This window comes from Oceanobacillus sp. AG, assembly GCF_009746545.1.
In the GTDB taxonomy this organism is placed as follows: Bacteria; Bacillota; Bacilli; order Bacillales; family Amphibacillaceae; genus Oceanobacillus; species Oceanobacillus indicireducens.
Map to the genome: position 1 here is coordinate 1 of NZ_WOWT01000031.1, position 50,634 is coordinate 50,634.

Sequence of the window (50,634 nt, forward strand, 5' to 3'; positions counted from 1 at the left end):
ATTTTATAATGAAGAACGATACCAAACGAAATTAAACAGCCTAGCACCGTTAGAATATAGGTACCAGGCTGCGGCATAGATTTTTATTTTTTCACTGTCCACTTGACAGGGCGCAGTTCACTGACCCTCTGTCCCACTGAAACTTTAAAAAAGAAGTTGACAATTTTATTCTTTTTGATTAGAATTGTTTCCAATCGGTAAAATTTTAAAATAATTTGTTCAATACAATTACATATGTATACTCTCTTATTAAGAGTGGTGGAGGGAATAGGCCCGACGAAACCCGGCAACCTGCAGTTGGCCAAACTGCAAAGGTGCTAAATCCTACAGTTTTTAAGAATCTGAAAGATAAGAGGAGGAATTTTAAAACCCTCTTCTTAAGGAAGGGGGTTTTTTATATGAAGCAATCTTTGAAAAGGTGGAAAGTTCACATTTAAACCCGACTATACTTATAAGGAAAATAAAGTTTGGCAAACTTAAATTGAAATTCAATATAAAAATAAGCCTAGGAGGAACTAGACATGAGAAAGTGGATTGCTTTTATCGCAGGAATGATTGGAGCCTCGCTCATTATAACGGCTTGTGACTCTGCCCAGGGAGAAGGAAAGGACACATTAGATAAAGTGGTATTAGATTATGCATATTATTCCCCGACAAGTCTAGCATTGAAAGAATTTGGTTGGGCGGAGGAAGTGTTTGAGGAGCAGGGGATAGAAGTGGAATGGGTGCTCAGTCATGGGAGTAATAAAGCACTGGAGTTTTTAAATTCGAGTAGTGTAGATTTCGGTTCGGCTGCTGGGGCAGCTGCATTAATTGCAAAATCAAACGGATCGGCAATTGAGTCCGTTTATATTTATTCGAAGCCGGAATGGACGGCACTTGTCGCAACAGCTGATTCTGACATTAAATCGGTAGAACAACTGGAAGGTAAGAAAGTAGCTGCCACATTAGGGACAGACCCGTACATTTTCCTGCTGCGTTCGTTGCAGGAAGCGGAACTTTCCTCACAGGATTTGGAAATTGTGAACTTACAACATGCTGATGGTGCAAATGCTCTTTTAACCGATCAAGTCGATGTATGGGCAGGGTTAGATCCACATATGGCAAAAGTTGAAGTTGATTCAGGAGCAAATTTATTTTTACGGGACCATGATAAAAATACGTACGGAACATTAAATGTTCGCTCCGAATTTGCAGAACAGCATCCAGAGGTTATAGAAAAAGTAATTGAAGTCTATGAAAAGGCGAGAGAATGGGTAATCGAAAATCCAGAGGAGGCAGCGGAAATATTGGCACGAGAAGCAGATATGGATTTAGAGATAGCTGAGAAGAGCTTGGAACGGAATGACTTTTCAGATCCGATTCCCGGAGAGAAGCAAATTGAAGCACTTAACGCAGCAGGTGAAGTACTGCAAGCGGAAAGTGTCATTCAAGAAAATATTGATGTTAAGGAACTTGTGGAAGAATTGATCGTTGAACAATATTCAAAAAATGTAATCGAATGAAGTAGGGGGAATAGGCATGTCCGTCAAAACAGAGGTAAATGAAATATTTGAAGTAAAAGAAAAGAAAGCAATTAAGGTCAACTCAGAATGGAAGAAAGTGAGGGGGTTCGCGCTTGGTCTCATTATCCCAGCTGTTCTGTTGATCATCTGGGAAGCGGCGGTTCGTTTCAGCTTGCTCGATGCTTATGTCTTTCCCTCTCCAACGACAATTGTACAAAAAATCATTGAACTAGCGAATGAAGGAACACTTTGGGGGCATGTTGGGATCACCTTCTATCGTGTGGCTGTTGGTTTTCTAGCTGGGACGGTTGCCGCAGTTGTCATCGGGTCTGTTGTCGGTTATTTTAAATGGTTTGAACAATTGATGGATCCATTAATCCAAGCGTTTCGTTCGATTCCGTCGCTCGCGTGGGTGCCACTATTTATCCTATGGATGGGAATTGGAGAGGCCTCTAAAGTGATGTTAATTGCAGTTGGTGTCTTTTTCCCAATTTATTTGAATATCGTTTCAGGAATTCAAGGTGTAGACCGGAAGTTAATTGAGGTTGGGAAGATTCACTATTTCACAGCATTACAAACAGTTCGTCGCATTATTTTTCCAGCATCCCTCCCATCTTTCCTCGTTGGGTTACGGAGCGGGGTTGGATTAGGCTGGATGTTCGTTGTTGCTTCCGAGTTAATGGGAGCAAGCCAAGGACTAGGATATTTGCTCGTCGTCGGTCAAAATACGTATTCACCTGAACTGATCATTGCAAGCATTATATTATTCGCACTACTAGGTAAAGCAACGGATTTCCTATTGAAGACATTAGAGGCCCGTGCATTAAAATGGCAGGATAACTTACAAAACCAGCTCTGACGGAGGGATCATCATGTTGAAAGTAGAAAACGCATCAAGAACGTTCAATAACGGACTGGCAGGATTTAAAAATCTATCATTTGCCATTCAGGAAGGCGAGACGGTTGGAATCCTGGGAACGAGTGGTTGTGGGAAAAGTACATTATTACGGGTGTTATCTGGTTTGGATGAAGGATTTAAGGGAGATATTGAGCTTGCGAGTCTAGGTGAGCAACCAATCGGAATGATTTTCCAAGAACCGAGATTAATGCCTTGGCTAACCGTGAAAGAAAATATCTTATTTGGTGTAAAAGATACGAAAAGTGTTGACGTGCAGGAATATTTGAATCTAGTCGGATTATCCGAATTTGGCAATCATTTTCCAAAAGGTTTATCTGGTGGAATGGCGCAACGAACGGCGATTGCCCGCGCACTTATTGGAGAGCCTAGTGTTTTGTTATTAGACGAGCCATTTAGCGCACTTGATGCTTTCACCAAAATGCAATTGCAGGATTTATTGTTAGAAATTCAAGAGATTCGCTCGACAACGATGATTATCGTTACACATGATATTGATGAAGCATTGTACTTATGTGACCGGATATTGATTCTTGGTGGTCAGCCAGGGACATTGGAAAGAGAGCTGTCCGTTGTGGGCGCGAAGCCTCGTGACCGGGGTAATTCAAACTTAGCAGCAAAAAAAGCTGAAATTTTAGATGTATTACATATTGAATAAGGGGGCTAACGAACGATGGGGAAAGAAGAAGTCATTGATTCATATGAAGGGAATTATAATATAGCAGCTGATCTGCCTGTCAGGGAGGATTTCACTTGGAAGGCAATCGAGTCTCATTTTAGTTGGTCGGATACTGGAAATGTAAATATGGCATATGAGAGTGTGGATCGCCATGTGGCTGATGGTTATGGAGAAAAAATCGCACTTCATTATTTCGGAGAAGCTGAAGAAAATACATTGACTTACCGTGAATTAAAAGAGCAATCGGATCTCTGGGCGACGGTTCTAAAAAATAAAGGGGTAAAAAAAGGCGATTTCGTCTTCGTCTTTTTAGAAAAGCATCCTGATTGTCATATCGCCATGCTTGCCGTAATCAAGCTTGGTGCGATTGTCGGACCACTGTTTGAAGCGTTTATGGAAGATGCTGTGAAAGAGCGTATTGCGGACTGTGAAGGTACTTACTTAATTGCTTCGCCGGAATTGATCAAGCGTGTTCCACGGAAAGAGTTGCCTTCCCTTCAGACGGTCTGGATTACTGGAGAGCCCGAGCAATGTGAAGGTGATGAAATCTCTCTCTATGCTGAAGCACGAGCGACACAAGCAGAAGAAGGCATTATCGAGTGGGTGGATTTAAACCACGGACTTAATATTCACTATACGAGTGGCTCGACTGGTCGCCCGAAAGGTATTATCCATGCACACCGGGCAATGATCCAGCAATACATCACGGGTAGATGGGTTTTGGATTTAAAAGATGATGATGTTTACTGGTGTACGGCTCATCCTGGTTGGGTGACTGGAACGGTATACGGGGTATTTGCACCGCTCTTAAACCGGGCAACGATTGTCATTCATGGTGGCAGATTTGATGCGGATGAATGGTATTCTGTCTTAGAGAAAGCAGGTGTAACGGTTTGGTATAGTGCCCCGACAGCTTTTAGAATGTTGATGGCAAAAGGGGATGAGAAGATAACAAACTATGATTTATCTAAGATTCGTCATATTTTAAGTGTCGGTGAACCATTAAATCCAGAAGTCATTCGTTGGGGGATCAAAACATTATCTAGACGTATCCATGATACATGGTGGATGACAGAGACGGGAGCACAGCTTATTGTCAATTTACCGACAGAAAGAATCGTTCCAGGATCAATGGGCAAGCCTTTTCCAGGGATTGAAGCAGCGATTTTAGATGAGGATGGAAAAGAACTTTTACCTGGAGAAGTAGGGCATTTAGCGCTGAAAGCAAATTGGCCTGCTATTATGCGCGAAGTTTGGAAAGACCCGGCGAAATATGAGACGTACTTCCCGTTTGAAAACTGGTATGTGTCAGGTGACTTGGCGACGATGGATGATAATGGTTATATCTTTTTCCAAGGGAGAAGTGACGATATGATTAATTCTTCCGGTGAACGAATCGGTCCATTTGAAGTGGAAAGTAAGCTGATGGAACATCCTGCAGTCGCAGAAGTTGGTGTTATCGGGAAGCCAGATGCGGTCAGAGGAGAAATTGTGAAGGCGTTTATTGTGTTGAAGAGTGGCTATGAGACGAGTGAAGCGTTACTACAAGAATTGCGCCAATTCGTCCGTAAAGGTCTTGCAGCACATGCTGCACCAAAAGAAATTGAATTTATGGAGGAGCTTCCGAAAACACCGATCAGCGGAAAAATTTTACGCCGGGAGTTAAAAGCGAAAGAGCTGGGAAAAGTAGGAGTTTAATTCATTTGAGAAGTAATTTTATTTAAATAGATGAAAATAACAAGGAGGAACTTATCATGAGTCAAGAAACAGTAGCTACAAATCAGGAAGCATTGTACCAAAAATCATATTTCAACCGTCTTGGTGAATTAGGTGATCTGGCGCCAGATACGTTTAAAGCGTTTGCGCAGTTTGATAAGGCAGCATTGGCTGAAGGAAAGTTATCTAGAAAGTTGAAAGAACTCATTGCGATTGCTGTTGCACATACGACAGGTTGTCCGTATTGCATCGAGGTCCATGTAAAAGCAGGTAAAACTGAAGGTGTGACGAAAGAAGAATTGTCTGAAGCAGTTCTCGTTGCAACAGCGTTAAAAGCAGGATCCGCAATTGCTCATGGTGTAAATGCACTGAATGCTTACGATGAAACCCAGGATGAAGAATTATATAAACAATCTTATTTTAACCGGTTAAAAGAGTTTTCTGCACTAAATGACGATATATTCAAAGCGTTTGTAGATTTTGATACGTTGTCACTCAAGGATAATATATTAAGTGTGAAAGAAAAGGAACTCATCGCAGTAGCTGTTGCGCATACGACAGGTTGCCCGTATTGCATTGCTATCCATACAAAGGGAGCCAAGAAAGCGGGTGTGACGAAAGAAGAGCTAGCAGAGTCGATTTTTGTTGCAACGGCATTAAAGGCGGGCTCGGCGATCGCGCATAGTGTGAATGCGTTAAATGCATATGATAGCTAAGATTAAAAGTCTATAGAAAAAACAATAGAAAAGCCGCATGGAATCAAGTGAAAAAATCTAATATTCTCCCCCTATTCCATGTGGTTTTGATTTTATCATGTTATCGTCCGAACGAACTTAAATGTATCTCGTTCGATTGATTAGAACCCCTTTAATTGTCTGAACGAACTCAAATCTAAGCCCGTTCGAGTGATTATAGCGCTCCTAATCACCCGAACGAATTCAAAACTTGTTCAAATGGACAATGAAAAATGAAAATGCCTCTTCCCTCTTGATTAAGATATTGGAAGCGCATCCAATACAATAATGGAATTACTTGTTGCATCCACTAATTATACTAGGGAAGAGCCTACAATTATTTCAGACTGCAAAAGTTAAATGAACAACTATTAAATATCTTAATACATGAAGATAGATTTATAGCTGCGTTCCTAAGATACTTTAATTTAAATTGTTGCTTTCGGTGGAGATGTTTTTAAGATTTTCTCACCTAGTAAAGAACCTATAAGATCAACTGCAACTTCAGCTGTTTTATTCCTTTCATCTAGAATAGGATTTACCTCAACAAATTCAGCGGAAGTAATTAAATTTGTATCTGCTAACATTTCCATTGCAAGATGACTTTCACGATAACTGATTCCACCGTTTACTGGAGTGCCTACACCGGGACAATCAAGCGGATCTAAACCGTCTAAATCTAAAGATAAATGGATTCCATCTGTATTTTTAAGATAGTCCATTGTTTCGAGTATCACTTGATTCATTCCAAGTTTATCAACTTCATGCATCGTGTATACCTTCAGGCCAATTTGATTAATCAACTCTTTTTCTCCCTCATCTAAATCGCGTATTCCAATCATCACTACATTCTCAGGTTTTACCTTTGGAGCCTTACTCCCGATATTGACAAGGGAAGGGTGACCATATCCTAAGCTAACTGCAAGCGGCATCCCATGAATATTGCCAGAGGGAGATGTTTCTGGAAGATTCAAATCTCCATGGGCATCGAACCAAATAACACCCAAATTAGAATAATTCTGTGCTAATCCCGCTAATGTTCCGATCGCTATACTATGATCTCCTCCTAAAATTAAAGGAAATGCTTCGTTTTTTATTATATTATCTACTTCCTCCTGTAAATCTGTATTTGTTTTAAGAACTGCATCCAAGTTTTTTAAGTTCGTTGAGGCTGAATTGTTCATATCGTTGTTGCAAACCGTAATATTTCCATTGTCGACCACCATATGACCGATATTCTCCAGTCGTTCCACAATACCGGCATAACGAATTGCATCAGGTCCCATGTTGACCCCTCTTCTTGATTGTCCCAGATCCATTGAAACTCCTAAAATTGATATATTTTTACCCATAAAAATACCTCCCATAATAAAGCTTAAGAATATCTTAGTTGTTTAAGCGATATGAATCAATCTAACAATGAAAGTTAATAAATATACATTACTTTACTCTATTAATATCTCATAGATATTTAGGAGTATTGCGATAATAGCATTTAGATAATAGGTAAGATAGTTTTTTAAAATCCCTTTTGCATTTTTATAAATTTGTTGAGGTTAATTTATTAAAAATTAAGGATTTAATCAGTATTAAATTTTCTTATGGATGGTGTTTGACGGATTTTTAACATTGTGGAAGAATCATGTTTAATATTTCAAAATTTATTAAATAGGAGATGTCTTCAAATGATGGATTGGAAAAAAGTAAATGAAGAAGGTCTACTAGCACCTACTATGGCCAAAGACTTTCCAAATTTGCCTGTTAAAAGGTCTGAAGGTTTGCATTATATTGGAATCGATGATAGCAAATATTTAGATTTAACAGCTGGTATTGCTACAGAAAATACAGGTCACAGACACCCAAAAGTTGTTGCTGCGATCAAAGATCAGGTAGATCATCTAGTACATGGGCCAATTGGTATTATCAATTACGAGTCTATCCTGAACTTAGCTAAAAAGCTTAGAACTATTTTACCGAAACCGTTGGATTGTTTCTTTTTCGGAAATAGTGGCACGGAAGCGATAGAAGGGGCACTTAAGCTAGCAAGACATGTAACGAAAAGGCCCTATGTTGTCTCGTTTCTTGGAGGATTCCATGGAAGAACGATGGGCGCATTGAGTCTAACCTCTTCTAAAAGCAAATATAGAAAGCATCTTCCAGTTGGAGGGAATATGACCTATCAGCTCCCTTACGCAAAGGTGTCGGAAACACCTCGAGGAGAAGATCCGGAGCTTTACTGGTCTGATCATGTAGAAAAGGACTTTGAATTACTATTTAATCATCAAGTTGACCCTGGTGAAGTTGCAGCAGTTATTTTAGAACCTGTCTTGGGTGAAGGAGGATATGTTGTGCCTCCGAAAGCTTGGTTGCAAAAGATTAGAGAGATTTGTGACAGGTATAATATTTTACTAATCTTTGATGAGATCCAAACAGGGTTTGGAAGAACTGGTGACTGGTTTGCAGCTAATAGATTCGGTGTTACTCCAGATATCATGGCAATCGCAAAGGGAATTGCTAGTGGACTTCCATTAAGTGCAACGGTGGCTTCAAGGGAATTAATGGAACAATGGGAAGTTGGGAGTCATAGTACAACATTTGGAGGGAATCCAGTAGCTTGTGCAGCGGCATGTGCAACGATTGATGTTTTTAAAGAGGAAAATTTAATTGAAAATACTAGAATCCTAGGTGAGTATGCGTTGGAAAAATTAGAGAACCTCAAAGAAAACCATCCAGCCATTGGTAGCGTAAGAGGAATTGGACTAATGATAGGAATTGAAATTGTTCACCCAGACACAGGCGAGCCGAATGGGGAAGGATTAATGAACATACTTGAAAAATGCCTTGAAAAGGGAGTTATTCTTTACTTGAGTGGTAATCAGGGGGAAGTAATTCGTATGATGCCACCTCTAACCATTGATAGAAAACATTTAGATCAAGGAATTGCTATATTGGGTGAAGCGGTAGCTGAATATGAGCAGGATTTAAAGGGAGCAGATAACTGAGTAGCTTAGGAAAATAGCTTTTTGTGCTTACCCCGCAATATCATATGAGTCATGATGTTCTAATCTGTGATTAGGATTTATTGTTTAGATGTACGTTTAAATGTAAGCGGTATCTTGAGGTGAAAGACCTATTAAGAATTGGAAAATAGATATTCAGAATATAAGTATGGTTTATGGTCTAGAGTGATCTAAGATTGGAGAGTGATTGTTATGAGAGCGCAAAAGAAGGAAGTTGAAGAATACTCAGTCTCAGTATCTGGTTTGTTAAAGTTTATCATTCCTTCATTATTCGGTGTCATTATTTTTTTAATGCCAGTAAGAGATGCAGATAATAATTTTAATATTCCGCTTGGAGTAATCACTGAATTTTTTATTGATTTATTTTCAAGTTTCCTTCCATTCGTAATAACATTAGTAATTATCCTTTCAACTGTTCTGTCAGTCATAGCTTATTTCTTTAAGCCTAAGTTTATTACATCATCTAGAATGTTATCTTCAATGTTCAATACATCGTTCTTTTGGCTCGTCATAAGAGTCATTGGAATGGCGGCTGTCATTATGACACACTATCAAGTTGGACTTCGTGTGGTGTATTCTGATAGTACAGGTGGTACAATGATGGGATTATTGACCACGTTGATTATGTGGTTTTTAGTAGCTTCATTCTTGATGCCTTACCTGATTAATTTTGGGATCATGGAATTCACAGGAACACTTTTACGAAGTGTTATTAGACCGTTGTTTACCCTGCCTGGAAGATCGGCTATTGATTTATTAGCGTCGTGGATCGGAAATGTTAACGTTGGCGTGGTACTAACACGGGAGCAATATAATACAGGATTTTATACTGGGAGAGAAGCAGTAGCCATTGCTACAAACTTTTCAACGGTATCCTTACCATTTTGTCTTGTTATTGCAAGAATGCTGGAAGTAGACCACATATTTCCGATATTTTATTTAACGATAGTTATTGCAGGGATTATTTGTGCAATGATCATCCCTAGAATTCCACCGGTATCCAGAATCCCTGATGCGTTTCATGTTGAGAATCATTATACAGAAGTAGTACCTAAAAACAAAAGCAAAATTGCTTGGGCGTTGGAACAAGCTGTAAAACGTGCGGAAAAGTCTGGTTCATTAAAGACACAATTGAAGCAGGGATATGAAGTTTTTGTAGATATTTCATTTGTCTTGATACCTCAAGTGATGGCAATTGGAACGATTGCATTGATTATTGCAGAATATACATCCTTCTTCACTATTATTTCCCAGCCAATGGTTTATGTGCTAGAGTTCCTTCGAATCCCTGAGGCGCAAGCTGCGGCGCCTGCTACGATCACTGGATTTATTGATATGTTTATTCCTGCAGTGTTAGCTTCAGGAATAGAAACTGAAATAACACGATTCTTTATTGGAGCTTTATCATTAGTTCAAATTATTTATTTAACAGAAATGGCAACTTTAATAATCATTTCAAAAATGCCGGCGAATTTCTGGGATTTATTAATTATCTTTATTCAAAGAACAATCATTTCCATGCCGATTATTGCGATCATTGCACATATTATTTACTAGACTTTAAAAATTAAGTCTATAACGGAGGCAATTTTATGTTTAAAGTAGTACGTACCTTTGACTTTCCGGGTGCACTCGGAATTGAGAAAGAAATCTTTGGTGACCAGATTGAAATTAAAGAAATTCCATCTTATACGGAAGATGATTTGATTAAAAACTGCAAAGATGCAGATGCTGTCATTTGTGAATATGAACCATTTACAAAGCGGGTAATAGATGCATTACCTAATCTAAAGCTTATTGCATTCGGTACGATAGGATTCAATTATGCAGATATAGACTATGCAAAATCTAAAAACATTGCCGTATCCCATGTTTCAAAATACTGCATTAAAGAGGTTGCTGATTATACGATGGCTATGATATTGATGCTTAATCGTAGAATTAGTTCATTTCATCATCAAGTTAAAAAAGAAAAAGTATGGAAGTTTGACACATTTCCAAATACAAGAAGACTTGAGGAACAAACGATAGGTCTATTAGGGTTTGGTAATATTCCCAGGTTGGTAGTCGAAAGATTGAAGCCATTCGGGTCAAAAGTAATTGCGTATGATCCGTTTATTGATAAACGTGAAGTGAAGGAAAGGTATCATGTGGATCTAGTTTCTTTTGACGAAGTGCTGGCCGAGTCAGATATTTTAAGTATTCATCTGCCGGTAAATAATGATACATATCAAATCATTAATGATCAAAGTATCGCAAAAATGAAAGACCATGTTATCTTTATTAACTCAGCAAGGGGACAATTGATTGATGAGTCTGCAATTGTACGTGCCATTGATTCTGGGAAAATGCAATATTATGCTGCAGATGTATTAACTGAAGAAAACCCTGATTTGCACACCCATGCGTTTATGGAGTATGAAAATATAATTCTTACTCCCCACATTGCATTTTATTCCCAAGAAGCGATTCGGGAGGCTTCAATTGAAAGTGCAACAAATGTAAAAAACTTCTTTGAAGGGAACTATAAAAAGGCTCAGATTGTAAATGGAGTGTATGTATAATATTTTGCTAAAAAATTGAAGTATACTAGCATGTTATATTTTTAATTTGTAAGGATTAATTAACCCACATATTCATTTGATGTGGGTTAATTGATGTTTTTTTGCATTAGTTTAGATATAACTGGCTTAGTTAAATTCTAATGATGAGTAGCTAGTGGCCAAGCGCTTTGTAATAGCTCATTAAATGTTTGAATATTTGGCTCTTCCGAACGAACCTTTAAATAAATAGATGAAGTGGTGACAAGATCAGCAATCCTTTCTAAAACGATAAGAGAACCATCCTCTAATTCTTCTTTGACTATATTCTCTCCTAATACAGCGGAGCCTGTCCCATTTAAAACAATTCGCTTTATTGTTTCATCACTACCTCCACAAATAATGGTTGATTCTGGTTTGAGACCCGTTTCTTTAAAGTAATTACTAGCAATTTCACTAAAACTACAATCGTCATCATAAGAAATAAATGGGTAATCAGAAAAAATTTCATCTACATTTTTTCCCTGACTAATCTCAGAGGAAGCGACTAATACCACATGCTCTTCATCTAAAATAATCTTATTTAAATCAGCTCCTCCATCGTTACCTGCCACTATGGCGATATCAGCAACATGGTTTCTAGCGCATGCAAGAGCGTGGTGACTATTTAGTGGGAGAAGGTTTAAACGAACATTTGGATACATCTCGGAGTAAGCCTTTATTATTAATGCAAGATAGCGCGTACAATAGTATTCAGATGCTGCAATCGTAAGAGTTCCATCAGGGCGGTGCAGTTTCTGCATGTCTCTTTCGATGTCTTCTATATATGCAAGTAAATGATCTACATGTACCTTAAACTTCTTACCAGCGGCCGTTAAAAAGGTCTCTTTACCAATTCGGGTGAAAAGTTTATGGTTTAATCTTTCTTCTAAAGCTTGGATATGTAAAGTTACAGTAGGTTGGGTGTATTTCAATTCCTTTGCAGCTTCCGTTAAGTTTAATTTTTCCGCTACAACTTGAAATGTCTTTAGATTTCTAATTTCCATTTTATCGCTCCTTCCATAACAAACAGAAAAATATTACTGATTCTTCTAACTTTAATACCCTATAATATACCACTTTAGATTGTTATTAGCAGCAGAGAAGATTATAAAATAAAGCTTTATAGCAGTTAAATGGATAAGATAAAAAAATACAATCACCGTTCAAGCCTGATAAAGATACAGCGATTGTACAAATAGGATGATAGATTATCTATTTTTATGATGATAATACGTTATTAATTTTTTCAATAGCCCAGTCAAGTTCTGCTTTTGTTATCGTTAATGGTGGTGCAAGTCGGATTGTGTTTTCGTGCGTTTCTTTACATAAGACGCCTTCTTCTTTTAGTTTCTCACAATAACCGCGAACCGGATGATTGAACTCTAGACCGATGAATAGTCCGCGAGCTCGAATTGCTTTCAGTTCGGGGATGTTTATTTTACGCAATTCTTTTTCGAAGTATTGACCAAGCTCCAGTGATCTTGTCACAAGATCCTCTTCTTCTATTACATCAAGGGCAGCTAAAGAAACTGCACATGCTAGTGGATTTCCACCGAAAGTCGAACCGTGTGATCCAGGTGTAAAGACATCCATTATTTCTTTATCCGCAGCGATAGCGGATACTGGAAATACTCCACCCCCAAGGGCCTTACCCAATACATAGATATCTGGTACAACATCTTCCCAGTCACATGCAAACATTTTTCCAGTGCGTGCCAAGCCTGTTTGCACCTCATCGGCAATGAATAACACATTATTCTCCGTACATATTTCACGAATTCCTTTGAGATAGCCTTCGGGGGGAATGATGATTCCGGCTTCCCCTTGAATAGGCTCTACAATAATAGCGGCAGTATTTTCTGTAATCGAACGCTTGACAGCATCTATGTCACCGAAGTCTACTCGCTTAATATTGGGGATAAATGGGCCGTAATTCTTTCTTGCAGTAGGATCATTAGATAAAGAAACTGCATTTATTGTTCGTCCGTGAAAGTTCCCTTTTGCAGCAATGATCTCTGCCTGATTATCCTCTACTCCTTTTATTTCATAAGCCCATCGGCGAGCAGCTTTTATCGCAGTTTCTACTGCTTCTACTCCTGTATTCATTGGTAATACTTTATCTTTACCAGTTAATTTTGAAATTCGTTTTGTCAAGGGACCTAGCAAATCATTATGAAAAGCGCGGGATGTCAAAGTTACTTTATCGGCTTGCTCTTTAAGTGCTTTAATAATTTTGGGGTGCCGATGTCCTTGGTTGACTGCTGAATAAGCACTAAGCATGTCCATGTATTTATTGCCTTCCGGGTCCTTTACCCAGACCCCTTCTGCTTCCGAAATTACAATCGGTAGTGGATGATAGTTATGTGCACCATAATGCTCGGTTAATTCAATAATTTCTTCGGTTGTTTGCGTTAAAGTCATCCGTACTCCTCCTTTAGAGTAGTGCAAGGAGCTATGATGCTCCTTGCACTGTTCTATATTAGTATGATTCAGAAATTGTTTTCGCTAACATATGGAGTGCCAAATAATCTGGACCTCCCGCTTTTGAATCCGTACCAGACATTTTAAATCCGCCAAACGGGTGGTAACCAACAATTGCCCCCGTACAATTACGGTTGAAGTATAAATTACCGACATGAAATTCTCTAGAAGCTTTATTTATTTTTTCACGATTATTTGTAATTACCGCTCCTGTTAATCCATATTCAGAGTTATTGGCAATTTCCAGTGCATGATCAAAGTCTTTTGCCTTTGCAAATGCAACAACAGGGCCAAAGATTTCCTCCTGCATGATACGTGCTTCTACATCTAAATTAGCAAAAATGGTTGGCTGAATAAAATAACCTTTGGAGTCGTCCCCCTCGCCACCAGTCATTAGTTTGCCTTCTGCTTTACCGATTTCGATATAATTCATAATCTTGTTGAAGGCAGCTTGATCGATAACAGGTCCCATATTAACGTCGGGTGTGGTAGTTTCACCAACAGTTAGCTCTTTCGTGCGTTTTACTACCCTTTCTAGTACTTCATCATAGACATCTTCATGAACGACTGCGCGAGATCCAGCAGAGCACTTTTGCCCTGAAAATCCAAATGCAGAAGTTACAATGGCGTCGACAGCAATATCAATGTCTGCTTCATTATCGACTACAACTGTATCTTTTCCACCCATCTCTACAATTGTACGTTTTAAGTGAAATTGGTTCTCATTAACCGCTGCGGCACGTTCATATAAGCGAGTTCCAACTTCACGTGAGCCTGTAAAGGTTATTAGCGCTATTTTTGGATGATCCACAAGATAATCTCCAACTTCTGAACCACTGCCTGGTAGGAAGTTGATGACGCCATCTGGTATGCCTGCTTCCAATAAAACATCTACAAATTCTGCAGCAATTACAGGGGTTGCACTTGCAGGTTTAAGTATGACTGTATTGCCTGTAACAAGTGGTGCTACCGTTGTACCTACCATAATGGCAAAAGCAAAGTTCCATGGCGGAATGGTCACTGCAACGCCTGAAGGGGTATAGAGGTACCGATTGTATTCCCCTGGTCTACTATTTATTTCTTTTCCTTTATCTAATTCAATCATTTGTCGTGCATAATATTCCATAAAGTCAATACCCTCTGCAATATCAGCATCGGCTTCGTTCCATGGTTTTCCAGCCTCTTTAATCAGTAAAGCTGTAAATTCACTCTTTCTGCGACGGATAATTGCTGCAGCCCGTATTAAAATATTCGCCCGGTCAATTGCATTCGTATATCTCCAAGTTTGGAAAGCTTGATTCGCTGCTTGCACAGCTTTTTCAGCATGTTCCTGATTCGCCTTGGCAACGTATCCAACTATTTCTTCTTTTTTCCCCGGATTAATAGAAGTGATCTTTTCTTCAGTAAGTACTTTTTCTCCATCTATTAAGAGGTCATAAGTTCCCCCGAGTTTTCTTTCAATTTTTTCTAACTCAGATTCCAATCTTTTGCGATTGCTCTCTATTGAGAAGTCTGTAAATGGTTCGTGCTTATACGGTGTTAACATAGAATCCACTCTCCTTATAAAATTTCGCTTACTTGTATAACTAGCAAAAATCATGCCAACTATTTAAGTGTTGACTTATCAAGGCTTTAATAAAAAGAGATGCAAAATAAAATTGCGTTATTTTTAAAAAGCGCATAACCGTGCAAAAAAATTTTGCTATTACGGTATATTTCCATTAAGCTGATAATAGGGAGGGAACACTTTCATGGGAAATGATGTAATGGATCTGCAAGCACTAAAGCATAGAAATAAACTATATGAACAGTTGCTGGATGAAGTGAATGTTGGTATCCACGTAATTAATAATCAAGGGAAAACAATTATTTATAACAAAAAAATGATGGAAATTGAATCAATGGAAGCAGCTGACGTATTGGATAAGGATGTATTAGAAGTTTTTTCATTTAAGGAAAATCAGCATAGTACACTTGTCCATACATTAACAACCGGGAAAGAAACTAGGGGGATTAAACAAACTTACTTTAATAATATTGGAAAAGAAATCACGACGATTAATGATACTTTTCCAATTATAAAAGATGGAAAGATTACTGAGGCAGTCGAGATAGCAAAAGATATCACTCAATTAGAACAAGTTATTAAGGAAAATGTGTTACAGAGGAAAAACACCAAATTTACATTTGATCAAATTATTGGAGATAGTGAAGAATTTGCTACGGTAATTGAAGATGCAAAACTAGCAACTCGAACAACTTCATCTGTTCTTATTGTTGGCGAAACAGGAACTGGTAAGGAATTATTTGCGCAAAGTATCCATAATGGTAGTGCAAGATCATCTGCTCCTTTTGTCGCCCAGAATTGTGCAGCAATACCTGAAAGTTTAATGGAGAGTTTGTTATTTGGTACAAAGAAAGGGGCCTTCACGGATGCGATAGATTCACCCGGTCTATTTGAACAAGCAAATGGTGGAACTTTGTTACTTGACGAGATTAATTCTTTAGACGCTTCCCTTCAAGCAAAACTCTTGAGAGTGCTGCAAGAAAGAACAGTAAGAAGAATAGGGGATACAAAGGATAAAAAGGTGGACGTTCGTATTATCGCAACGATTAATGAAGACCCTGCCGATATGATTATGGAAAATCGAATAAGAAAAGATTTATTTTATCGTTTGAGTGTCGTAACTTTATTCATCCCCCCTTTGCGTGAAAGAAAAATAGATATTATGCCTTTAACGACGGAATTCATTCATAAATACAATACACTTTTTCAAATGAATATAAAGAATGTTAGTGAGGAAGCAAAAGAATTACTCTATGAACACGACTGGCCAGGGAATGTAAGGGAGTTAGAGCATACTATTGAAGGTGCGATGAATCTAGTAGTTGAAGAAAAGGAAATTCAAGTTCATCATTTACCCACTCGTTTTCGAAACCATAATAAATATAAGAGAGACAATGATAGAAACAGCAAGGATAGTCCCCCTATAAACGATTTTCATTCGAGAAAGCTGCGAGTTAGAATGGAACAGTTGGAAAAGGAATATATTAAACGAACACTTTTAGAAAATAACTATAATATAACACAAGCTGCAAAGATTCTAGGTATAAGCAGACAGAGCCTTCAATATCGCATAAAGAAATTTAATATTTAAATTTAGCACGTATTAACGGTCTGTAACATTTGAGTAAATTTTCCTTCAGCTAACGGAACCTTTTCGTAAGTTATTAATTGTTGAAAACGGGTATACTCTATGATAGAATTCAATATATAGTGCTTGACAAGGCAATTTAATACTAAATGTAGTATATAAGTAATGGTGACAAGATAACTGTTTAAAAGGGAATCCAGTTAAAAGCTGGAGCTGCCCCCGCAACTGTACGTGTGGACGAATTAGTAAACCACTATATCGCTTGCTGTTAGGTGACGATATGGGAAGGGCTATAGTAGGAAGAAGCACAAGCCAGGAGACCTGCCATAACTTGCAAGTTTTGTTTCTTCGGGGTGTAAGAAAGGTAAAACGATAAGAAGTGTGTATTTTTTTATGCATTTTGTCGTTTTTTCCTGCCGTTCATCCCGAAAATGAACGGTTTTTTTAATGTGTTTACATAAAGGGAGGAAATAAAATGCAAACAATGAGTCAAACTAAAAGTTCTAAAGGGATTGAATTAATTGATGAATGGGCCAAGGGATTAAATATTCAAACCGAAAAATATAAAGAAAAAGTGGAAGGACTCTGGAATTCTGACCAAATGAGGGATGAATTTTATGATGCTCTAATTAACCATGCCCTTGAAAATATAGACGAAGTATCACCAGACTGGACTTATTTTGCTACACGAATTTATTTGCATGAACTCTATCAAAAGGCTGCAGAAAATAGGGGTTATGACGCTTCTCTTTCGTATGGTCCCTTCTACGATTTATTAAAACAATTGACCGATAAAGGAATTTATTCTACTAATCTTCTTTCAAGCTACACGAAAGAGGAAATTGATTATTTTGGTGAGTCACTTGAACAGGAAAGGGATTTATTATTTACGTACCCTGGCATTTATACATTGGCAACTCGTTATCTTGCAATGGATCATGAAAAGAATATCTATGAATTGCCACAAGAGCGCTGGATGGTTATTGCGATGCATCTTATGCAAGAAGAACCAGCTGAGGGTCGCACGAAGCACGTTCTAGAAGCATACTGGGCGCTGAGTAATTTATATATGACGGTTGCGACACCAACATTGGCTAATGCAGGGAAGAGTCACGGGCAATTGTCGAGTTGTTTTATCGATACGGTAAATGATAGTTTAGAAGGCATTTATGATAGTAATAGCGATGTTGCCCAACTGTCGAAAAATGGCGGTGGAATTGGGGTTTACATGGGTAAAGTCCGAGCGAGGGGCAGTTCAATTAGAGGATTTAAAGGGATGTCTAGTGGGGTTGTACCATGGATTAAACAGTTAAATAACACGGCGGTAAGTGTTGATCAGCTTGGTACTAGAAAAGGTGCAATTTCGGTTTATTTAGATGTATGGCATCGCGATATTGAGGAATTTCTTGATTTGAAGCTAAATAATGGGGACGAAAGATTACGAGCCCATGATATCTACACAGGGGTAAGTATGCCAGACTTATTTATGGAACAAGTGGAGAACAGAGGAGACTGGTATTTATTTGACCCTCATGAAGTTCGTGAGGTGATGGGCTTCTCTCTAGAAGATTTCTACGATGAGAAGAAAGGTGATGGAGAATGGCGCAAGAAATATCAAGCATGCATTAACGCTAATTTAGATTCGAAAAAGAAAGTACCTGCAATTGAAATTATGAAGAGAATCATGCGGTCCCAGCTTGAAACAGGGGCACCATTCATGTTTTACCGAGATGAAGTGAACCGCCGGAATGCGAACTCTCATACTGGGATGATTTATTGCACGAATTTATGTACGGAGATTACGCAAAACCAATCCCCGACAGAGTTTGTCCAGCAATATCTCACGGAAGAAAATGCCGTTGTGAAAAAATACAAGCCTGGTGATTTTGTTGTTTGTAACCTGAGCTCCGTCAACTTAGGAAAGGCTGTACCAGATAATGTATTGGAACGCCTCATCAAAATTCAAGTTCGCATGCTTGATAATGTCATTGATATCAATACGTTGCCATTATTACAAGCAACGCTCACGAACCAAAAGTATAGAGCGATTGGTCTAGGTACATTTGGATTCCACCATCTGCTTGCAAAAGAAGGAATTGAGTGGGAATCAGAGCAAGCTGTAGAATATACCGATGCAATTTATGAAAAAATCGCCTACTTAGCGATTTCTGCATCAGCAGATTTAGCGGAAGAAAAAGGCAGCTATCAAGTATTTGAAGGAAGTAAATGGAGTACAGGAGAGTACTTTGATAACAGAGGGTACGATGATTCCGAAGAGTGGATGGCATTGAAGGAGCGGGTGAAAGAAACCGGAATCCGCAATGGTTATGTAATGGCTGTTGCACCGAATGCGTCTACTTCGATTATTGCCGGCTCTACTGCAGGAATCGACCCAGTGTTTAAACCTTTCTATCATGAAGAGAAGAAAGACTTTAAAATGCCTGTAACGGCACCAGATATGGACCACAATAATTACCATATCTACAGACGTTCCGCTTATATTGTTGACCAGCGCTGGTCGGTGAAACAGAATGCAATGCGCCAGAAACACGTAGACCAAGGGATTTCATTTAACATGTATGTGCCGAACACGATCCGGGCTTCTGTTTTACTAGACTTGCATCTACAGGCTTGGAAGAGCGGACTGAAAACAACTTACTATGTACGCTCTTCTTCTACAGATATTGAAGAATGTGAGTGGTGTCAATAATGGATATGGGAAAGTTTTTACTTTCCCATATCTCTGCCCAAAGGAATCGATGACAAAGGGATTAATCGTACGTTATAAACAGGAGTGAAATAAATGAAGATACTCATTGCTTATCATAGTTTTAGTGGCAATACCGAGGAAATAGCGGAGATGATCCAGGATCGATTAAATCATCACGGTTATCAACCTGAATTATATGAAATTGGTATGGGTGCCTATTTTCCTGAGTTAAGTAATTACGATGTAGTCATGTTAGGGACGTTTACTTGGGATCTGGGTAGTACCCCGGCTGAAGTAAAAGACTTTGTAGCAGATGTCGGCTATAAGCCGGATAATATTGCCGTGTTTGGCTCAGGCGAAACCCAATTTGGCGGGGAAGAGATGTTCTGTCTTGCAGTTATGAAACTAGCTAGATTTTACAATAGTCCATGGGAAGGTTTGAAAATAGAACAGTCCCCAAGGGGAAGCCAGGAGATAAAAGTTTCCAATTGGGTAGATGGAATTGTAGAAAGTGTAAGAAAAGAAAAAGAGCAGAAGAGCTGGGTGACAGTAGGCGTATAGAGTGAGTAAGAATAGAAAATTAAAAGAGGCAGGGAATACAAATATGACTGTAGTTTTAAAAAAAGCTAGAACGTTAGAACCAAAAAACCCTAATAAATCAACAGGGATTTTTGGGGGGAAGTCCAGTGGTATTTTAAATTGGAATGATATTGCATATCCCCATTGGTATCAGATTTACAAAAAGTTACTAGGAAACTACTGGCAAGCGGATGAAATCAATATGTCTTCCGATATTAGGCAGTTTCCCGAGTTGACGAAGGATGAACAGGATGCCTATTTGAAGATTATCGGATTACTGTCTACGTTAGATGCACCACAGACACGGACGGCCTTGTTATTATCTTTATACGCAACCGATCCATCCGTACAATCCATTATGGCTGTAATTTCGCAGCAAGAGGCTGTGCATAATGAGAGCTACTCGTATGTTTTATCATCTGTCGTGTCGTTGGATGAACAGAATAAGTCATTCGAGTTAGGCCGGACAGATCCAGTTCTCCTAAAACGGAACGAACGGATTATCAAAGTTTATAATGAATTTGCAGAGAATCCGACAATCGAAAACATATTAAAAGTCATGGTCTATACTTCTCTGCTGGAGGGAATGTTTTTCTATTCCGGATTTGCCTTCTTTTATAACTTAGCACGAAATAATAAAATGGTAGGAACTAGTACGATGATCAGCTATATTAATCGGGACGAGCTCGAGCACGGAAGATATATTGGCGAATTGTTCCGCGCAACACTAGCTGAGAATCCGGAGTATAATACGGAAGCGTTCAATGAGTGGGTATATGATGCGTTCCGTCATTCGGTGGAACAAGAGATTAATTGGTCCAGATATGTATTAGCTCATGTTGATGGAATTGATTTAGATGAAATGGAAGGCTATATTAAATATCGAGCGAATAAGATGTTACGTATGTTGGGCTTAAGTGAGATATATGATGGTTACTTCGATAATCCGATGAAATGGATTCGCGCATATGTAGATAACTTTGATGGAACGAAGACAGACTTCTTTGAGCAAAAGTCACGTGCCTATACAAAAGTAAGTGATTTGAACGGGTTTGACGACTTATAAAGTGAAACTTCATTCAGTGGAGGTATTACAGACCGTTAATGCGCGATAAAAGAATCGTTTGTTAGATAGGAAAATCCGAACAATCTAAGAGGAACTTCTACCTTAGATTGTTCGGATTTTTGTTATGTTATTCTTAGCATTTGCTTCTCTTTTCTACCATACAAGAAGAAATAAAGCACGGTTGAAGCTAATACTACAAAACCTAAAATACCGTAAAGGGAACTGTAACCTATTAAAGGTATAATGAATCCGAGCAGATAAGGGCCGAACCCAAGCCCTGCATCAAGCGCAATAAAATAGGTTGATGTAGCGAGTCCTAATCGGTGAGGCGGGGTCAGCTTAACTGCGATAGCCTGTGAGCAGGACTGGATATTCCCAAACCCAAGACCAATCAGAAATCCAGACAATAATAGAGTCATCCCGCCACTTGCTGTACTTAGAAGCAGCATTCCAGCTGTAAAAATCACAAAAGCTGGATACATGACATAGTTTGCTCCTTTCAAATCCATTAAGCGGCCAGTGAAAGGGCGTGATAGTAAGATTGCCACAGAGTAGACGAGAAAGAAGAAACTCGCCACTTCAACGAGGTTTTTTTCTGCGGCATAAAAGTTAATATAAGAAAGCACACTCGAATAGCAAAGACCTAGCACGAGAACAATAATTGCAATAGACATCGCCCTTGGTTCGATAAAATTAGAGATTTTAAATCCTTTCTCCTCTAACTCTTCTATTGAAAAGTCTACTTTTGGCACATTGATTAGAAATGCTGTAATTAAACTAATAACCCCCAATAGTAAACAGAAACCAAAAATAATCGAATAGCTCGTGTTTTGACTTAGATAAAGCCCAAAGAATGGACCAATAGCTGCAGCCAAAGTTGCACTCATACTGTAATAGCCGATCCCTTCAGCTTTTCGAGATGCCGGAATCAGGTCAGCAACAATTGTTCCAGCTGCTGTACTCGCTATTCCAAGTGTAAATCCATGCAACAGTCGCACAATTAATAGCGAATAGATACTCGCACTAAAAATATAAAAAATACTCATAATCGTAAAAAGAATTAAGCCAATAAATAATGTTTTCCGCCGGCCGATCAACTCAATATTTCGCCCAGCTAATAGTCTTCCGATCAGCGTGCCGATAATAAAGATTCCAGTTACGAGCCCAGCAAGGCTTGTGGAAGCTTGATATTCGTTAGAAGCGTAGACCGCCATGATGACAATTAATAAGTAAAAGACCATCGTCAGGAAAAAGTTAATCATGGCAGTAATGATGAAATCCTTTGTCCATAGTTTCGGTTTACTCACGTTCATTATCCTTTCTAATATTCTCTTGTAATTTAGGGAAGATATGATAAGCAGCTAGTTGCTCTTCCTTCGTGATACCTTCCATGACATGATTTTCTAAATCCGTTATTTTTATTCTGCATGTTCGATAAATCTCTTTACCCAAATCCGTTAATTGAATAATCTTCTCTCTTCTGTCTTCACTCGGAATTGGTTTTATAATTTGCATTTCTTCCAAGCGGTGAACTCTCCTTGTGATTGTTGGTTTCTCCACATTATAGTAGTTCGCAATCTCAACTAATGTAGAGGGCCCGTTATTATTTAAGTAAAAGATAACTTGCCATAAGGAATAGGAAAGTCCATGATCGCTTAATAGTTCATTCAATTTGCTAATGAGCGGGCGATATAAGCTTAAATAACACTGAAAGAATCCTTCCAAGTTTTAACCTCCTCCTGCGAAAATTAGTTACCTAGGGTAATAGTTAATGAAGGAAACTATAGAGTATTTTAAAGGAAATGTCAAAAGTAAAAAAGCATAAAAAGACATCCAGGCCATACTCCTGAATGTCTCTTCCTCATTCAATCTCAGCTTTCTCACTATCTGCTAAAGCCATAAAGACAATCATCGCAATCACACAAGCTGTGCCAAGCCATTGAAACGATCCGAATGGCTCTTTCAGCCAAAATACAGTCGTTAAAACTGCGGCGAGCGGCTCTAAGCTACCTATTAAACTCGTTTCCTTTGGTGAAAGACTATGTAAACTCTCGATGAAAAACCAAAAAGCAATCATCGTTCCAAAAATCACGACGAAAAATAAATAAAGATACCCTTCTAGTGGGAGCGCCGCGAAATCCATTTGCCATGGTGGATGGATAAAGCTTAACGTGAAGCCTCCAATGACCATCGCCCAGCCGACAATAACGAGGGAATCGAAATAGGCGAGGAGGGAAGCAGCATATAATGTGTAAAAAGCGAAAGCGACCCCTGACAGAATTCCCCAGATGACTGCCGGTGCGGGGACAGATAATCCTGATAACGATCCATTCGTCAGTAAAAAGAAACAGCCGCTCAAAGAAAGGAAGACAGTTACAAAATCAATTCTTCTTAACTTCATCTGTCTCCGTACCAATAAATAGGCGATAATCATAATTGGCGCTTGATATTGTAATAGGGTAGCAACAGCCGCGTTTCCGTGATTTATCGAAGCCATATACGTATATTGGACCGCAAGCATACCAAAAAGTCCGAATATAAGAAGCTGGAACGCATTCCGCTTATTTTTCCAAACATCGAATACTTGTTTCTTATCCCTTGTGAGATATTGAATCGTTAATAATAAGATTCCAGAAACAAGCAATCGGACGGTAACAAGCCAATCTACTTCAATTTGGAAATCTTGAAAAAGTTTTTGGGAAACCGTACCACCGACTCCCCAAAATGTTGCACCGATAATAACAAAGAAAAACCCTAGTTTCCTGTTCTGTCTACTCATTCTTTCTTCACCATCATAATTATAAATGCTTATTTCTGAATGACTGCGATTGTACAACGGGATACACAGACAAGCTTGCCTGTTGCTTCATCCGTAATTTTAACTTCCCATATATGGGTTGTCCTTCCGATATGGAGCGGTTTTCCAACTGCAGTTACGTTACCATCCCGCACACTGCGGATATGGTTCGCATTAATCTCAAGCCCCACTGCTGCTTCCGTTTCAGCATCTACTAGATTCATGCTTCCTACACTGGCCACGGTCTCCGCAAGAACCACTGACGCTCCTCCATGCAGCAATCCATAAGGCTGGCGTGTTGGTCCATGTACAGGCATTGTCGCTATCACTTTTTCCTTTGTTACTTCAATTATCTCTATTCCAATGGCATCCATGATTGTATTCATCTTACGTCCTCCCTACCTGAATTCTGTATTCATCATAGCTGGAAGAGACTGCTTTGTAAACATGGTAACATAGGTTATACTGAAAGTGATTCATACCTTTTCATAAGGAATAAAACAGTAAAAGGATGTTAGATATGAATATGAAACGAGATGGAGAGAATGTTCTAGACATGATAAAAGCCGGGATGAAGTTAATAGAACTTTATTCAGGCTTTTTCTTTTTCACACAGATTGAAGCTAAGATAAAAAAATAAAGACTTCTTTGTCGTTACATCGAATGTATATGATCATTTTAGATAAGCAGGATTTCCGGAAGATCGTCTTTTTGAAAGATAGGGTATAAAAATGGGTGCCATGCTATGATATATCTTAAAGATGACGCGCTAAGCAAAATGAGCACATCTTGCTCGCTTGGATATAAATTTCTTACGGACAAAAGAAGTGCATGAACTTGTTGACTTTGCAAAAGATATATTGCAAAAAAGGTGAAAAAACAAATGAGTAGGTGTAAAGTTTATTTATAGTACGGGTGTCCAAGCACCATTAGTCAGCTTAGGAGGAAATTATTATGAACAATTACAGTGATGATAGTCTTGCCCTTCATACGGACCTATACCAAATTAATATGGCAAAAGCTTATTGGGAAGATAATATTCATCATAAAAAAGCTGTATTTGATTTGTATTTCAGGAAGTTGCCATTTGGGAATGGATATGCAATATTTGCTGGGTTAGAACGAATCATCGATTATCTACAGACCTTTCATTTTTCCGAAAGTGATCTGGATTATTTAAAGGAGTTAGGCTACAAGCGAGATTTTATTGACTATTTACGAACGGTGCGCTTTACAGGGAATGTCCGTGCAATGAAGGAGGGCGAGGTTGTATTTAATAATGAACCAATTCTTCAAGTCGAAGCCCCGTTAATCGAGGCGCAACTAATTGAAACGGCTCTGTTGAATATCGTTAACTACCAAACGCTTATTGCAACGAAGGCCTCCCGGATTATGCAAGTTGCGGGGGACAAGCCGGCATCGGAATTCGGTACGAGACGCGCGCATGAATTTGATGCTGCATTATGGGGTACGAGAGCAACTTTTATCAGTGGCTTCTCTAGCACAAGCAATGTTCGAGCAGGCAAGCGCTTCGGTATTCCTATATCTGGAACGCATGCCCATTCGTATGTTCAGGCATATGAAGATGAATATATTGCTTTCCACAAATATGCAAAATCCCACAAGAATTGCGTTTTCCTAGTGGATACTTATGATACGTTAAAGTCAGGTGTTCCAACGGCAATCAAAGTTGCGAAAGAGCTTGGCGATAACATAAATTTTGAAGCGATTCGATTAGACAGTGGAGATTTAGCCTATCTCTCCAAGGAAGCAAGAAAATTATTAGATGAAGCAGGGTTTGTAGATACCAAAATCATCGCTTCAAATGATCTAGATGAATATACCATGATGAATTTAAACGCACAAGGAGCGAAAATCGACGCATGGGGTATTGGAACGAAAGTGATTACTGCTTTCGACCAACCAGCCTTGGGAGCCGTATATAAGATGGTAGCTATGGAAGATGAAAATGGCGAAATGACCGATCGGATCAAGCTTTCTTCCAGTCCTGAAAAGGTTACGACACCGGGACTAAAAAAGGTATACCGTATCATTAATAAATTTACAAATAAATCAGAAGGGGATTATATCGCCTTAAATTACGAACAACCTGAAAAAGAATCTAAACTTCATATGTTCCATCCCGTGCATACGTATATTGGAAGTTTTGTTACCAATTTCATCGCAAAGGATTTACATGAGGATATTTTTGTGGATGGTATACTTATGTATGAAAACCCACCACTCCAATAGATTCAATCTTACTCCAAGGAACAATTGAATCTATTATGGGAAGAATACAAGCGTTCCTTAAATCCGGAAGAATATCCAGTCGATTTAAGTCAGGCTTGTTGGGATAACAAGATGAAGCATATAGAAGAAATGAAAAAATATAGTTTTAAAAAATAACATATAGGAGCGGATTCAAATTGGTAAAAGAAGCGTTATTAATTGTTGATATGAGTAATGACTTTGTAGCAGACGATGGCCCATTAACTGTCGGTAAACCAGCACAAGAAATTGTACCTTACATTAAGGATTTGGCAACCGAATTTCTAGAAGCAGGAAAGATGGTTGTTGTATCGATGGATGCCCATCAGCCAAATGACCCTCACTTCGAATTATGGCCACCTCATAATATTGTCGGTACGGAAGGCCAGCAATTGTACGGGGAGCTCTATGATTGGTACGAAGCTAATCAGAATAATGAAAACCTAATATATTCGGCAAAGACTAACTATAATGCATTCTTCCAAACAGATTTGGCTGAAACATTCAGGAAGGCGGGTGTGGAGAAGGTTCATACCGTTGGGGTAACGACGGATATCTGTGACTTTTTAACAGTTTCAGGAGCAGATGCAGAAGGTTTTAAAACGGCGATTCACAAACGAGGTATAGCAACGTTTACAGATCTTGGGGAAACAATGGTTAATCATATGGTACGTTGTTTCCATACAGAAGTGATTGATTGAACCGCTCACGATTGAAGTTACAAGTGTGCTTGGCTTCTTAAGTATAGTATGATAACAAATACTTATCCTAGTGTAAGGTAAAAGGAATAGCAATGACGTTTGTGAAAGGGAAGAGTGACATGGGTGCGCATGAAACAATAAAGACAATTTCTGAAGAAGAAAGAAATCAAATAAAGTCGCTGCTTTTAAATTACTCGAAAGAAGAACTAGCGATTGTCTTACACCATTTTACTAAGTGTAAAGAAATGAAATAGCAAAGCAAAGGAGGTGGAGTATGCTAACGGAAGTTTCTATTATTCTAGCGTTTGGCGCAGGGGTATTATCCTTTGTATCACCCTGTGTATTTCCGCTCTATCCAGCATTCTTATCCTATATTACTGGAATGAGTGTGTCTGATGTACAAAGCGGTAAAATAGGAGGACAACGCAAAGCGATATTTCATACATTATTCTTTTTATTAGGATTTTCCATTATTTATCTCGTGCTGGGATTAGGGTCAACTGGAAGTGCCAGTTTAATTGAGACGTGGTATATACAATACGGAGATATCATCCGCCAGGTCGGCGCGATCTTCATCGTGTTTTTTGGTTTAGTTACAGTTGGGATCTTCACCCCGACCTTCTTGATGAAAGACCATAAACTAAACTTAAAAAACAAGCCATCTGGTTATCTAGGCACTGTGTTGATTGGTTTAACCTTTGCATTGGGCTGGACACCTTGTATGGGACCGATATTAGCAGCCACGTTAGCTCTTGTCGGCGCGAATCCGTCCCAAGGTATCTGGTACATGGGAGCTTATATATTAGGCTTTAGTATCCCGTTTCTGTTGATGGCATTTTTTATCGGGAAATTTACGTGGATTAAAAAATACAGTGGTGCATTTATGAAAGTCGGTGGAAGCATCATGATTCTAATGGGAATTATATTGTTTTTTGATATGTTCACTATTTTTAATTCATTATTTGCGCCAATTTTTGGGGATTTCCAAGGGTTTTAGTCTTTGGAGGGAAAGAAATATATTTATATCATCCAGTGAGTGAATCAAAACTTGAATTGCTTAGATCGATTCCCGTTTATTCAATTGAAATGCTTATGTTAAAAATGGTCCGACTTACGTTATACTATAAGGAACGATTATAACTTATGTATAAAAGGACGGTTACCAATGGCGAAGATCTTAATTATCGAGGATGATCCAAAGATTGCCGTACTCCTGCAGAGCCATTTGCAAAAATATGGTTATAACGCGGTAGTCGCAGAACAATTTGATGCAATAACGGAAGAGTTCCACAAAGTTCAACCGGATCTTGTATTATTGGATATTAATTTACCTAGCTTTGATGGTTTCTACTGGTGCAGGCAGATTAGACAGTTTTCAACCTGTCCGATCATATTCATTTCTGCCCGTTCAGGGGAGATGGATCAAGTCATGGCACTGGAAAATGGCGGGGATGATTATATTACGAAACCATTCGCTTATGAAGTCGTCGTTGCGAAAATTAAGAGTAACTTACGGAGAGCATACGGGGAATATGCACCAAAAGTGGAAGAGCGGAAGATTGAGCTGGACGGGCTTACTCTTTACGCGGAACGGATGGAATTAGTGAAAGGTGGAAACGTGATTACTCTAACAAAGAAAGAAGCTGTTTTGCTCGAAATGCTGTTGAGTCGTTCTCCGAGGGTTGTATCAAGGGAATTACTCCTCGAAAAGCTGTGGGATGACCAAGCTTTTGTTGATGAAAATACACTGAATGTGAATGTCACTCGCGTTCGGAAAAGGTTGCAGGAGTTAGGGATTCAAGATGCGATTGAAACGATTCGAGGTGCAGGCTACCGGCTCGTAGCGAATTGGGAGCACGGCTCATGAAGAAACTATTTTTTCGTGACCAGTTTCCGCTCATTTTTTTAAATATTATTCAGCTCACGGTTATGGTGCTTGTGCTCTGGTTAAGCGGCCTTCGTGAAGTGTCACTCATCTTTTATCTTTTATTTTTAAGCATCCTCTTTCTAACAGGTTATTTAGTATACCGTTACGTTACATTACGGAAATTTTACCAACGCTTGGCAAATCCGATTGCCTGGCTGGAGGAAGTGTTTGAAACATTTGACGAAGCTCCACTTTCTGCTGCCCTAAGCGAACTCTTAAAGACACAACATCGTTTATATATTAGCGAAATAGCACATGCGAACAGTAAGAAAAATGAACATATGACATTCATCAATCAATGGGTGCACCAGATGAAGACACCATTATCTGTCATCGAGTTGATTATCCAGGAATATGAAGATGAGCAAATTCTAAGTATCCGTGAAGAAACGGATAAGCTTGAAAAGGGATTGGAAATGGTTTTATATGCTGCTCGCCTAGAAGTGTTCGAACAAGACTTTCACGTGAAATCGGTCGGATTAAAGCGAGCGGTGGAACAAGTAATTCGCGATAATAAGCGGCTATTCATTAAGAACAGGGTTTACCCGGAGCTCGACCTTTCGGAAGTTCGTGTGGAGTCAGATGAGAAATGGTTAGTCTTTGTCATCAACCAGCTTATTACGAACGCTGTAAAATATTCGGCAGGGAAAGCACATAAGATTTATATCTCGGAAGCAAGGACTGCTGCAGGAGTTCAATTATTCATTCAAGACCATGGTGTCGGTATTCCGAAATCAGATATAAAACGTGTATTTGCTCCATTTTTCACAGGTGAAAATGGAAGGATTTATCGTGAATCGACGGGGATGGGACTTGCGCTAGTTCGAGATATATGTGACAACCTAGGACATACTGTGGAAATAGAATCTACGCCTGGAAAAGGGACATTAGTCAAATTAACATTCCCGAGTTAAGAAACCTTACAGAAATGTAAGCTAATTGAAAGCTAGACCGATGTTTAAAATTCCTCTTTTCTTTTACACTAGTTGTAGAAGGAAAGGGGTTTTTAGTATGGAAATTTTAAAAACACAAAACGTAAGCAAAGTATATGATGGAAAAGTAGCGCATAAAGCGCTTGAGGATATTGATTTAGTTATTGAGGAAGGGGAATTTGTTGGAATCATGGGTCCTTCGGGAAGCGGTAAGTCGACATTGCTCAATATGGTTGCAACGATTGACCAGCCAACTTCAGGCTCGATTCTTATCAGTGGCAAGAATCCGCTAGAGATGAAACATAATGAAATGGCAGAGTTCCGCCGCCGAGAATTGGGCTTTGTGTTTCAGGATTTTAATTTGTTGTCGACATTGACCGTGGAGGAAAATATTGTGCTGCCACTCACGCTTGAAGGAACAAAGGTCAAAGAAATGGAGAAGCGTGTCGCAGCAGTTGCTGAAAAGCTCGGCATCTTGGAAATTTTAAAAAACCGCACTTATGAAATCTCCGGTGGACAAGCACAGCGGACGGCCATAGCCCGAGCGATTATCCACCAGCCGAAAATGGTGCTCGCCGACGAGCCAACAGGTAACCTTGACTCTAAAGCATCCCGGACGGTAATGGAAATGCTTGAGCAAATTAATCGGGACGACCGGACAACGATGATGATGGTGACCCATGATCCAATCGCTGCAAGTCACACGCAGCGGGTTGTTTTTATTAAGGACGGGAAGCTATATAACGAGATTCAGCGTGGAGATAACCGTCAAGCTTTCTTTCAAAAAATAATTGATGTGCTATCGCTGTTGGGGGGAGATACAAGTGACCTTTCGTCAATTCGCGTTTAATAATGTCTTAAGAAATAAACGGGTCTATGCTGCTTATTTCCTTAGTAGCTTATTTTCAGTAATGGTTTTCTTTGTTTATGCGATTTTTGCCTTTCACCCGGCATTAAAGGAAGTGCATTCGAGCGTTACGGTAGGTCTGCATTTTGCTGAGGGAATTATTTATGTTTTTTCGTTCATCTTTGTACTCGTTTCGATGAGTGCCTTCCTTCATTCACGGAAGAAGGAATTCGGCTTAATGGTTATGCTCGGTATGACGAATAAGCAATTGCATAGGATGGTCTTTTTAGAAAATGTGTTGATCGGCTTCATTGCAACGATTTTCGGTGTGGGAATCGGGCTTGTGTTCGCGAAGCTCATCCTAATGACGGCGGAAACGGTGCTTGAGTTAAAAGAATCCTTGCCGTTTTATATGCCATGGGAAGCGATCTTGCTTACTTGTGGTGCATTCTTACTCTTGTTTGTTGTGATATCCTTCTTCACGGTGTTCATCTTGAAAGGAAATAAATTAATCGATTTGATCAAGGGAAGCGCTGTTCCGAAGAAAGAACCGAAAGCTTCTGTTCTCCTCTCGTTATTAGCTGCTATGTTACTGGCGGTTGGTTACGGGGTTGCATTAACAGTGAAAGGGGATCAAGTCGTATTCGCCATGATTCCTGTAACAATTATTGTCATTATCGGGACCTATTTCCTTTTCACTCAATTAAGTGTCTTTATGATCAATCGGTTGAAAAAACGAAAAGGGCTGTTTTGGAAAAAGACGAATCTCGTATTATTTTCCGATTTGGCGCACCGGATGAAGGATAATGCGCGCACCTTTTTCTTTGTTGCAATTGTATCAACGGTTGCGTTTACTGCGATAGGTACGCTTGTCGGTTTCCGGTTTATGATTACGAATAATATATTAGATGAACGTCCCTTTGCGGTAGAATATTATTCAGAGCATGGGGATGAACAAGAAACGGAACATATTGCAATTATTGAGGATAAACTTGATGGCATTACCTATCAGAAACTGCCTGTTCATATAAAAAATGTTTCAATTCCAAGTCTCGCCGATGATGGCTATAATCCACTAACGGGGATTATTTCCGAGTCGGAGTTTAATGCAATTGCTGAAGCAGCAGGACGGGGCGAGGAACAGGTTGCCTTAGATGGACAGGAGGCGGCTTACCTGTATTATCATAGTGCAATGCTTCCACCAAAAGAAGTGGAGGGGAAGCGAATGCTTGAATTTGCGGGTAATGAAGTAAATCAGATAACAGCATTCGGTTCGGCTCTGATTCGTACGTTTGAAAATTATTTAATTGTTGATGATGCATTTTATGATACAATCACTGACTTTGAGCAGGAAACCTTCTATGCCTTTCAAGTAGAAGATTGGAAAGCGACAGCGGATATAGGAGAACAGCTGCTAGAAGAGCTAGGGGTAAGTGACACGAATGGATATGGTGAGCACTTCACCTTTAGTAATCTTGGTTACGATTGGTATATTATCAATCAATCTTTCGGTACAGTTCTGTTTATCGGCTTATTCATTGGTGTTGTATTCTTCGTAGCAGCAGGTAGTTTCTTGTATTTCCGCTTGTATGCGGATTTAGAAAGTGAGCAGCAGAAGTTCGCGATGATTAGTAAAATCGGACTGACGGATAAGGAATTGTCGAAAGTGTTAACAACACAGCTTGCCTTACTGTTCTTTATTCCAATTATCGTAGCAGTTATCCATGGTGCAGTTGCTTTAACGGCACTAAAGAACATGTTCGCTACAAGTATGCTCGAAAGCTCTGTTCTTGTTCTTGGGAGCTTCACACTGATCCAAATTATTTACTATATCTTCATCCGTCATAATTATATACGGAGAATAAAAAAACATATTGTGAACTAAAAGGGAAATCCTAAGGTGGCCTTCGTGGCTGCATTAGGATTTTTTAGTGCATAAGAAACTATAAAACAAAAATAATAACATCGAACTACCTCCTATCCTAGGAGGCGCAGTTTGTACGTTGCTACGACTACTGGATGTGCTAATGCAAACGCCCTTCGGTGGGACGAGTAATCGCAGTCCCAGGTGTTGCGAAACGAATCGCGTTTTTAACCTGCGAGGGCGCTTCCGCCTTTGTTTGTGCAAGCAGATGAATGGTGTTCGTGAAATGATGTATTATACTAGGCAATAGATTAAAAAAATGTTGGAAAGGGATCGATAAAATGAAGTTAAGCATACTGGATCAAGCTCCGATTACAAAAGGAAACCGAGCATCTGATGCCTTAAAGAAAGCGGAAGAGTTGGCTATCTTAGGGGATGAATTAGGGTACCATCGGATGTGGATGGCAGAACACCATAACACGAACACGCTTGCAAGTTCCGCACCGGAAATCACCGTCGCCCATTTAGCCGCAAAGACAAAAAACATCCGGATTGGAACAGGCGGTATTATGATGATGCATTATTCTCCATTGAAAATGGCTGAAGTGTTTAAAACATTAAGTGCTTTTTCTCCAGGGAGAATAGATTTCGGAGTAGGAAGAGCTCCTGGGGGCGATAATTATTCTATCTATGCCTTATCAGAAGGAAGGCAGCCGATGGTCCATAATATGTATGAAAAATTAGAAACAGCACTTCAGCTCATCAGCGACGAGGTCCCAGACGATCCGTTATATCAGCGAATGATTGCCTCCCCGTATCAAGTCACTTTACCAGAAGCATGGTTACTCGGTTCAACAGGTGATAGTGCAACACAGGCCGGACGCAGCGGTGTTGGGTATTCCTATGCACAGTTTTTCACCGGGGAGATGGAAAAAGAAGTTTTTGATATATATAAGAACAGCTTCGAACCTTCCAGTTTCATGGATAAACCGGAGATTAATGTCTGCTACATGGTGACGACTGCGGAAACGAAAGAAGAAGCAGAATACGAAGCGAAACCGCAGGATATTTGGCGTCTGCTTTTCGAGAAGGGGAAAAATATACAAGTCCTTACACCGGAAGAGGCAAAAGATTACCCATTAACAGAAGTGGATAAGATGAAGATTCAAGATAATCGTAAATTGCACCTTGTGGGCAGTGCGCAAGAAGTGGCAGCAACGTTAAGGGAGCAGCAGGAGCAGTATGGCTTTGATGAAGCGATGATTGTGAGTATCCCGCATTCGCAGGAGAAACGGTTGGATGTGTATCGGTTGCTTGCGAGAGAATTGTTGTAAATAAAAGATTAAGAGGGCTTAGAAAGTTTTATACGAGATGACATCACAAATCTTAAAGGGGGCTTTCGTATGGAGGAGTGGCGAGGAGCCGCTGGCGTCTGTATAAATGAAAAAAGCGAGTTATTGATGGTTTTGCAAGGTGCGCCTGACGAGAGAAGAACATGGTCCATACCTTCTGGTGGAAAAGAACGGAATGAGACATTTGAAGATTGTTGTATAAGGGAGGTAGAAGAGGAAACGGGATATAAAACAGAAATTATCAAAAAAATGAAAGTGAAAAAAAGAAAATATGAAGCATATAATATTTCTGCAGAAGTCCATTTTTTCTTAGTAAAAATTATTGGCGGTACTAGAAGTATTCAAGATCCTGATCAACTCATTCATGGGATAACCTGGAAGAATGTACAAGAAATAAAAGAACTTGAATTATCGTTTCCGGAAGATCGGGAATTTCTAATTGAATGTTTAATGAAATAAACAAGAATGCATTCCCGCCGCTTCAATAGGATTTAATTTACGTTAATTTTATAAAAACCTTTTTCTTACCTCAGGGGAAGGGATTGCACAGCTTTCCTTTTTCCCAAACCATTTATATCTGAGCGACTACATCATAAAATAAGTCCCGAACTGGACGTGGCATCATGATAAAGGCATACGCTAATTTCCAAATGCCTGATAACTCCTTGGCAATCCGTAGGGCAGCACTCGATTTAAGGTGGGCTTTCCCGTCAGCAATAAGCACCATGCTGTCGAGGTTCTCAGAAAGTTTGTATGCAGCTAAAAGTTGTTTTCCTGTTGCACTTTGGAGGGAAGCGAATGAGAAAATAGCTTTTGGATCTCTTTTAATAATAAACTGGACGCTCGCATCGCAAAAGTGGCATTCACCATCAAATAATATAATGTTATTCATACACGGTCGCTCCTGTAATTTGTTATAATCATTATATGATGAATCCGCAGTTTCTACAATGTATTCCCACGCATTATCACTTGTAAAACCTGTACTAGTCCGATATGATATAATTATGAAATACTTAATTTGTTTGGTCAGTCAATTAATTGATATAACAAGATGGAGAGGAATCTTTATTTTTTTAATTAAGTAGTTTAGGGAAATAGATTAAGTTTTCCCTTTAGGTTCCGGATGTAATCTTGAATACCAGTTATATTAATGGAAGTTATGTTTAGATAGAGCATTTATAATAATATAAAAACCACAATCTATGAGAGGAATGGGAATAATATGGCACAACAATTTGGTGTAATTGGCTTAGCTGTCATGGGTAAGAACCTGGCAATGAATATTGAGAGCAGAGGTTATTCCGTTGCAGTGTATAACCGTACATACGCACGAACAGAGGAATTCTTAGCAAACGAAGCAAAAGGCAAGAATTTTGTTGGCGCAGAAACAATTGAAGAATTTGTAAATTCCCTAGAGAAGCCACGTAAAATCATGTTGATGGTTCAAGCAGGACCAGCTACAGACGCGACAATCGAATCATTACAACCGTATTTAGAAGAAGGCGATATTCTAATCGATGGTGGAAACACACTTTATGAAGATACAATGCGTCGTAATAAAATGTTGGACGAAACAGGTATTCACTTCATCGGTACTGGTGTATCTGGTGGGGAAGAGGGCGCTTTAAAAGGTCCATCTCTCATGCCAGGCGGACAGAAGGAAGCTTACGAACTTGTTGCACCTATCTTTGAAGCAATCTCCGCAAAAGTTGAAGGCGACCCATGTGTTACGTACATTGGACCAAATGGAGCAGGTCACTTTGTGAAGATGGTTCATAACGGGATTGAATATGGCGACATGCAATTAATCGGAGAAGCATACTTTATTCTAAAACATGTTCTTGGCATGGAAGCTGACGAATTAAGTGAAGTATTCGCTGAGTGGAACAAAGGCGAACTTGACAGTTACTTAATTGAAATCACTGCAGACATCTTCAAGAAGAAAGATGACGAAACAGGCAAAGCGCTAGTAGAGGTAATTATGGACAAAGCTGGTCAAAAAGGAACTGGTAAATGGACAAGTAAGAACGCCCTTGACCTTGGAGTTCCGCTACCACTTATTACAGAGTCCGTCTTTGCTCGCTTCATCTCTTCCTTGAAAGATGAACGTATTGCAGCAAGCAAAGTGTTGTCTGGCCCATCCCCATCCCCATCCCAGTTTGATGGTGACCGCAAGGAATTGATTGAAAAGGTACGTAAAGCTCTATACATGAGTAAGATTGTTTCCTATGCGCAAGGTTTTGCACAAATGCGTGCAGCATCTGAAGAGAACAGTTGGGACCTTCAGTATGGTGATATTGCAATGATTTGGCGCGGGGGATGTATTATCCGTGCAGACTTCTTGCAAAAGATCAAAGATGCTTATGATAACAATGCAAACTTAGCGAACTTAATGCTAGACCCATATTTCAAAGAGATTGTGGAAGGCTATCAAGATGCATTGCGTGAAGTTGTTGCACTTGCAATTAAGCATGGTATTGCTGTACCAACATTCTCAAGCGCAATTGCTTACTATGACAGCTACCGTGCGGAAGACTTACCAGCAAACTTAATCCAAGCACAACGCGACTACTTTGGTGCTCATACGTACGAGCGTAAAGATAAAGAAGGAACGTTCCATACGAACTGGTTCTAATTAAAAAAACGAGTCAATTCATTTTGAATGACTCGTTTTTATTTCAACTTTTACTTACTAAGCTATAACTTCCTCCCGGGAGAAGACCACTTCTTTGACTTCAAAAAAGTTCTGGATTGCAAGCGCACTTGCCCCTAAAACACTAGCATCTTTTCCAAGGTCAGATAAGACGATTTGGCCATACACACTGACTGAAGACTTCAAGTTTGCGACAATCTCTTCAATCGCATTTGGATATACCTTCAATAACTCACTGTTAATAATCAATGTTTCAGGATTATAGGAATTAATCATATTGTTTAATCCAATGGATATATAACTGATAAAGTTCTTCATTACATCATAAGTTTCTGGATCTTCTGCAGCCAGTAATTGCTTAATGTCATGATAATTTAAGTTCGGGCGGTCAAGCTTTTCCATCAACTGTGAAAAGACAACCGACTCTGCTGCATAAAGTTCCCAACAGCCTGAGTTACCACAACTGCACTCTTGCCCAAACGGGGAGATAATCATATGACCAATTTCTCCAGCATAACCATCGTGTCCCTTTACAAGTTTACCATCGTTAATAATTCCTGCCCCAATCCCCGAACCCAGTACGATACCAAGCATGTTATCGCTATCAGGATATTTATAAACTCTTTCAGCAAAAATGGAAAGGTTCGCTGTATTTTCAATCGAAATATCTATATCGATTTCCCTTTCAATATCTGATTTCAAGTCCTTGTTGCTCCATTGCAATCTCGGAATGAATTGAATCCATTCATCGTTATTTACGGTACCGTGCACACCGATGATCGTTTGAACAAGTCCATAATGACTTGTAGAATACTTTTCCTTGTAATTGCGGATTTCTTCAACAAGAATATAAAGGACTTCTTCGTACACTTCTGTATGGATCGCCATTGTATTGACTTCCACTATATTTCCTTGTAAATCGGCAATTTGAAATTTAATTTCTTTAAAGTCGAGATCGATACCGAGAACATAACCAGCATTTCCATTAATGGAAAGCATAATCGGACGCCTGCCGACTGTGTTATGTTCCTGTTGTGTTTCTTGCACGAGCTTTTCGTTCAATAAATCAGCAACTTGGACGGAAATCGTTGCTTTATTTAAGCCTGTTATCTTAGCAATTTCCGCTCGTGAAATAAATTCATGCTCAATAATTTTTTGCAAAATCAGCGACCTGTTTATTTTTTTTATATAGGCGCCATCCCCAATAACCATTTCGGTTCCCCCTTCATACGTCTGGATGATCCATCATGAATTGTAAATATCTTAATGTTTATTTAAGATAATGCAAGTGCTTTCATCCCTCGTAATTATTATAACAAATCCTCTAATTCTGTGGGGTAGAACACAAATAGAAATTGATAGACTTCAAACAAACGAGTAAAGATGTTTTAAAGATTAATCATGGCTTCTCTTGAGTTATAAAGCGTTTACATGTAATGTTAAGTATATATTAATTTTGTTGGTTTGGCAAACAAATAAGGGTGTTTATTTAAAATGCAAAGAATTGGTTACTATAAAAGAAAGTTTTATTTCTGCATAAGTTCAACAAGCATTCGCCGTAAAGGCTTGGCGAAATGTCAAGTTTTTTAATGTAATACATAGAAATTATTCGGTACATAGGTTAAAATGTAAGTCACTACATATAAACTTAAAAAGGAAGTCGAATCATGCTCTATCGTGTCCAGTTGTTTAAATTTTTCACATCAATCTATGACCATATCTTTCGGATTAGACAAGCGGAAAAACTATCCAACGTTAGAAAAACTAGTACTCTATTGATTCTCGCAACGATAATTATCTATGGATGGATGGCTTATTTAGGCATCGGCAGTTCCATTTTGTCGGGAGGAGTAGCGGAACTTGGTGCAATGAAATATGAAACGAGTAAATTATGGTTTGTCATTGGACGAATGATCTATGGTGCCCTATTTGCCGCGTTCCTTCTTTTTATACCGAGTCTGATCTTCTACTTGATTACAGAAATACCGTACGGGAAACTCGTCATCATGCAGCAAGTCGTGCTTGCGGTCATGTTGATCGAAAGGCTTCTATGGATTCCTCTTGCCTTATTTGCAGGACTGGATTGGTTTGTATCCCCGCTATCCTTTGGAATCATCGCTTCCTATATTACGGAAATCGATTGGTTTATTTATTTCTTTGGTGCAATTACGTTGTTTCAATTTTGGATTATTTGGTTCCAATACCGGTTTTTACATACGCTCTCTGAAGTCGGAAGTCGAACGTTATGGGCATTTATCTTGTTGCTCCATGTTCTCGGTTGGGTTCTTGCGGGAACCATTGCATTCGCTGATTCTTATATGATAGGTCGGTGGTTTGAATGAGGAGAAGTCGCTTTATTCAATTAGGAATACTTGTATTTATAGCTGTAAATTTACTGCTTGTCTACTTAGACGACGAAGCACGGGTCGATCGGGTCTCTTATGTGAATAAATGGTCGGAAAGCGTCACTGCGGATTTAAAGCGGGAGCTGTATAAACCAGTTGTCTTAGCGGCTGCAGATGAAGAGGAGATTTACTTTGACAGGACGGAAGGAATTTTCCAGCAGTTTCTTGTGTCAGTTGGAGAAGAAGTGACACCGGGTTCAAGCTTATTCACCTTCCGTGTGGAAAACTATTATGAAACCGAATCGGATTTACTCCAGGAGCTGGAACGTGTGCAAGGAGAAATCACTGCCACTGAACAAGCGATTTCTCAAATGAAGGCATACCAAATTCCTGCGAATGAATTTAATCCATCGAGTTCCGTTTTGATTACCGAGGAAGATATTTTCGTTGAGCTTCCAGAGTCACCGGTTGAAGCAGAATTGATGAAAGAACAATTTATCGCGGAGAAAGAACAAGAATTAGCAGCAAAAACGATTGAATTGACGACATTGGAAAATCAATTGGCAGAACTTCGTGATACAGGGGATATGATTACATATGAGAGTCCTTTCGGAGGGAAAATAAAACATATCTCAACAGATCTTAGCAATCCATTGATTGTTATTGAAAGTACAGAACTCCATGCAACAGGTGATTTGAGTGAAGCGGAACGGTTGGAAGTGGAAGAAGGCATGAATGCTGTTTTACAACTGGAGGAAACGGATGTTCTTCTAGAAGGTGCGGTGGAGTCGCTTGGTGATTCCCCTGCTGAACTTAACGTAGAAAAAGAAAGTATTTACCCGTTTTCTGCGAGTTTCCAAGAAGATACTTTAGAAGAAGAAATGGAGGACGAGGAAACGGAAGCAGAGGCTGAAACTGAAATAGAAGCAGAGCTATTACCAGGCTACCATGGAACGCTTGCGATTACACTTGAAGAATCGCTAGGTGCGACCACTATTTTTGAGGATGCTTTATTAAATGGGTCCGTTTGGCAAATGACCAGTGCTGGTAGGCTGGAACAGAAGGCAGTCGAGACCGGACTATATGAAGATCAAAAATTTGAAATAAACTCCGGACTAGATGTGGCTTCGACGCTAGCTGAAGCTCCAGTTCGCCAACTTAGAGAAGGAGCATCTTACATTACCCCGTTAAAATGGAAGCAAGTAACGAAAGAATCGTTTCATATGAAGGGGAATAACTGGTTGCAGCCATTTGTCAGTGGTCTATTAGCGAGATAAAAGTAAGTTTTGAATCGTAAAAAATCAAAAAGTAAATGAAATAGAGGTGCAATCACGCATATGGATTGTACCTTATTTTTGTTGATATATAAATGAGATGGTAGTAGTTATTCCTCCCGTCACTGTGAACGAATTGGAAAACAGAAGGCAGGATTAAGAACCTTGGAGTGAAATAAAAATTAATTATTATTTAAATAATTGGTATTCAATTGGAACGGAGAAAATAATTGATATAGAGTTAGAACCCTATCATTAGATTTATTGTGGAATTAAGCTATTTCATAAAATTTGATATGTTGATTTTTTCTGACAATTATATTAATCTAGGAGGTAGTAGGATTTTAACAGTTGCACATTGCCTATATAAATTAGATGACGAAAAATTGATGGAAATTATGATGAAGTATCAAGTGTGCCACATCAATAAAGTTACCGGCGGAATATATAAATACATTAGCAAATCAATATGATTTCGGAGTTATTGATCTCGCTGACGATCTGTCGTCAAGTGTTGGTGTGTTAGATTTAGAAGTTGCAACCAATAGGAACGTGAAGATTGGTGGATACCCTGCAGATTTAGGACAAAGACAATACATCATGAGTGGTCCTGCTACCTTAGAAAGTAATGGTAGACTGCATTATACGATTGATACTTTTGGGGGTCAAAGCGGGGCACCTATTTTAGATAATGTTAATAATCGGATTATTGGTGTTCATTCAGCCGGTTACAGGGATTTGGATTTAAACTTGGGGGCTGCATTAGATTCAATAAAAATTTTATTTATAAAACGTCCATAAAGTAAAGAAGGTAATCGGATGCGCAAAATTATATATTCACTCATTGCAATCTCCCTGCTGTGCATAATCGTATTTATCAATTATGAATTCAAACCATTGGAAAACAAAGATCCTAAACCTACAGTAAATTCTGATAACGGAATGGTGAATCAAGAACCAGAGAGTCCAAGTATAACAACAGTAACAGGTTATTTCTTTTTTGATTATGTCGATATACGTGAAAGATTAGCGGGAGATGCGGAAGAAGAATATTATTATTATATGGACAGGTATTTCCAAACATACTCTTTTGAATTAATCACTCCTACAGAAGATACGGACGAAAAGACTGACACAGGGGATGACTATGAAGATTACTTTAAAGAGAGAGGGATGGATATCCTTTCTCTTCCGAATAAACTCACAAATAAAGATGGGCTTTTTTTCAAGAACGGCGACTATATCTCAGTCGAAATAGAAGGACCTATAATGGAATCTTTTCCAGCACAGGCGAAAATAACAAAAGTAGAAAGAATAGCCCCATGTACGGTTTATAGGTAGCATGAAACATTGCTATTTTAGCGCGATAAGAAAAAATAGTAAAAGTCCTAGCTAGTTTGAATGTGGTGCGCAATCCCCTGGTATACGTTCGAATTCGAACGACAACTGAGAATTGCGCACTATTCCTGACCGAACCCACACCACAACTGGAATTTAAGCATCAGCCCTAAAACAAATTCACATTACAACTGTAAAATTCGCACCAGCCAAGAATACCATTTGTTTTATTCAACCTATATAGATTTATTTTCATCTATATCGCCTAAATGTTCGCCGCTTTGTGAAGTTCTGTAGCGTTGCGGATTTTATAGCGATGATAAATAACAGTGATACTTGCTCCAAGCATCAGGATAAGCCCTGTCAGGAAGAACCATGTCATGAGAATGATCACCCCACCAAGTGTCCCGTATGTTGCCGAATAGTTACCAAAATTACTTACATAAATTGAAAATCCGAATGAAATAATCTGCCAAAGCAGACTAGCAACTAAAGCTCCAGGGATAATATGCTTAAAGGAAATCTTCTTATTCGGTGCAAAGCGGTACAACAACATGATAAATGTCGTAAGAACAATGATACTAATCAGCCAGCGCAAGATATGCAGCAAAACCCCCATTCCTGTGGTCAATCCGATAACCGATCCAACTAATCGTAAAATAACGTCTCCGAGAACCGGTAAAAGAATCGCGACAATGACAGAAATAATCAGTCCGATTGTGAGACCAAGTGAAATTAAGTGAACAGTAATAAACGAGCGGGTTTCCTCCACATTAAATGCTTCATTCGATGATTTAATGAATGCATTAATCCCGCCTGATGCCGACCATAATGCACCGATGATCCCGACGGTTAGTAATCCGCCTCTTGGGGTTTCGACTAGGCTGACAATATTTTCTTCAAATAAAGAGGCGATTTCTCCAGGTAAGACGGTAGAGAAGAAACCGAGCGCGTCGTCTGCTGAAATATTGAAATAAGGAATAATTGCAAAGCCGACGATCAATAATGGAAAAATCGCCAACAGGAAATAATAAGCCAAGGCGGCAGCTAGGAATGTAATATTATCTTCTTTAAGCTTCTGCAATAATTCTTTTCCAAATCCTTTTATTTTACCCATTATCCATTAACCTCCAGTAAACTTCCTACTATAGACTCTATACCCCGCCTGTTTTGAAAATAATCTTTTTGAAAAAGAGAGGCAGGGAAGTGAAACGTTAAAAGTTTTAATTACACCATCTAGTGGTATAATATCACTATAATAGATGCCTGAATATGTGGATGATGCTAAAGGAGGGGGACAGTACATATGGGACTTATTTATCTTAGTATTTTACTTGTAGCCATCGCCTTTCTGATCACGGTCGTTTATATTTGTTTCGTCCTAAAGCGTGTGACGAACACAATGCAAACGTTACGTGGAACATTAGGTAGTGCCGAAGAGCGGGTCGAGAAGATGACGCCAGTTCTTTCGCAGACGATAAAAGAGACGGATGAGTTAATGGCTGATGTAACGGAAAAGGTCCAAGCAACGGACAGTATGTTTGACTCGATCCAATTATTCGGTGAGTCTGTTCAATCTGCCAATACTGCGCTACAAAATGGGTTAGGCAATTTAACGGACGAGGAAATGGATCGTAAAGTAAAGCCGTTTATCGAAGGGATAAAATGGAGTGAAGTTGCAGTGCAATTGTATGGCACGTGGAAAGGCAAGCAGCCGAAGCAAAAGAATGAACTTATGATTCAAGAAGAGCATGATATAGTAGAAGTAACAGGGAGAGAGGGATAGACATGACATTAGTTGGTGTAGGAGTATTATTAATTGGTGTTGCATTTCTTGTGTTAGCTGTGTTCGTAGCTCATGTGTTGAATAATTTGGCTGGTGTCTTGGCCGGAGTGGATAAAACTGTTCAGCAGCTGCCTGGACAGCTCGATGATATGTTGAATGAAACATCTAATATTATTCGGGAGAGTAATCAGACTTTAGCTGACGTAAATGTGAAAATGGAGCAATTGAGCCCATTATTCTATATTGTGGGTGATGTAGGGAATGCAACAAGAAAGTTTACATCATCTTTAGTGGACGTAACCGACTCGATGAAAGAGAAGAGTGAGGCAGGTAAAGGTATTGCCGATACGAATAAATTAGGTGGTATATACGGTTCTTTCGCATTAGGATATTACTGGCTGAAGCGACGCCAACAATTAAAGAATGACGATGCTGAAGGGGAATTTACTGGTGGTAACTAAAAATCTAATCTGTTCGATTGCTAGTGGCATTGTGAGCGGTGCAGTGCTTGCTGTTGTGGCAAATTACCGGGATGAGCATGCGGACGCTCCCTCATTACTTGAAAAAGCGCAAACGTGGGAAAGAAAGCTCTACCAGGATGGTGCAGAGCGCGCGGACCTGATTGAGAAGATTAAACAAGATGCGCGCTTAGTCGCAAAGGAATAATAAAAATGCATGGTACCTGTTTTTCAGCGGATACCATGCATTTTTTTAATTAATGATTATTCGTTGTCGATTACATTTCTCTCTTTACTGAGTTCTCTAGCCTTCAGGATAACCATCATCCCTAGGGTGGCCGCACCATACAAAGCTTCCAAATTTTTCCTTGTGGCGAACGTGCCAGTTTCTTTCCTTTCGAAGTCTTCCACAGCATTCACCATATTAGAGGAGAGTTCATGTGTTGCTCTACCTACATCTCCAACAAGGTAAAAGATAGGAGTCAGTTCCTTTAATTGTCCATTTATTTGCTGAAGCGTGTCTACACCAGTATGGAGGGCCGCATTTGCTTGGTTGCTAATATCTTTTACCGTCTCAGGAAGATCCTTCGTTGTGTCTTTTACGTCAGCTAAAATAGCAGCTATCTTATGAAGCGGTTTAATTAATATCCCAGTCAATGCTAATAGGGCAATTCCGATGATGATTAATCCGATCCCAATCCAAATCATCGTAAAAACTCCTCTCCGTCATTATATATTTATCATACCACGTTAACCTTATTATAAAACGAAACTTTCTTCCGTGGAAGTTTTTGCTCCTTCACCCTAGCTTACCACATATCCCTAGTCATAATCCCTTCCAGTCACCCATAAAATTTTAATAACATACTCAACTTACGCAGTCTATGTGGAAAAAATGTGGATTGCTTTCATTCGGCGTAAGCGTTTTACACGTTCTCCAGAATGGCTCTCTAATCACCGTTTAGTTTCCCGATGATCGGATGCGCATCCTAAGGCACAGCTGAAGCCTCCTTGGGCTACCCACCGTCCACCGGGAAACTGAACTGGTAAAGATGATTATGATGAATGGAGATTATTTTAGCACGATGAAGATTGTACTTCTGAAATGTTAAATAGTGCTCCGAATTAAGATTTTCCTCGGAGCAGTCCAGACACCTCGAGACTCCTGCGGGAGGCCGGCTAAGTACGGTCACGTCCTGTGACCAATGCCGGCATTAGAACTTCCTGTTCGTCGATAGGCTTGGTGAGACCCCGCAGTGGGCTTGCCTACGAGGAGGCTCACCAGCCGCCCGCGGAAAGCGAGAGGTGTCTGGACTGCGAACCTCCAGGTAAAAGTTGCGCTTACGCTGAATGAAAGTAATTAGCAGGTAGTTGAGTAATATAGTAAAGGTGGCGACGGGATGGAGCGTCTTTTTAAAGTTGGGACATGGCTCTTTGGTTTGTTTATCTTAGTGTATTTGATTCAAATGCCGATTGAGGAGACGGATACGACTTGGGCGTCTTGGTCACTCCCATTATCAGGAAAAGTGATTGTTCTTGATCCGGGACATGGCGGGCCCGACGGAGGGGCGGTTGGCAAGGATGATACAGTAGAAAAAGATATTGCGCTGATGGTTACGAAACAACTGCAGCGCTATTTACAACAGGCAGGTGCGCTGGTTTATTTAACCCGAGAAGCGGACGAGGATCTTGCTCATGAAGATACGAAAGGACTCTCCCGCAGAAAATCGGAGGACATAAGAAATCGGCTTCAATTTATTGAGGGTAAGCAGCCTGATTTATTTTTGACCATCCATTTGAATGCTCTACCTTCAGAGAGATGGCGGGGAGCCCAGACATTTTATTATCCATCTTTTGAGGAAAATGCACATCTTGCTCGTATGATCCAAGCGGAAATTAGGGGTAATCTAGAGAATACAGACCGGGAGGCGCTAGAGATTGATGGAATTTATCTGTTGAAACATGCAGAGGCACCAGGTGCTCTTGTTGAAATTGGTTTTTTATCAAATGTTGAAGAGCGGGAGTTATTGAAGCAGAAGGACTATCAGGAACAGATGGCAGCAAGTATTTACCGGGGGTTACTACGCTATATTACAGAGCCAGCTGAAGCGGAAGAGTGAAACCGTCATCACAATGCATTTTACTTAGGTTTTCAGTTGTTTATGTTATACTTGAGGATGTACATAAATGCAGATAAGGATGGTGACAACATTGCTAACAAAAGAACAGGTGATGGAACTCTTAGGTCCGGTAAGGGATCCATTTATACATACAACATTAGCAGAAACAGACGGGATTAAGAACGTTACCATTAGGGAGGAAAAAAAGCACGTCAGTGTGAAGATTGGAATTTCCAAACTGAATACCGGCGAACAGATGCAGATGCAACAAGAAATTGTTGGGATTCTAAAGAAAAATGGTGCGACAACCGTAGGACTACGTTTCGAACAATTGCCAGATGAAATCATACGAGAACATCAACCAGCTGTCGATCAGGCGAAAGAAGCTTCCTTAATGGGTGGTGTGAATCCGCACTTTATTGCAGTGGCATCTGGTAAAGGTGGTGTCGGTAAATCGACAGTAACCGTTAATCTTGCAACAGCGCTTGCACGGCTCGGAAAGAAGGTTGGGGTTATTGATGCCGATATCTACGGGTTCAGTGTTCCAGATATGATGGGGATTGAAGAACGTCCAATCGTCCGCGGGAAAAAGATTATCCCAGTGGAACGCTTCGGTGTGAAAGTCATTTCTATGGGCTTCTTTGTTGAAGATAACTCGCCGATCATATGGCGCGGTCCAATGCTTGGTAAGATGCTGAATAGCTTCTTTTCTGAAGTGGAGTGGGGTGACTTGGATTATCTATTGCTCGATCTCCCACCAGGGACAGGAGATATTGCAATGGACGTTCATGAGCTTCTTCCAACTTGTAAGGAAGTAATCGTTACAACACCGCATCCGACGGCCGCATTTGTTGCCGCCCGCGCTGGTCAGATGGCAATGAAGACGAACCATGAGATTCTCGGAGTTATCGAGAATATGTCTTACTTTGAAAGTAAAGTGACGGGGGAAAAAGAACATGTCTTTGGTAAAGGCGGCGGGAAAAAGCTCGCTGAGGTATTGAAGACGAAAGTACTTGGCCAACTACCGCTCCAGCAACCATATATGGATGATGAAGTATTCGCGCCATCCGTTTATCAAGAAGACCATCCAACTGGACAGGAATTCCGCCGAATCGCTGCGAAAATTGTTGCCCAAGTGGAAGAATGAAAATAAAAAAGAGCCTGAGGGCTCTTTTTTATTTTAACCGCCTTTAACCGCCTTTAACCGCCTTTAACCGCCTTTAACCGCCTTTAACCGCCTCCACCACCAGCGCCAGCTCCTTGTTCATTTTGTGTTTCGGCACCTTGTTGCTCATCACCACCACCCTGTTGCCGCTGGTTGTTCTCCTGACCTCCACCATTTTGTTTTGCTTGTTCTTCAGCGGCTTTTAGAAGAATTTCTTGGATTCTTGCTTGGAATAGCGGGGTTTCCAATGTTTGCTGGATTGTTTCTTCCAAATGAGCGCGAAATTGCTGACTTTTTAAGGTTGCCAAGATCAATGCTGTTACCTCTGGATTCTGCAGTAATTCGAGCACCTGCTTTTGATATTCTGCATCATGCATTAAATTCTTCATCCATTTTGTTTGCTCTTTTTGAATAGCTTCTGTATATCCTTTGACAAAACTTGGATCCTTGAAGAGTGATTGCCACATTTCCTTTCCCTTGTCACTCACTAATACTTCATTTATCGCAGATTTCACTTCATCGGATTGGATTGTAAGTTCTTGCTTCACTTTCTCATCTTGGAATAATTCGGTTAATGCTTTTTTACCATCTTCAGTCTGCAAGATATCGACAACCATCTTTTTTGTCTGCTCATAATCTGCTTGATCCTTTGCCGCCTGATTCCCGCCACAAGCTGTTAGGGGAATAATGAAGAGAATGAGGAAGAAAAGCTTTTTCATGATGAACCACCTTTCATTTTATGTCCAGCTCCCGTGCCGGCGACTAGCGGATTTCCAGCACCTCTGTGTAAAAGGAAATCCGATAAACGCTCACGTATGTGGCAATATTGAACTACCCTTCGTCCTAGAAGGCACAATGTGTACGTCGCTACCCGGGCGCTTTGCTTTTAGTTATAATATGATTGACAAATTTACCAACTATACAGTTAAAATGAGGAAAAAAGCTGCTGTTCGTGTTAAAATACAAACATACGCATGGAAAGTGTAGGAGGATTTACATTGAATATTCGTAAATTGATTAAGTTTTTATTCAATACGTTAGTCATCGGTGGAGCTACTGGTATTATTATAAGTTTTTTTGTTAAGTGGGATACATATGCTGCCTATCTTAATCCAATCAATTGGATGGAATTATTAGGATTACTGACATTTTTTGTTGGTTTAGGCTTTACTTTCGCTGTTGTCAGTATGACTGGATATTTTGCTTACTTATATATTCACCGGTTCGGAATTAGTTTATTTCGTTCTTTTTGGCCAGCAGTGCAGATTGTGTTAATCGTATTTGTATTATTTGATTTAATTTATTTCCCATACAGAGGGTCTGATGGGGAAATAGGAATATATTGGTTGATTTTTGGCACCTTACTCTTCTACCTTTATTCTTGGTTTGTCGCCAAGCTAAAACAGAAAGAAACAAATAAATCTGCTTTTATTCCGACATTGTTTTTCATGATTGTCATTACAACGTTAGAATGGACGCCGGCTCTTATGGCGGAAGGTCCGGATTACGTCTGGTTAATGTTTGCCCCGTTACTTGCATGTAATACGTACCAAATCATTGGCCTACACCGAATCGCAAACCGTGTAGACGGCAAGTCTAAGAAAGACCCAGCTAGAAAAGAAACAACAACACCGAAAAAGAATGTCAAACAAACCGCAACAACAAAAGCGTAAAAAAGCTTGAGTCTATAGGAAAGGCTCGGCTTTAATATATGATATAACCTAAATTATTCACCTGTATAAGCCTTTTGCTAGGGAGAGAAAGATCAACGAGTTAAAGAAGGGCATCAATATAAGGGAAAAACGACTAAATTTAGAAGTAAGAAGTCTTCGGAAAGGTTATATGTATTTGGCCGAGCTCAAAGTCTTAACGGGAAAATATCGATCATCAAGTGCATTACCGCTCAGACTCCCTTTGAGTGATCAATTAGGAAATGTGTATAAGCTTGGCCATGGATTAACTTAATAAAAATGAAGCAAAAAGCGCCGGACCAAATTTTGAGGTTGGCGCTTTTCTATTAAGAAAAAATACCCTGTAGAAACTGTAGGTCTCCTTTTATCACGCATTAACGGTCTATAATACCCCACCCCTAAACAGGAGGAAGCCCAAGATGTGAAGTGAAGGTGGGGGATATACAGTCTGTAAATCCCTGATTCCGTTCCACTAAGATTCAGTGGGGGAGGTAGGAAACGGTAGGAAACCCCCCGCTGAATGAAGTTTCACTTTATGGTGGTGAGAACAGAGGGATGGTTATCCCAATCTGAAAAAATTACTCAATCAACTCAATATCGGCATGGGCTTGACTGATTAACTCGCTAATTGGTACAAAATTTAATCCTTTACTTTTCAAACCAGGTAGAATTGTTTCTAGAGCGGAGGCCGTCTGTTTGACCCTATCGGATGCGTGAAGCAGAATGATATCTCCATTCGTTGTATCATTCATAACAACATCTACAATGTTTTCTGTACCTGGGTTCTTCCAATCATTTGGATTGATATTCCAGTGCACCACTTCAAATCCCATTGATTCAGCAAGATCCAGAATCTCTTCATTAAACCGTCCGCTAGGAGTCCGAAGTAAGTTGATATCTTCAAATCCAAGCTTTTCAAATGCTTCTTGAGCAAGGAATAAGTCTCTCCTCACTTCTTCCAAATCCTGTTCTACATAGCTTTTATATCTATACCCGAGTATTCCAATTTCATGTCCATCCTCTGTGATTTTTTCAACAATGGCCGGATGACGCTCTGCCCACTCTCCACTTAGGAAGAAGGTTGCTTGTACTTCTTCCTGTTTCAATGTATCGAGGATATCATGAACTTTCTCCTCTCCCCAACTGATGTTAAAGGTAAGTGCAATATTCGGTTCTTCCACGCTCCCCTTTGTTAGTGCAACTTCATCACTTGCGTTACTGCCAAGTATGTTGGATTGAAATATGAAAAAACCAGCGGCTAATAGCAATACAAGACTAAGCGTGAAATATCTTCTTCTCTTTTTAAAGCTGAATACATAGAAATGATCCATTTTCGTTCCTCCTTGGATAACTTGTCCTTACTTCATCTATATGATGGGAAACTAAAAAAATGAAAAACATCATGTAATGAGCTGGGTTTAGAAGAAAGTTTAAAAAGATGTTGTATGAAGAGAAAATTCGGGAATAGTAAATTAACATGAAAATCTATAAATAACCGACGAAATTCTGCTTAACCCGCATATATGCGTATAATTATATTAGGTAAAGGAAGAAATGGTGAAAAAAGTTAATATGTTTGGAGTGAACAGGAATGCTGGGATTATTAATAAATGAAATGGAACAAAAGGAAATGGAGTATTTAATCAAACGGGAGTTAGAAGAACTATTAATGGATTTGGAAGACAATCGTATCGACGCATTACTGAAGAAGTCGATGAGAGAAAGGTATGAAAAACTCTTTCAACTTCTGTTGCGTGTGGCTAGCAAAGAAGATTGCCTGCCATATATACCGGCTAGAAGTCAGTATAAGAAAAGCTGAAAAAGATGATTTATTAGTTTGGGCTTCATTGTAAAATGAAATGCAACAGCTAAATAAATAGAAAGCCATCGTGAAACCACGTATAGTTAAAGTTGACCAAAACCATAAACATACGGAGGTAAATCACGATGACTCACTCTCATTCTAA

General features: G+C 39.5%; 46 protein-coding genes, 2 pseudogenes and 2 riboswitches. Of the genes and pseudogenes, 34 read left to right on the top strand and 14 right to left on the bottom strand.

The genetic code is table 11. The annotated features are described in order from the left end of the window. The first annotated feature begins 243 nt into the window (after positions 1-243). A riboswitch (SAM riboswitch) is annotated at positions 244-355 on the top strand. Between the two features lie 166 nt (positions 356-521). The 5 genes from GN217_RS15130 to GN217_RS15150 are packed head-to-tail and all read left to right on the top strand — an operon-like array spanning position 522 to position 5,532. After that, a complete protein-coding gene (locus GN217_RS15130; protein ID WP_156857493.1) occupies positions 522-1,505 on the top strand; it encodes an aliphatic sulfonate ABC transporter substrate-binding protein in 984 nt (327 codons plus the stop codon). Between the two features lie 16 nt (positions 1,506-1,521). Next, complete coding sequence (locus GN217_RS15135) at positions 1,522-2,364, top strand: ABC transporter permease (protein WP_156857494.1); 843 nt, start codon at positions 1,522-1,524, stop codon at positions 2,362-2,364. Positions 2,365-2,377: 13 nt separating this feature from the next. Next, on the top strand, positions 2,378-3,079 hold the full coding sequence (locus tag GN217_RS15140) for an ABC transporter ATP-binding protein (protein WP_156857495.1): 702 nt from the start codon (positions 2,378-2,380) through the stop codon (positions 3,077-3,079). A 15-nt stretch (positions 3,080-3,094) separates the two neighbouring features. Then, positions 3,095-4,798 (top strand): acetate--CoA ligase, encoded by a 1,704-nt coding sequence (gene acsA / locus GN217_RS15145; protein ID WP_156857496.1) that lies wholly within the window; start codon positions 3,095-3,097, stop codon positions 4,796-4,798. A 56-nt stretch (positions 4,799-4,854) separates the two neighbouring features. Further along, positions 4,855-5,532, top strand: a complete 678-nt coding sequence (locus GN217_RS15150; RefSeq protein WP_156857497.1) for a carboxymuconolactone decarboxylase family protein — start codon at positions 4,855-4,857, stop codon at positions 5,530-5,532. 446 nt (positions 5,533-5,978) lie between these two features. Here GN217_RS15150 and rocF read toward each other — a convergent pair whose 3' ends face one another. Continuing rightward, on the bottom strand, positions 5,979-6,902 hold the full coding sequence (gene rocF / locus GN217_RS15155) for an arginase (protein ID WP_156857498.1): 924 nt from the start codon (positions 6,900-6,902) through the stop codon (positions 5,979-5,981). Positions 6,903-7,235: 333 nt separating this feature from the next. On the opposite strand from rocF, the gene GN217_RS15160 reads away from it, so the two are divergent. From GN217_RS15160 to GN217_RS15170, 3 genes are all read left to right on the top strand, one after another. Further along, entirely contained in the window at positions 7,236-8,552 is a 1,317-nt protein-coding gene (locus tag GN217_RS15160; RefSeq protein ID WP_156857499.1) for an aspartate aminotransferase family protein, read from the top strand. Positions 8,553-8,813: 261 nt separating this feature from the next. Beyond that, positions 8,814-10,127 (top strand): YjiH family protein, encoded by a 1,314-nt coding sequence (locus tag GN217_RS15165; RefSeq protein ID WP_232334461.1) that lies wholly within the window; start codon positions 8,814-8,816, stop codon positions 10,125-10,127. Positions 10,128-10,162: 35 nt separating this feature from the next. Beyond that, positions 10,163-11,134 (top strand): C-terminal binding protein, encoded by a 972-nt coding sequence (locus tag GN217_RS15170; protein WP_156857501.1) that lies wholly within the window; start codon positions 10,163-10,165, stop codon positions 11,132-11,134. A gap of 137 nt (positions 11,135-11,271) precedes the next feature. On the opposite strand, the gene GN217_RS15175 is transcribed toward GN217_RS15170, so the two are convergent. From GN217_RS15175 to pruA, 3 genes are all read right to left on the bottom strand, one after another. Continuing rightward, positions 11,272-12,156, bottom strand: a complete 885-nt coding sequence (locus GN217_RS15175; protein WP_156857502.1) for a LysR family transcriptional regulator — start codon at positions 12,154-12,156, stop codon at positions 11,272-11,274. Between the two features lie 214 nt (positions 12,157-12,370). Then, entirely contained in the window at positions 12,371-13,573 is a 1,203-nt protein-coding gene (locus GN217_RS15180; protein WP_156857503.1) for an ornithine--oxo-acid transaminase, read from the bottom strand. Between the two features lie 58 nt (positions 13,574-13,631). Beyond that, entirely contained in the window at positions 13,632-15,179 is a 1,548-nt protein-coding gene (gene pruA / locus GN217_RS15185; RefSeq protein ID WP_156857504.1) for an L-glutamate gamma-semialdehyde dehydrogenase, read from the bottom strand. 205 nt (positions 15,180-15,384) lie between these two features. Between pruA and GN217_RS15190 the strand changes: the two genes are divergently transcribed. The 4 genes from GN217_RS15190 (at position 15,385) to GN217_RS15205 (ending at position 21,143) form a co-directional block, all read left to right on the top strand. Beyond that, positions 15,385-16,791 carry a sigma-54 interaction domain-containing protein gene (locus GN217_RS15190; protein WP_156857505.1) on the top strand — a complete coding sequence of 469 codons (1,407 nt, stop codon included), beginning with the start codon at positions 15,385-15,387 and terminating at the stop codon, positions 16,789-16,791. A gap of 146 nt (positions 16,792-16,937) precedes the next feature. After that, positions 16,938-17,131, top strand: a riboswitch (cobalamin riboswitch). Between the two features lie 132 nt (positions 17,132-17,263). Continuing rightward, complete coding sequence (locus GN217_RS15195) at positions 17,264-19,498, top strand: ribonucleoside-diphosphate reductase subunit alpha (RefSeq protein WP_156857506.1); 2,235 nt, start codon at positions 17,264-17,266, stop codon at positions 19,496-19,498. Positions 19,499-19,591: 93 nt separating this feature from the next. Next, the gene (locus GN217_RS15200; RefSeq protein ID WP_156857507.1) at positions 19,592-20,059 is read left to right on the top strand and encodes a flavodoxin; all 468 of its coding nucleotides are present in this window, start codon (positions 19,592-19,594) and stop codon (positions 20,057-20,059) included. 43 nt (positions 20,060-20,102) lie between these two features. Further along, positions 20,103-21,143 (top strand): ribonucleotide-diphosphate reductase subunit beta, encoded by a 1,041-nt coding sequence (locus GN217_RS15205; protein ID WP_156857536.1) that lies wholly within the window; start codon positions 20,103-20,105, stop codon positions 21,141-21,143. A 122-nt stretch (positions 21,144-21,265) separates the two neighbouring features. On the opposite strand, the gene GN217_RS15210 is transcribed toward GN217_RS15205, so the two are convergent. From GN217_RS15210 to GN217_RS15225, 4 genes are all read right to left on the bottom strand, one after another. Next, entirely contained in the window at positions 21,266-22,456 is a 1,191-nt protein-coding gene (locus GN217_RS15210) for an MFS transporter (RefSeq protein ID WP_156857508.1), read from the bottom strand. After that, positions 22,443-22,868 carry a MarR family winged helix-turn-helix transcriptional regulator gene (locus GN217_RS15215; protein ID WP_156857509.1) on the bottom strand — a complete coding sequence of 142 codons (426 nt, stop codon included), beginning with the start codon at positions 22,866-22,868 and terminating at the stop codon, positions 22,443-22,445. Before GN217_RS15215 ends, GN217_RS15210 begins: the two co-directional genes overlap by 14 nt. Positions 22,869-23,004: 136 nt before the next feature. Beyond that, positions 23,005-23,922 carry an EamA family transporter gene (locus GN217_RS15220; protein ID WP_156857510.1) on the bottom strand — a complete coding sequence of 306 codons (918 nt, stop codon included), beginning with the start codon at positions 23,920-23,922 and terminating at the stop codon, positions 23,005-23,007. Positions 23,923-23,951: 29 nt separating this feature from the next. After that, positions 23,952-24,326, bottom strand: a complete 375-nt coding sequence (locus GN217_RS15225; protein ID WP_156857511.1) for a hotdog fold thioesterase — start codon at positions 24,324-24,326, stop codon at positions 23,952-23,954. A gap of 568 nt (positions 24,327-24,894) precedes the next feature. Between GN217_RS15225 and GN217_RS15230 the strand changes: the two are divergent. The 10 genes and pseudogenes from GN217_RS15230 to GN217_RS15275 all read left to right on the top strand — a co-directional run bounded on the left by GN217_RS15230 (position 24,895) and on the right by GN217_RS15275 (position 34,293). Then, positions 24,895-26,349, top strand: a pseudogene (locus GN217_RS15230) (nicotinate phosphoribosyltransferase). Between the two features lie 20 nt (positions 26,350-26,369). Further along, positions 26,370-26,912 carry a cysteine hydrolase family protein gene (locus GN217_RS15235; protein ID WP_156857512.1) on the top strand — a complete coding sequence of 181 codons (543 nt, stop codon included), beginning with the start codon at positions 26,370-26,372 and terminating at the stop codon, positions 26,910-26,912. Positions 26,913-27,004: 92 nt separating this feature from the next. Beyond that, positions 27,005-27,166, top strand: a complete 162-nt coding sequence (locus tag GN217_RS15240; protein WP_156857513.1) for a hypothetical protein — start codon at positions 27,005-27,007, stop codon at positions 27,164-27,166. Positions 27,167-27,186: 20 nt separating this feature from the next. Beyond that, positions 27,187-27,909 (top strand): cytochrome c biogenesis CcdA family protein, encoded by a 723-nt coding sequence (locus GN217_RS15245; RefSeq protein WP_156857514.1) that lies wholly within the window; start codon positions 27,187-27,189, stop codon positions 27,907-27,909. Positions 27,910-28,077: 168 nt separating this feature from the next. Next, positions 28,078-28,779, top strand: coding sequence for a response regulator transcription factor (locus tag GN217_RS15250; RefSeq protein ID WP_156857515.1), 702 nt, complete (start codon positions 28,078-28,080; stop codon positions 28,777-28,779). After that, positions 28,776-29,753 (top strand): sensor histidine kinase, encoded by a 978-nt coding sequence (locus tag GN217_RS15255; RefSeq protein WP_156857516.1) that lies wholly within the window; start codon positions 28,776-28,778, stop codon positions 29,751-29,753. The genes GN217_RS15250 and GN217_RS15255 overlap by 4 nt, the downstream gene beginning before the upstream one ends. Before the next feature lie 97 nt (positions 29,754-29,850). Beyond that, positions 29,851-30,621 carry an ABC transporter ATP-binding protein gene (locus tag GN217_RS15260; protein ID WP_188858300.1) on the top strand — a complete coding sequence of 257 codons (771 nt, stop codon included), beginning with the start codon at positions 29,851-29,853 and terminating at the stop codon, positions 30,619-30,621. Next, positions 30,596-32,503 carry an ABC transporter permease gene (locus GN217_RS15265; RefSeq protein WP_156857517.1) on the top strand — a complete coding sequence of 636 codons (1,908 nt, stop codon included), beginning with the start codon at positions 30,596-30,598 and terminating at the stop codon, positions 32,501-32,503. The genes GN217_RS15260 and GN217_RS15265 overlap by 26 nt, the downstream gene beginning before the upstream one ends. Positions 32,504-32,823: 320 nt before the next feature. Next, the gene (locus GN217_RS15270) at positions 32,824-33,816 is read left to right on the top strand and encodes an LLM class flavin-dependent oxidoreductase (protein WP_156857518.1); all 993 of its coding nucleotides are present in this window, start codon (positions 32,824-32,826) and stop codon (positions 33,814-33,816) included. 69 nt (positions 33,817-33,885) lie between these two features. Beyond that, positions 33,886-34,293, top strand: a complete 408-nt coding sequence (locus GN217_RS15275; protein WP_156857519.1) for an NUDIX hydrolase — start codon at positions 33,886-33,888, stop codon at positions 34,291-34,293. Positions 34,294-34,341: 48 nt separating this feature from the next. Here the strand turns inward: GN217_RS15275 and GN217_RS15280 are convergent. Further along, positions 34,342-34,726, bottom strand: a pseudogene (locus tag GN217_RS15280) (thiol-disulfide oxidoreductase DCC family protein). Between the two features lie 333 nt (positions 34,727-35,059). Here GN217_RS15280 and gndA point away from each other — a divergent pair. Next, positions 35,060-36,472, top strand: coding sequence for an NADP-dependent phosphogluconate dehydrogenase (gndA, locus tag GN217_RS15285; RefSeq protein WP_156857520.1), 1,413 nt, complete (start codon positions 35,060-35,062; stop codon positions 36,470-36,472). A 57-nt stretch (positions 36,473-36,529) separates the two neighbouring features. Here the strand turns inward: gndA and GN217_RS15290 are convergent, their stop codons facing one another. Further along, the gene (locus tag GN217_RS15290; RefSeq protein WP_156857521.1) at positions 36,530-37,702 is read right to left on the bottom strand and encodes an ROK family transcriptional regulator; all 1,173 of its coding nucleotides are present in this window, start codon (positions 37,700-37,702) and stop codon (positions 36,530-36,532) included. Positions 37,703-38,157: 455 nt separating this feature from the next. Here GN217_RS15290 and GN217_RS15295 point away from each other — a divergent pair, with 455 nt between their 5' ends. From GN217_RS15295 to GN217_RS15310, 4 genes are all read left to right on the top strand, one after another. Then, complete coding sequence (locus GN217_RS15295) at positions 38,158-38,832, top strand: hypothetical protein (RefSeq protein ID WP_156857522.1); 675 nt, start codon at positions 38,158-38,160, stop codon at positions 38,830-38,832. Then, the gene (locus GN217_RS15300) at positions 38,829-40,112 is read left to right on the top strand and encodes an efflux RND transporter periplasmic adaptor subunit (RefSeq protein ID WP_156857523.1); all 1,284 of its coding nucleotides are present in this window, start codon (positions 38,829-38,831) and stop codon (positions 40,110-40,112) included. The genes GN217_RS15295 and GN217_RS15300 overlap by 4 nt, the downstream gene beginning before the upstream one ends. 549 nt (positions 40,113-40,661) lie before the next feature. Then, positions 40,662-40,910, top strand: coding sequence for a trypsin-like serine peptidase (locus GN217_RS15305; RefSeq protein ID WP_156857524.1), 249 nt, complete (start codon positions 40,662-40,664; stop codon positions 40,908-40,910). A gap of 18 nt (positions 40,911-40,928) precedes the next feature. Continuing rightward, on the top strand, positions 40,929-41,450 hold the full coding sequence (locus GN217_RS15310) for a DUF3221 domain-containing protein (RefSeq protein WP_156857525.1): 522 nt from the start codon (positions 40,929-40,931) through the stop codon (positions 41,448-41,450). Between the two features lie 262 nt (positions 41,451-41,712). On the opposite strand, the gene GN217_RS15315 is transcribed toward GN217_RS15310, so the two are convergent. Continuing rightward, positions 41,713-42,564: a YihY/virulence factor BrkB family protein gene (locus GN217_RS15315; protein WP_156857526.1), complete on the bottom strand. Its 852-nt coding sequence runs from the start codon at positions 42,562-42,564 to the stop codon at positions 41,713-41,715. Between the two features lie 189 nt (positions 42,565-42,753). Between GN217_RS15315 and GN217_RS15320 the strand changes: the two genes are divergently transcribed. Genes GN217_RS15320 through GN217_RS15330 form a run of 3 tightly spaced genes read left to right on the top strand, consistent with a single transcriptional unit; the run spans position 42,754 to position 43,899 of the window. Then, positions 42,754-43,233 (top strand): DUF948 domain-containing protein, encoded by a 480-nt coding sequence (locus tag GN217_RS15320; RefSeq protein WP_156857527.1) that lies wholly within the window; start codon positions 42,754-42,756, stop codon positions 43,231-43,233. Positions 43,234-43,235: 2 nt separating this feature from the next. Next, positions 43,236-43,694: a DUF948 domain-containing protein gene (locus GN217_RS15325; RefSeq protein ID WP_156857528.1), complete on the top strand. Its 459-nt coding sequence runs from the start codon at positions 43,236-43,238 to the stop codon at positions 43,692-43,694. Further along, a complete protein-coding gene (locus GN217_RS15330) occupies positions 43,684-43,899 on the top strand; it encodes a hypothetical protein (protein ID WP_156857529.1) in 216 nt (71 codons plus the stop codon). Before GN217_RS15325 ends, GN217_RS15330 begins: the two co-directional genes overlap by 11 nt. A gap of 56 nt (positions 43,900-43,955) precedes the next feature. On the opposite strand, the gene GN217_RS15335 is transcribed toward GN217_RS15330, so the two are convergent. After that, the gene (locus GN217_RS15335; protein WP_156857530.1) at positions 43,956-44,399 is read right to left on the bottom strand and encodes a DUF948 domain-containing protein; all 444 of its coding nucleotides are present in this window, start codon (positions 44,397-44,399) and stop codon (positions 43,956-43,958) included. A gap of 692 nt (positions 44,400-45,091) precedes the next feature. Between GN217_RS15335 and cwlD the strand changes: the two genes are divergently transcribed. Both cwlD and GN217_RS15345 read left to right on the top strand, forming a co-directional pair. Further along, positions 45,092-45,811, top strand: coding sequence for an N-acetylmuramoyl-L-alanine amidase CwlD (gene cwlD, locus GN217_RS15340; protein WP_156857531.1), 720 nt, complete (start codon positions 45,092-45,094; stop codon positions 45,809-45,811). 91 nt (positions 45,812-45,902) lie between these two features. Further along, complete coding sequence (locus tag GN217_RS15345) at positions 45,903-46,958, top strand: Mrp/NBP35 family ATP-binding protein (RefSeq protein WP_156857538.1); 1,056 nt, start codon at positions 45,903-45,905, stop codon at positions 46,956-46,958. 83 nt (positions 46,959-47,041) lie between these two features. On the opposite strand, the gene gerD is transcribed toward GN217_RS15345, so the two are convergent. Further along, complete coding sequence (gerD, locus tag GN217_RS15350; RefSeq protein ID WP_156857532.1) at positions 47,042-47,695, bottom strand: spore germination lipoprotein GerD; 654 nt, start codon at positions 47,693-47,695, stop codon at positions 47,042-47,044. A 279-nt stretch (positions 47,696-47,974) separates the two neighbouring features. Here gerD and GN217_RS15355 point away from each other — a divergent pair, with 279 nt between their 5' ends. Then, entirely contained in the window at positions 47,975-48,649 is a 675-nt protein-coding gene (locus GN217_RS15355; protein ID WP_156857533.1) for a KinB-signaling pathway activation protein, read from the top strand. 596 nt (positions 48,650-49,245) lie between these two features. Here GN217_RS15355 and pdaB read toward each other — a convergent pair. Next, complete coding sequence (pdaB, locus tag GN217_RS15360) at positions 49,246-49,998, bottom strand: polysaccharide deacetylase family sporulation protein PdaB (RefSeq protein WP_156857534.1); 753 nt, start codon at positions 49,996-49,998, stop codon at positions 49,246-49,248. 260 nt (positions 49,999-50,258) lie between these two features. Between pdaB and GN217_RS15365 the strand changes: the two genes are divergently transcribed. Beyond that, positions 50,259-50,486, top strand: a complete 228-nt coding sequence (locus GN217_RS15365) for a hypothetical protein (RefSeq protein ID WP_156857535.1) — start codon at positions 50,259-50,261, stop codon at positions 50,484-50,486. Positions 50,487-50,634 lie beyond the last annotated feature (148 nt).

Coding starts and splice junctions, on each gene's coding strand:
- acsA (WP_156857496.1), top strand. CDS start 3,095: ATGGGGAAAGAAGAAGTCATTGATTCATATGAAGGGAATTATAATATA.
- pdaB (WP_156857534.1), bottom strand. CDS start 49,998: ATGGATCATTTCTATGTATTCAGCTTTAAAAAGAGAAGAAGATATTTC.
- GN217_RS15205 (WP_156857536.1), top strand. CDS start 20,103: ATGACTGTAGTTTTAAAAAAAGCTAGAACGTTAGAACCAAAAAACCCT.
- GN217_RS15135 (WP_156857494.1), top strand. CDS start 1,522: ATGTCCGTCAAAACAGAGGTAAATGAAATATTTGAAGTAAAAGAAAAG.
- GN217_RS15250 (WP_156857515.1), top strand. CDS start 28,078: ATGGCGAAGATCTTAATTATCGAGGATGATCCAAAGATTGCCGTACTC.
- GN217_RS15270 (WP_156857518.1), top strand. CDS start 32,824: ATGAAGTTAAGCATACTGGATCAAGCTCCGATTACAAAAGGAAACCGA.
- GN217_RS15335 (WP_156857530.1), bottom strand. CDS start 44,399: ATGATTTGGATTGGGATCGGATTAATCATCATCGGAATTGCCCTATTA.
- GN217_RS15170 (WP_156857501.1), top strand. CDS start 10,163: ATGTTTAAAGTAGTACGTACCTTTGACTTTCCGGGTGCACTCGGAATT.
- GN217_RS15140 (WP_156857495.1), top strand. CDS start 2,378: ATGTTGAAAGTAGAAAACGCATCAAGAACGTTCAATAACGGACTGGCA.
- GN217_RS15240 (WP_156857513.1), top strand. CDS start 27,005: ATGACGTTTGTGAAAGGGAAGAGTGACATGGGTGCGCATGAAACAATA.
- gndA (WP_156857520.1), top strand. CDS start 35,060: ATGGCACAACAATTTGGTGTAATTGGCTTAGCTGTCATGGGTAAGAAC.
- GN217_RS15275 (WP_156857519.1), top strand. CDS start 33,886: ATGGAGGAGTGGCGAGGAGCCGCTGGCGTCTGTATAAATGAAAAAAGC.
- GN217_RS15315 (WP_156857526.1), bottom strand. CDS start 42,564: ATGGGTAAAATAAAAGGATTTGGAAAAGAATTATTGCAGAAGCTTAAA.
- GN217_RS15220 (WP_156857510.1), bottom strand. CDS start 23,922: ATGAGTAGACAGAACAGGAAACTAGGGTTTTTCTTTGTTATTATCGGT.
- gerD (WP_156857532.1), bottom strand. CDS start 47,695: ATGAAAAAGCTTTTCTTCCTCATTCTCTTCATTATTCCCCTAACAGCT.
- GN217_RS15300 (WP_156857523.1), top strand. CDS start 38,829: ATGAGGAGAAGTCGCTTTATTCAATTAGGAATACTTGTATTTATAGCT.
- cwlD (WP_156857531.1), top strand. CDS start 45,092: ATGGAGCGTCTTTTTAAAGTTGGGACATGGCTCTTTGGTTTGTTTATC.
- pruA (WP_156857504.1), bottom strand. CDS start 15,179: ATGTTAACACCGTATAAGCACGAACCATTTACAGACTTCTCAATAGAG.
- GN217_RS15130 (WP_156857493.1), top strand. CDS start 522: ATGAGAAAGTGGATTGCTTTTATCGCAGGAATGATTGGAGCCTCGCTC.
- GN217_RS15195 (WP_156857506.1), top strand. CDS start 17,264: ATGCAAACAATGAGTCAAACTAAAAGTTCTAAAGGGATTGAATTAATT.
- GN217_RS15225 (WP_156857511.1), bottom strand. CDS start 24,326: ATGAATACAATCATGGATGCCATTGGAATAGAGATAATTGAAGTAACA.
- GN217_RS15160 (WP_156857499.1), top strand. CDS start 7,236: ATGATGGATTGGAAAAAAGTAAATGAAGAAGGTCTACTAGCACCTACT.
- GN217_RS15150 (WP_156857497.1), top strand. CDS start 4,855: ATGAGTCAAGAAACAGTAGCTACAAATCAGGAAGCATTGTACCAAAAA.
- GN217_RS15260 (WP_188858300.1), top strand. CDS start 29,851: ATGGAAATTTTAAAAACACAAAACGTAAGCAAAGTATATGATGGAAAA.
- GN217_RS15175 (WP_156857502.1), bottom strand. CDS start 12,156: ATGGAAATTAGAAATCTAAAGACATTTCAAGTTGTAGCGGAAAAATTA.
- GN217_RS15290 (WP_156857521.1), bottom strand. CDS start 37,702: ATGGTTATTGGGGATGGCGCCTATATAAAAAAAATAAACAGGTCGCTG.
- rocF (WP_156857498.1), bottom strand. CDS start 6,902: ATGGGTAAAAATATATCAATTTTAGGAGTTTCAATGGATCTGGGACAA.
- GN217_RS15295 (WP_156857522.1), top strand. CDS start 38,158: ATGCTCTATCGTGTCCAGTTGTTTAAATTTTTCACATCAATCTATGAC.
- GN217_RS15320 (WP_156857527.1), top strand. CDS start 42,754: ATGGGACTTATTTATCTTAGTATTTTACTTGTAGCCATCGCCTTTCTG.
- GN217_RS15255 (WP_156857516.1), top strand. CDS start 28,776: ATGAAGAAACTATTTTTTCGTGACCAGTTTCCGCTCATTTTTTTAAAT.
- GN217_RS15200 (WP_156857507.1), top strand. CDS start 19,592: ATGAAGATACTCATTGCTTATCATAGTTTTAGTGGCAATACCGAGGAA.
- GN217_RS15180 (WP_156857503.1), bottom strand. CDS start 13,573: ATGACTTTAACGCAAACAACCGAAGAAATTATTGAATTAACCGAGCAT.
- GN217_RS15210 (WP_156857508.1), bottom strand. CDS start 22,456: ATGAACGTGAGTAAACCGAAACTATGGACAAAGGATTTCATCATTACT.
- GN217_RS15325 (WP_156857528.1), top strand. CDS start 43,236: ATGACATTAGTTGGTGTAGGAGTATTATTAATTGGTGTTGCATTTCTT.
- GN217_RS15190 (WP_156857505.1), top strand. CDS start 15,385: ATGGGAAATGATGTAATGGATCTGCAAGCACTAAAGCATAGAAATAAA.
- GN217_RS15310 (WP_156857525.1), top strand. CDS start 40,929: ATGCGCAAAATTATATATTCACTCATTGCAATCTCCCTGCTGTGCATA.
- GN217_RS15245 (WP_156857514.1), top strand. CDS start 27,187: ATGCTAACGGAAGTTTCTATTATTCTAGCGTTTGGCGCAGGGGTATTA.
- GN217_RS15365 (WP_156857535.1), top strand. CDS start 50,259: ATGCTGGGATTATTAATAAATGAAATGGAACAAAAGGAAATGGAGTAT.